Origin of the sequence: Bacillus sp. 0909A (assembly GCF_036765115.1) — a bacterium.
Taxonomy (GTDB): Bacteria; Bacillota; Bacilli; order Bacillales; family Bacillaceae; genus Bacillus; species Bacillus mojavensis.
On record NZ_JBAIZU010000001.1, the window covers coordinates 516,361 to 571,240 of the forward strand.

Genomic DNA, 54,880 nt, shown 5'->3' on the forward strand with positions numbered 1-54,880 from the left:
GAAGGGGCTGTGCAAATCGGAAATTCAGATGTTTTTGCTGAAGAAAAAGAAGGCATCGACGCAAAAGCGCTTGTCGATCATCAAGTTGCAGTAGTCGGTATGGCAGCGGCTGTAAACCCTGATACAGGTGTAAAAGATATCTCAAAAGATGAATTGAAAAAAATCTTCACTGGCAAAATCAAAAACTGGAAAGAGCTTGGCGGCAAGGACCAAAAAATTACGCTTGTAAACCGTCCTGATTCTTCAGGTACACGTGCGACATTTGTAAAATACGCGCTTGACGGAGAAGAACCGGTAGAAGGCATTACTGAGGATTCTTCCAACACTGTGAAAAAAATCATTGCTGACACTCCGGGAGCGATTGGATATCTTGCATTCTCATATTTAACAGATGACAAAGTAACAGCTTTATCCATTGACGGTGTGAAGCCAGAAGCGAAAAACGTTACAACTGGCGAGTATCCGATCTGGGCTTATCAGCATTCTTATACAAAAGGCGAAGCGAAAGATCTAGCGAAAGAATTTCTTGATTATCTAAAAAGTGAAGACATTCAAAAAAGCATTGTAACTGACCAAGGGTACATTCCGGTTACTGATATGAAAGTGACTCGCGATGCCAAAGGGAAGCAAAGCTGATCTAAATAAAAAGAGGAGTGCGGAGACTTCCGTTTCTCCTCTTAACACATTCATAGGAGTGTAAAACAATGATAAACAATAGAGAAAATATGTCTGTGAGCGAACGTTTAATCAGCTCAAGGCAAAACCGGCAATTGGATGAAGTTCGGGGAAGAATGATCGTGACAGCCTGCGCGCTTATAATGATAGCGGCATCTGTGGCAATCACCATTTTCCTCGGCATTAAGGGGCTGCAATCTTTTCTAGTAAATGGTGTAAGCCCAATTGAATTCTTAACCAGTCTGAATTGGAACCCTACAGATTCTGATCCGAAATACGGAGTGCTGCCATTTATCTTTGGCTCATTTGCAGTAACGATTCTCTCCGCTCTCATTGCTGCCCCGCTCGGCATAGCAGGTGCGATCTTTATGACGGAAATTGCGCCGAATTGGGGAAAGAAAGTGCTGCAGCCGGTGATCGAATTATTGGTCGGCATCCCATCTGTTGTTTATGGATTCATAGGTCTTACAGTATTGGTGCCTTTTATTGCTCAGTTCAAAACGAGCGGAACAGGACACAGTTTATTGGCGGGAACGATTGTGCTTTCCATTATGATTCTGCCGACGATCACATCTATCTCAGCTGATGCGATGGCATCACTTCCGAAAAGCTTAAGAGAAGGTTCTTACGCTCTCGGTGCGACAAGATGGCAGACCATTAGAAAAGTACTCATCCCTGCAGCTTTTCCGACATTAATGACTGCCGTTGTCCTAGGTATGGCGCGTGCGTTTGGTGAAGCTCTGGCTGTTCAAATGGTGATTGGAAATACAAGAGTTTTGCCTGAAAGTCTGCTTGACACCGCAGGAACATTGACAACCATTATTACGCTGAATATGGGCCATACCACATACGGAAGCGTTGAAAATAATACGCTGTGGTCAATGGGACTTGTGTTGCTGGTGATGTCATTCTTGTTCATCCTGCTTATTCGCTACTTGTCATCTAGGAGGAAAGTGTAATGAACCGCAAATTAACAAATAAACTGGCGACTGGAATGTTCGGTTTATGCGCAGCCATTATCGCCGCGATTCTAGTCGGTTTGTTTTCCTATATTATTATTAACGGTGTTTCTCAGCTCAGCTTAGACTTTATTACGACAAAATCCAGCGCCATCGCCGCAGGAGGCGGAATACGAGACCAGCTGTTTAACTCCTTCTATATTTTGTTTATCACGATGCTGATTACCATCCCGCTCGGAGTGGGCGGCGGCGTGTTCATGGCGGAATACGCGCCTAACAACAAAGTGACAGATTTTATCAGAACATGTATTGAGGTCCTTTCATCTCTTCCGTCCATTGTCATTGGAATGTTCGGATTACTGATGTTTGTTAACCTGACAGGCTGGGGATATACGATCATAGGCGGGGCGCTGGCATTAACAGTATTTAACCTTCCAGTTATGGTACGTGTGACAGAAGACGCGGTCCGTTCAGTCCCTAAAGATTTGAAGGAAGCATCGCTCGCTCTAGGTGTTTCTCGCTGGCATACCGTAAAAACCGTATTAATACCAAGCGCAATTCCTTCCATCATCACAGGTGCCATTTTAGCGTCGGGGAGGGTGTTCGGAGAAGCAGCGGCTTTATTATTTACAGCAGGACTTACAACGCCGCGCCTCAATTTTACAGAGTGGAATCCGTTTTCTGAAACATCGCCGCTTAATATTTTCAGACCTGCTGAAACACTTGCGGTCCACATTTGGAATGTAAATACGCAAGGGATGATTCCGGATGCTGAAGCGATTGCCAACGGCGGTTCTGCAGTGCTGGTGATTTCAGTTCTTATCTTCAATCTCGCGGCGAGATGGCTTGGAACAATAATCTATAAAAAGCTTACGGCAAATTAGACCGGAAAGAGGCGAAAACAATGTCTGAACAAATGGTAAAAGAAAAGCCTGAGAGAGTGGTTATGATTCCTCAGCAGCAAAATGTGCTCGAGGTGAAGGATCTGTCTATTTTCTACGGAAACAAACAGGCTGTTCGTGATGTGAATATGGAGATTGAAAAAAATGCGGTAACCGCTTTGATCGGGCCGTCAGGATGCGGCAAATCTACTTTTCTAAGAAATATTAACCGAATGAATGACTTAATTCCTTCTGCAAGAAGCGATGGTGAAATTTTGTATGAAGGATTAAATATACTGGGAAGCAATATAAACGTTGTCAGCTTAAGAAGAGAAATCGGCATGGTCTTCCAAAAGCCGAATCCATTTCCGAAATCGATCTATCAAAATATCACGCATGCATTAAAATATGCCGGTGAGCGGAACAAAGCAGTGCTAGACGACATCGTGGAAGAAAGCTTAACAAAAGCGGCGCTCTGGGATGAAGTAAAGGACCGTTTGCATTCATCCGCCCTTTCGTTATCAGGCGGTCAGCAGCAGCGTTTATGTATTGCCAGAACGCTTGCAATGAAGCCGGCCGTTCTTCTTCTTGATGAACCTGCTTCAGCGCTTGATCCGATTTCAAATGCGAAAATAGAAGAATTGATTACGGAATTGAAAAGCGAATACTCAATTATCATTGTCACTCATAATATGCAGCAGGCTCTGCGGGTGTCTGACCGGACGGCTTTCTTTTTAAACGGCGAAATCGTTGAATACGGACAGACCGAACAAATTTTCACAAGTCCGAAGCAGCAAAAAACAGAGGATTACATTAACGGGAAATTCGGATAGGAGGGCGGCAATGAGTATTGCTACCGAAGCTGTAAAGAAACAGGAAGTTTATCAAGTCAACGGAATGAATTTATGGTATGGAGAAAACCATGCTTTAAAAAATATCAATTTGAGCATTAATCAAAACGAAGTCACGGCGATTATCGGGCCGTCAGGATGCGGCAAATCAACATTTATTAAAACATTGAATTTAATGATTCAAATGACACCGAATGTAAAGCTTGCAGGTGAGCTGAACTATAAGGGCAGCAACATTTTAAAAGATAAAGTCGATATCGTAGATTTGAGAAAAAACATCGGCATGGTATTTCAGAAAGGAAACCCGTTTCCGCAATCAATTTTTGATAATGTCGCTTACGGACCGAGAGTCCACGGCATCAAAAATAAAAAGAAGCTGCAAGACATTGTAGAAAAGTCATTAAAAGACGTGGCGCTGTGGGATGAGGTGAAGGATCGTTTGCATTCATCTGCACTCTCATTATCAGGCGGCCAGCAGCAGCGTCTCTGTATCGCCAGAGCTCTTGCGACAAACCCTGATATTTTGCTGATGGATGAGCCGACATCTGCGTTAGATCCAATTTCGACGAGAAAAATTGAAGAGCTCATTCTTCAGCTGAAAAATAAATACACCATCGTTATCGTGACGCACAACATGCAGCAGGCAGCGAGGGTTTCTGATCAAACTGCATTTTTCTACATGGGTGAGCTTGTGGAATGCGACAATACAAATAAAATGTTCTCTCAGCCGAGAGATCAAAGAACACTCGATTATATTACAGGGAAATTCGGATAAAAAAAACAGGCTGTTACAATAGCCTGTTTTTTTTATCGTGTTAATGTTTTAACGATTTTTTTGAAGCTCATATCTGATTTTACTTTAAATTCACCGGCACGGATCTCCTTGTGATACCCCGCGTCTATCACGTAGTCATTAAAGTCTTCAGCTGAAGCAATAATGCCTTCTTTTTCAAGAATAGCTGATACATCTGCGGTGCTCATGCCGTCTTTAATGATGAGCTTGTACGTTTTTATTTTGCCTGTTTTCGGGTCTGAGCTGCTGTCATCGCTCAGAGATTTCTCTTTTGAGTCGAGAAGCTTTTGATATTCATCACGGTTAACAGACACCATTTTTTTAGAATCGAGATAATTGTTTACGTCTTGCTCGGTTACTGTTTTTTGTTCTTTTACAGCAGCTGCTTGATCTTCATCTGACAGATAAAAAACACTTGCGAGAACGGCTGTTGCTAATATGATACCGCCGGCAAATGCCTGAATGCCTCGTTTTGTCATACGAGCACCTTCTCATTATCTTTTATAATCGTATTCACGTCTTCTACTGATACATGCTCAGCTTTAGCAATTGCTTCAGCTGACATGCCATTATTATATTTAGAAAGTATTTGTTTGGCGATCTTTTGATTGATGCCGCTGTTCTTTGCTTTGCGGATCACAAGATTTGTTTCAAGTAATTCTTCCTCAAGCACTGTCATTTTCTTTTTGAGCTTATAAATTTCCTGCATAGCAGAAAGCTGCAATGTTTCAAGCTCCTGCTCGACATCTTTCATCGGATCTCGTTGAGAATATGAGAATGCAATTAGCGCTATACTGACGATAAACAACGCAATAATAGCAATTTCCACGTTTCATCACCTTCTATTCTTTTTTTATCCTTCTTTTTTATACCATAAAACAAGTGGATTCTAAAGGAATTCGCGAAAAAAACGAGTTTTTGTCGAGAAATCTTTCTTTTCTTCCTTTATGTGTAATGGTTTAATAGGATCACCAAGCCAATGGAAGGAAAGGAGAATGTGAGAAGCCTATGGACCAACACTCATTTCCTTATAACATTCGAAGTGGGATTCCTTTTTTTAGGGATGTATTCGACATGAACATCCAAAACTCTCACAGATTGACAGTCCGATGGAATCTGTCGGTTGAGACGATGAAACTGGCAGAAACCGTGCTTTTCGAAAAAACGCCCGACATGATAAAAGAAATCCGTATTTTTATGAAAAGAAACGGTATAGAAGCTGTCAGGACGAAACGCATAAAACGGGATAAAGGGAAATGGATCATTGTTCAGGTGCCTGGTCATGCTTTGTATCGCGCTGAATACAGAATACTGAATTCGATGAATGTTTCTCTCAAACTAGCTGAAACAGAGGGCACCTTACTTGCAGAAAACGGTGTCAGCGACATAAACAGTTTTCGCAATGCAGAAGCACATACCAGGTGGGAGGAGCAATTTTCTGCTTACACCTGCTATCGCAGTGAGGGAAGAGGGAAATGAACATCCTTATGCTTTCATTCGAGCATCCTGATAAACCGAAAAGCGGGCTTGGTGTTCATTTAAGCCGTCTTATATCCTATTTAAATCCGCATATCAACATAACAGTCTGCGTTCCAAGCAGGAAGCGATGTTCCTATGCGAATGTTGAAGACTTTATAGCTGATGCCAATGTTAGAATGGTTCAGCAAGTGTTGTCATGCAATGAACGCTTTGATCTGATTCACGCCCATGATGACTTGACGGCCCCTGCCGCTCATTATTTGAAAAAGCAGCTCAGCATTCCGCTTGCTGCAACGATCCACGGGCTTGAAAGCGGAAGGAAGCAGGTGTGCAAAGAAACACCTCATCCGTACAGGCTGCTGACGGAGCGGCTCCTCATCGAAATTTCCGATGAATTGATTGTGTTAAGCACTTTTATGAAGAGATCGATTAGTAAGGCGTATCCGTTTCGTGAAAAAATAACCGTCATCCCAAGTCCTCTGTCACAGGAGGCGAAAATAGGTCTAGCTGAAAGGTTGATACATAAAAGATACTTGTTTTCGTTTGGAAGGTTTGTTCCGGAAAAAGGGTTTTCACAGCTGTTGAAGGTATTTTCTATTCTGAACAAATGCCGGCCTGACCTTCAGTTGGTGCTAGCCGGACAAGGGCCGTTATTGGCATCCTATAAGAAACTGGCTGAGCAGTTGAGCATAAAGCAAAGTGTAATGTTTTATCCTTTTTTAAATAGAAGAGAGATCGTGACGTTTCTGTCTCAATGTGAAATGGCTGTTTTCCCAAGCTTTTATGAACCCTTTGGGCTCGCTGTACAAGAAAGCATGGAACAAGGCGTGCTGACAGCCGTATCGCAGTCGGGCGGTTTTTGTGACTTTGCCGTTCATAACAAAACTGCAATTGCAGCTGATTTTTCGCAAGAACGGGGAGCGGCAGATAGGCTTTACAACGTATTAATAGATGAAGAAAACGCCTGCCGGATAAAAGAAGCGGGCCGAGAACGGGTGATGAAACTGCATCATCCACAGATCATCACAGCATCCTATTTACAGCTTTATCAGCGTCTATCCAATAATTCATGATTTCATTGAAAAACATCCTAGCATTCCGTCCATTATAGTGGTATTATATATAAGTCTGAATAAGTAAATGATATTTAGTTTGGAGGGAAAACAATGCGCGTTAATATTACTTTGGCTTGCACAGAATGTGGTGAGCGTAACTATATTTCTAAAAAGAACAAACGCAACAATCCAGACCGCGTTGAATTTAAAAAATATTGCCCACGTGATAAAAAATCTACGTTACACCGTGAAACAAAATAACAGCATAGCTGTTTGAGGTGTAAGAAAAAAGCCAGAGCTTTGAAAAAGGTTCTGGCTTTTTTCTATTCCGAGGGGGATAAAAATGAAATCACAATTAAGAAAAAAGACAATGGAAAATTTATCAGCGATAACAAGTAAAGAATGGTCTAAGAAAACTGCGTGTATCAACGAGCGTTTATTTTCTCTCCAAGAATGGCAGAATGCCCGCACCATAGCCGTCACCATTTCAAGAGGGCTGGAGGTACCGACACGGCCGATCATCGAAAAAGCCTGGGGGGAAGGGAAAGAAGTTTGTATTCCAAAGTGTGATCCTGACACGAAAAGAATGCAGTTCCGCACATTTCAAGCGGATGATCAGCTTGAAACGGTTTACGCCGGACTTCAGGAGCCGATCATTGAGAAAACGAATGAAGTGGTCCAATCACAGATTGATTTGATAATCGTGCCTGGCGTATGTTTCGATCCTGACGGCTATAGGATTGGCTTTGGCGGCGGTTATTATGATCGTTATTTAAGTGATTATAAAGGAAACACAGTCTCTTTGCTTTTAGAATGCCAGCTGTATGATCACGTGCCGCATCTTTCACATGATATCCCGGTTCAAATGCTGGTTACTGAGGGTCGAATCATTTCTTGTTTTTCATAGCTCGTCCCTTCATCAAGAATAAATCAGAAAGAATAACAAACCCTAATGGCAGGAGGGATATAATGAAAAAATTTATGATCTATGCCATTTGCGCTGTTTCTGCCGTGATGTTTTACCAAAACCGTTACCGTCTTATGAATACCGTACTCAGCCAGCCTGGGATCAGACGGTCCTTTATTCATCTTTTTTTAAAAATTCCGTTTATCCGCAATAAGTTTATACAGCAAGCTTTTTAAAAATCCCGTTTTCACGGGATTTTTTGCTTTTAGTAGGCGTCAAGAGCACCAGCTGTTATAATGAAAAAAAACCATTGGAGCGGTAATCATGTATTTGTTGGAGTATACATATTGGAATATCGCGGCGCATTTAGTAAGGAGAGGGTATGGTGTCATACAATCCGGTGAATCTGATGAAATATGGCTGGAAGCACCGGACAAATCCTCTCATGATCTGATTCGCCTCTTTAAACAGAATATTGATTTTCGCCAAGAAATGGCAAGGGACATAGAAGTGCAGGCGGAGCGAATAGAGCATGTCAGAAAGTCTATCGGCAAACGGCATTTGAAGCTGCTGAATGTGCTGATCTCAGCGGAAGCACCTGTCGATGACTGGCAGGAAATCGCCGAAAAGCCTTTTGAAAAAGGACAGGTATCCGTTGAAACCGCTCTTGTGACTGGTACGTCGCTTCATGAAGATCTGCAAGCCATTTTTCCATCATTTGAAGCTGTTGAATGGACAGAAGACCGAGACTCATTGGAACACGTCCAAATGGCAAAAGAACGCTTTTTTTCACTAGTGCAGAAACAAGAAGAACAGCGGAAAAAAGAAGCGGCGTTTTTCCAGAACGGAAAGCCGATCTTTACATATTTGTTCATCGCGTTGCAGCTCGTGATGTTTTTCCTGCTCGAAATAAACGGCGGAAGCACCAATACGGAGACGCTTGTTGCTTTCGGCGCTAAGGAAAACGGCCTGATTGCAGACGGAGAATGGTGGCGCCTGCTGACGCCGATTGTGCTTCACATCGGCCTTGCGCATTTAGCCTTTAACACGCTGGCTTTATGGTCGGTCGGAACCGCTGTTGAGCGCATGTATGGATCAGGAAGATTCTTGCTGATTTATTTGGCGGCGGGTATCACGGGATCGATTGCCAGCTTCGTGTTCAGTCCGTATCCTTCAGCCGGTGCTTCAGGCGCCATATTCGGCTGCTTAGGCGCATTGCTATATGTAGCTGTGTCAAATCGAAAAATGTTTCTAAAAACAATAGGCACAAATATTATTGTGATTATCCTGATAAATCTGGGTTTTGGCTTTGCGGTTTCGAATATTGATAATTCAGGGCATATTGGCGGCTTGGTCGGCGGTTTTCTTGCTGCGGCAGCACTTGGTTTGCCAAAAACAAAAGCCTTGGGCAAAAAATTGGTGTCAGCGATTCTGCTGGTTGCCCTGGCCGGCGGGTTTCTCTATTACGGATTACATTCACCGTCCCATCAGGAGACAGCGCTGATTCAGCAGGCAGGTGAGCTTTACCAGGAAGGAAAATATCAAGAAGTAACCGAACTGCTGAACGGTGAAGCGGAGCAGAAAGACGCTTCAGCTAATCTTCTGAAAGCCTTGGCCGTTTCTGATATTCAAATCGGCGAATATGATCAGGCGATTTCTCTTTTAGAAAGAGCTGTGCAAAAAGAGCCTAAAAACCATGCGTCCTATTACTATTTGGCATTGCTGTATGCGGAAAAAAATGAACTTGGTCAAGCTGACAAGGCAATCAGGACCGCTGTAAAGCTTGAGCCGAAGGAAGAGCATTACAAAAAACTGCAGCAGGAAATTGAAAATAAACAAGAATAAATGATAGATGATAAAGCGTTGAATTTGCCAAGGAATGAATTCCGGGTATTTTTGTCAGCGTTTTCTTCTTGACTGGCGGGTTCTTTATGACTACGCTATTGATAGTTAAGATCAAGAATGGTGAGGAATATGAATACATTTTATGATGTACAGCAGCTATTAAAAACATTTGGACACATTGTTTACTTTGGTGACAGAGAGCTTGAAATTGAGTTTATGCTCGATGAATTAAAGGAACTATATATAAATCATATGATTGAGAAGGAGCAGTGGGCTAAAGCCGCAGCTGTCCTTCATAAAGAGCTGGAACAATCAAAAAAACGGAAGAGATTTACGTAAAGGTTAAGGTGATCAAAATGGACGAGATATGGTTTGCGGGCATTGATCTTGGAGGAACGACGATAAAACTCGCATTTATTAATCAATATGGAGAGATTCAGCATAAATGGGAAGTGCCGACCGATAAGTCCGGTGATACCATTACCGTGACAATAGCAAAAGCGATTGACAGCAAGCTGGATGAGCTTCATAAACCAAAGCACATCGTCAAATATATAGGAATGGGCGCACCAGGGCCAGTAGATATGGCAACTGGGGTCGTTTATGAAACGGTGAATCTTGGCTGGAAAAACTATGCTTTAAAAAATCATCTGGAAACGGAAACAGGCATCCCTGCGATTATAGAAAATGATGCGAATATTGCCGCGCTCGGAGAAATGTGGAAGGGGGCGGGTGACGGCGCAAAAGACGTCATTCTCGTTACGCTAGGTACAGGAGTTGGCGGCGGTATTATTGTGAATGGGGAGATTGTGCACGGAATAAATGGCGCTGGCGGAGAAATCGGCCATATTTGCAGCATCCCTGAAGGCGGGGCGCCGTGCAACTGCGGTAAAACAGGCTGTATTGAAACCATCGCGTCGGCAACTGGCATTGTTAGAATTGCAAAAGAGAAAATTGCAGAAGCTAAAAAGCCGACACAATTAAAAGCATCTGAGCATTTAACGGCACGAGATGTATTTGAAGCAGCAAATGAAAATGATGAATTAGCTCTCGAAGTTGTCGATTATGTAGCAAAGCATCTCGGCCTGGTGCTTGGCAATCTGGCCAGCTCGCTTAATCCGTCAAAAATTGTTCTTGGCGGTGGCGTTTCAAAAGCCGGAGAATTGCTGAGATCCAAAGTCGAAAAAACATTCCGTATATGTGCCTTTCCGCGTGCTGCGGAAGCGGCTGATATATCTATTGCGGCGCTTGGAAATGATGCGGGCGTTATCGGAGGAGCGTGGATCGCTAAGAATGAATGGCTGAAACACCAAAATTGTTAAATTTGTGAAAATGAAATTGATTTTTTGTTATGTTCAGGTTAAGATTTAATTTGATGTGTTAATGAGAATGTTGAGAATAGACTGATTTTTTTGAGCGTGCTGCATAGGAGGTTGAAATGCGAAAACCGTTTTTTTCGATGATTTCATTTATGCTGATTGCCATTTTAATGATGTGGCTGAAAACGTATGTTGTTTACAAAACCAGTTTTCATATTAAAATTGACAATCTTACGCAGGAATTTATTCTGTTTATCAACCCATTGAGCTTTTTGCTGCTTATTTTTGGCTTCAGCCTGTTTTTAAAGGGAAGAAACAGAAATCGTTACATTATTGCCATGAGTTGTATTGTCACATTTGTTTTGCTGGCGAATATGGTTTTTTATCGTTTTTACAATGATTTCCTAACGATTCCGGTTCTTTTTCAAACGAGCAATATGGGTGATCTGGGAAGCAGCATCGGAACGCTTCTTGAGCCGACAGACCTCCTTTTGGCTGTAGATATCGTGATTTTAATATGGCTTCATATGCGTCAAAAAGCCTTTCAATCAGACATCCCCTCCACGAAAAATGAACGGGCGGCATATTTTCTGTTTGTGGCTTCCGTTTATTTCTTCAACTTAGGTCTGTCTGAGGCAGAACGGCCGCAGCTATTGACACGCTCATTTGACAGAGAAATGCTTGTTAAAAATATCAGCCTGTTTAATTTTCATATTTATGACGGAGTACTTCAGTCGAAGCAATCCGCACAAAGAGCGCTGGCTGACAGCAACAGCCTGACGGAAATTGAGAACTATGTCACAGCCAATGCGAAAGATGCCAATAAGAACTTATTTGGCGCCGCAAAAGGCAGAAACGTCATCCTTGTATCTCTAGAGTCGACGCAAAGCTTTGTGATCAATGAAAAGGTGAATGGAAAAGAAATCACCCCGTTTTTGAATGATTTTATAAAAGAAAGCTATCACTTTAGTAATGTTTACCACCAAACCGGGCAGGGGAAAACCTCTGATTCTGAATTTATCGTTGACAATTCGCTTTATCCGCTTGGACGAGGCGCTGTGTTCTTTACAAATGCGGGCAATCAATACATGGCCGCGCCTGAGATTCTCAAAAATAACGGGTATTATTCAGCGGTGCTTCATGCCAATAATAAGAGCTTTTGGAATCGCGATTTAATGTACGATTCATTTGGATATGATTCATTTTTTGATATTGAATCGTATGATGTGACTGACGATAATTCAGTCGGCTGGGGGCTGAAGGATAAAGAATTTTTTGAACAGTCTTCAGAGCTGATGAAAAACCTGCCTCAGCCGTTTTACTCTAGGCTGATCACACTCACGAACCACTTTCCGTTTGATCTTGATGAAGAGGACAAATTGATTGAGGAATATGATTCAAGCAGCCAAACGTTAAACAAGTATTTCCCGACTGTGCGTTATCAGGATGAGGCGCTGAAACGGTTTATCGAAAAGCTGAAGGAAGACGGCTTATATGATAACTCCATTATTGTTTTATACGGTGACCATTATGGGATATCGGAAAACCATAATGAAGCGATGGGGCAATTTTTAGGGAAAGAAATTACACCATTTGAAGAAGTGCAGCTCCAAAAAGTGCCGTTTGTCGTTCATATTCCTGGAATTACAGACAAGAAGCCGAAAACGATTGACAAGGTAGGCGGACAAATTGATATCCGGCCGACGCTGATGAATCTGTTAGGTATTGATACAAAGAACCTCATTCAATTCGGCAACGATCTGCTTTCTGACGATAAACTGGACTTTACAGTGCTGCGTGATGGCAGCTTTATCACAGACCAGGTCGTGTATACTGATGGTCTATGTTATGACAAAGCGACAGGAAAGCCTTTGAAAGAGGCAAAGCAATGTGAAACATTTGCAGATAAAGCGAAGCAGGAGCTTTCACTTTCCGATGAAATCATTTACGGAGATTTGTTACGATTTTATGATCAGGAAAGGCTGGACAACTCGTCAAAAAGAAAAGAACAAATTCTTGATCAGGCTTCATGATCATAAAGTCTCCCGTATCAAAAAACGCGGGAGGCTTTCTTTTTTAAAAAACGCCGTCATATAGTAACAAAAAGGGGGATGAGGATGGCGTTTATTACGATAAAACCTGAGATCAAACACAATTTGGCTTTAGTGGCAAGAGAACTGAAGATAGATGAGACATTGCTTAGAAGTGCCAATCAAACAGCACAGAAACATCAATTGTACTGTCCTGGTTATAAGATTGTAGAAGGCAATGATAAGGAGCTTCAATCCATTCAGGAAGTAAAGCGCTTTTTACACCCGCTGCAGCTGCAGCCTGCTGATAACTGGCTGGAGCAGGAAAAAATCTATGACTTTCTTGCTGTCGAAGAGGAAATAAAAAAAATAGTCAATGTGTTTCCGTTTGTTTCATGCCGGGAAATCGGACGTTCCGTTTTGGGCAGGCCGATCTGGGAGCTGACAGTTGCGGGCGAGCATACCTCCAAAAAAGTTCACATGAATGCATCGTTTCATGCGAATGAGTGGATTACCACGAGTGTACTGCTGAAATGGCTGAAGGAGTATTGCCTCTCTTTATGTCATAATACTACTTTCTATGGCTTTACTCCTTTGGAGCTGTTCAGCCGAACCTCTCTGTCTCTTGTTCCTCTTGTGAATCCGGATGGTGTTGATCTTGTCTTACACGGATCAGCGGGCATGGGAGACAGGAGAGATGAACTTGAAAGACTAAACTGCCATCGTCCGGATTTTAATGAATGGAAGGCAAATATTAACGGCGTTGATTTAAATAAACAATTCCCGTCTTTATGGGAAATTGAAAAATACCGCAAACCGAAAATGCCCAGCTACCGAGACTTTCCTGGAACTTCTCCGCTTACGGAGCCGGAATCCATTGCGATGCAGCAGCTGATAACGGCGGATCCGCCTGACAGGCTGCTGGCCCTTCACACTCAGGGAGAAGAAATCTATTGGGGATATAAAGGCCTTGAGCCTGAAGAATCGGCTTCTGTAATAAAGGATTTTGAGGCGATAAGCGGAAACATTTATAAAGGAATTAAGGATATTGACAGCTATGCGGGATTCCGCGACTGGTTTATTCATCACTATTTTAAAGAAGGTTATACGGTTGAACTCGGAAAAGGTCAAAATCCCTTGCCGTTTGAGCAGTTTACACAGATTTATCAGGCGACAAGCGGGATCTTATGGAGGTCGTTATTTTTTCTTGACTAACTGAAACTTTTTCTTTTTCGTGCCGTATCAAATATGGGACAATAAATATGATCGGAGGGGGAGGCTGATGAGATCAGTTTGTTTGATTCTGCTGTCAGCATTGTTAGTTTGTTTATCGGCATGCGAACCGTCTCATCAGCAGCAAAAACAGGCAGCGACGGCAAAAAGTGAGGAAAAAGAGATTGTTCCGCTGCCAGCAGGAAAAGCGGACGGAGCGGAAGGCTGGCTTAATAACAACACAATTCTGTATACAGCCTCAGATCCGACAAAAACAGAGCTTCTTGCATATCAAATCTTTAATGGTAAAACGGAAAAGCTCTATCAGACGGATGGTCAAATCGTTGATGTTCAAATCAATCCCAAGAAACAGATGATTCTGCTGCAGATCACGCATAGCCAACAGACAGCAGTAGTTTTGCTGAATCACAAAGGGGAGACGCTGTACCAGAAAGAATACGAAACGTATGAGCTGGAGGCAGCATGGAATCAGTATGATCCATATCAAATGATGGTTACGGTATTCACTGAAAACTGGGACTTCAATACATATTTCGTGGATGCCAAAAAAGACAAGTCTGCTTTAAGTCCAATACAGGTTCCGTTTGTCCATTGGACCTCAAAAAACACATTTGACTATCTAAAAGAGGGAAGAAACGATAAAGAAGGCCCTTTGTATACGTATGATATTGCTTCTGAAAAGGAGAAAAGGCTCGAGGGGGATGTCCTTTACTTTGATTCTTTTCATGATATGAGCTTTACCGTCAAAGTAGATTCCGGAGAGAACGGCTTGTATGAGTTTACATCACCGCAATCGAATGGTGAAGCAGTTACAGCAGAATGGCCGCTACAAACCAAATATACAAGCCTGGCTCCGATGGAGTATGATTATGATGAGGCTGGCGGACTGTTTTATACGTTTAAAGAAAGCGGGGATGCATATAAGCTGTCAGCGATCGATATGAAATCGGGAAAGGCGCAGGATCTTTTTACTTTGCCTGAAATGGAGCCGATACAAGTATCCCCGAACGGAAAATATGCGTTGTACGGGTTTCATTTTGAGCGCATGATATCATTGAAATCACATGAAATAAAGCCAATCATCATTGATAAAAAGGAGATGGAATAATTAATGGCTATCGCAGATGTAACCATTATCCCAATCGGAACAGAAACACCTAGTGTAAGCGCCTATGTGGCGGATGTGCAGAAAATCTTAGAGGGCTATAAAGCCGAAGGGAAAATCAAATATCAGCTGACACCGATGAACACACTGATTGAAGGCGAGCTCAGCGACCTTTTCACTGTGATTCAGGCGATTCACGAAGCGCCGTTTCAAAAAGGGCTTCACAGAGTGGCGACCAACATTCGTATTGATGACAGACGCGACAAAAAAACGACGCTTGAAAGTAAAATAGAAAGCGTGAATAAACATTTATAGCAATAAAAAACAAACCTGTATCCCATTGGGTACAGGTTTTAATGTGCAGTAGGATAACCGCTGTTTATCACCGTCATCACTGTAAACCAGCCAAACACACACAAGGTGGCTCCGGCTAATAAAAATCCAAGTATATTTTTGTTTTTCACAGAACGCAAGACTCCCCATAAAGCGAAAAGAGCGACAAGGCCGAAAATCACGACAAGTAACATTACGCAGCCCCCTTTACATTGAAAAACCTGCAATTCTTTCCATTTTTATTCTACCCGTTTTCAGTGTGTTTGTCGATAGCGTTTTCATAGCGATTGTTTGAATCTTTTTTCAAAAACCCTCATAATAGGAGCATAAAAAGGAAAGAGGTGAGAAAAGTGAAATGGAGAAGAATGCCTGTAGGACCGATTCAAGCGAATGCATATTTTTTAATCAGTGATGATCAATGCCTGATTTTTGATCCGGGCGGCGAAGGGGATAAAATTAATCAATACATAAAAGAAAAAGGATTAACGCCTTTAGGCATTTTACTGACACACGCCCATTTTGACCATATTGGAGCGCTGGATAACGTGAGAGACAGATGGGATATCCCTGTCTATCTGCATCAAAATGAAAAGAATTGGCTTACAGATGCCTCATTGAACGGCTCAGGAATGCTGAGAGGGATAGAAGTGACAGCTAAGCCGGCAGATCATTTAATTGAAGGGGACGGTGAGCTGAATATCGGGCCTTTCCATCTGGAGACGCTATTTACACCGGGACATTCCCCAGGAAGCGTTTCATACTACGTGAAGGATGCCGACCTGGTGATTTCCGGTGATGTCCTGTTTCAAGGCGGGATAGGCCGTACAGATTTACATGGAGGCGACCAAGAAACGCTGCTTACGTCTATCCATGAAAAATTGCTTACGCTGCCTGAGCACACGTTGGTGTTAAGCGGACATGGCCCTGAAACTGACGTGCAGACTGAGCAGGATCAAAATCCGTTTTTAAATGGATTTTCATTATAGAAAAAGAGACAAACCGGTGAGGTTTGTCTCTTTTTGCATTTAATGTCCTCCGCCGCCTGGTACCATAATAAAAATGGAATAGTATGTGAAGCCGGCAAAGAAGATGGTTAAATAAGCGCCAAAGATATAAATGTACATCCGTTCTGTTAAATTCAAATACGATAGAAACACAAATAAGATCGTCTGTCCAAAAAATAAAAGGGAAGCATCTTTCATATCACCTAAATAAAACATGACTGCAAATATTCCCGTCCAAAATCCTAACACCCGGAACATGCGATTCATTTTTTATCCCCTCCCGAGAGTCCCTCTGACTGTTATTATAATAGATCACGGACAAAAATGTAAACATTTTCATTATTAATATGAAAAATGGTATTTAACCCTTTGATTGCGTTTTCTATTATATGTGCGGTTTTTTAGAAATAACCCGAAAAAAAGTTCAATAAATGGTTTAAAGAAAAATTGATACGGGTAGTTATTCTACAAAGAGATGGTTAACTGGAGGAGGAAAAAACATAATGGAACAATTAACTTTTTACTCATACCCAAGCTGCACGTCATGCCGAAAAACAAAACATTGGCTCAAAGCGCACCAGATTGAATTTAACGAACGGCACTTATTCAGAGAAACTCCAACGATGGATGAATTAAAGTATATTTTATCTTTAACGACAGAAGGAATTGACGAAATTTTAGCAACAAGAAGCCAAACCTTCAAAAATTTAAATTTAAACATTGAAGAAATGACTGTAAACGAAGTACTTGAACTTTTAATTGAGAAACCGAAGCTTTTGCGCCGTCCGATTCTCGTGGACAACAGGAAGCTTGTTATCGGCTACAATCCGGGAGAACTGTTAAAGTTATCGAAGAAGAAAACGGTTCATCAATCTGCATGATGAAAAACCGAAGATCCGCTGATTTGCTTGAATCAGCTTATCTTCGGTTTTTCACGGTTCAGAAACTGGGCTAGCTGGATTCGAACCAACGATCACGGAGTCAAAGTCCATTGCCTTACCGCTTGGCTATAGCCCACTGAATGTAAAAATAGTATGTGTAACGTGAGACAAGTTATACAAATCAATTATAAATTTTTTGAAAGATAAACATCACAGGAGGTAACCGATTAAAATGAAAGCTCTAGATCAGTATTTAACAGAGCACAAAGAAGATATTACACTTCAATGGCTGGAAACATGCACGTTAAAAGGAACTTTACTGTATTCTGCTAAAGATCAGCAAAAATTAGAACAAAAGTTAAAAGAGCAGCATGAATCATTGGTAGCGATTGTAGCAAAATCCATTAGAAAAGAAGATGTGAAGGATGAGCTTAAGCAATGGTCACTTCAATGTGCCCGAGACCGTGCTGTTCATGAGGTGACTGTGACGGAAAGTGCCGGTCAGTTTAACGCGTTCAGACACATTATGTGGCAATGGATTCAGGGTTTCAGTGAAGCTGCTTCTTCCCAAGAAATCGGCATTCAGGAGGTATTTGAGTGGAGCAAGATTTTGAATCAAACGATTGATGAGATTATCGAGGTATTTACAGAAGAATATCACCAGGTCACGGTGATCCAATTAAATGCGCAAAAAGAAATGATCAATGAATTGAGCGCACCGATTATGCCGATTTCTAAAGACATTGGAATTCTTCCCCTTGTTGGTGAAATTGACACGTACAGAGCGAGAACCATTTTGGAATCCGTTTTGGCCCAATGCTCGGCGTTAAAGATTTCATATTTATTTTTAGATATATCCGGTGTTCCCATCGTTGATACGATGGTTGCCTATCAAATCTTTAAAGTGATTGACAGCACTAAACTGCTGGGCATTGAGACGATTATTTCAGGAATCAGGCCTGAAATCGCCCAGACTGTTGTGAAGCTCGGATTAGATTTTTCGAAGGTGAAAACAGAGCAAAGTCTTGCTAAAGCTTTAGCCAACAAAGGATTTAAGATAGAAGAATCTTAAGATGTTTCTTGCTTGATGTATTTTTTTGAAGCACGTTCAACACGCAAGAGAAGCAGCAGCTGAACAGCCTGTGCTATGGCTATTCAGCTTTTTTTACTTCGATAAACAAAATATGGTGACTGTCAATTTCTTTAACCTTGAATGAGTAGCCATCATATTCAATGACACTTTCGGGCTCGGCGTCTATGTTCTGTGTGAGAAACCAGCCTCCGAGCGTATCAACTTCAGCATCTGATAAATCAGTTCCAAGCAGGTTATTTACGTCACTGATTAATAATTTCGCATTTAATAAATAATGATCTTTTCCCAGTTCACGAACATGAGGCACTTCATCTGAATCGAATTCATCGCGTATTTCTCCTACAATTTCTTCAATAATATCCTCGACGGTGATCAAACCTGAAGTTCCGCCATATTCATCAATGAGAATTGCCATATGGGTGCGTTCCTTTTGCATTTTGATGAGTAATTTGTAAATCGGAATGGTCTCAATGACATGAATGACAGGCTGTATGAAGGGTTCAATTTTGTGCTTCTGAAAAGAAAAGTCTTTCGTCAGCAATGAAAACAGCACTTCTTTCATATTGATCACACCGATGACGTTATCTTTATCTTCCTTAACAATCGGGTACCGGGTATATTTGGTCTGCTTAACCGTTTCCCGCATGCTTGGGATTGAGTCATCCTCAATTGACAAACTGACCATTTCGTTTCGTGGCACCATAATTTCCTTTGCCATGCGTTTATCAAATGTAAATATATTATTCATATATTTTAATTCGCTTTTTCTGATTTCTCCGCTTTTATAGCTTTCGGTCAACAGTACTCTAAGCTCTTCCTCCGTATAAGCCAGTTCATGCTCTGATGCCGGCTTCAGCCCAAAAAGCCCCGTGATTAATCGGGCAGACTGGTTAAGGAGCCAAATGAACGGAAACATGATTTTATAAAACCAGATTAATGGTTTCGCGAGCATCAGCGTAATGCTTTCTGCTTTTTGAATCGCGAAGCTCTTCGGTGCCAGCTCCCCAATGACGACATTTAAATACGTTACCACTAAAAAGGCGATAATAAGAGAAAGAAGATGGGTAAGCGACTCGTTTAAGCCTGCTTTATGAAAGAGCGGCCGAAGCAGAGTCTGTACGGTCGGTTCACCCAGCCAGCCGAGTCCTAAAGCTGCGACCGTGATGCCCAGCTGGCAGGCTGATAAATATTCGTCAAGATGAGTGACCACATGTTTTGCCGCTTTAGCCCCTTTTCTTCCTTTTGCGACAAGCTGATCAATTCTGGATCGTCTTACTTTTACGATCGAAAATTCTACGGCGACAAAAAATCCCGTCAACAAAATTAAAAACGCGACTGCTAATAAATTGATAAATTCCAAAATAAACTGCCTTCTCCAAGGAAGGCATGCACCTCCCTTTCCGATGTCTTTCTACATTCCATACCACCGGGAATAGCTCACAAAACATGTGATAAAGTGCCTAAATGGTTTAGGAATGCTTTTCATTGGGCAATTAAAGAACAAAAGAATAAAAGTCTGGAGGAGCGTAACATGAAGGTACATACAGGTGAAGATTGGTTTTGGTACCAAATGGGGCCTCAGGAAAGAGATAAGGCAAGAGATCTGATCCATTACTCTCATTGGCCGCAATGTGAAAAATGGTTTGAAAATAATCATCATATTAACTTTTTGCGCGTGGATACAACAGAAGCGGAGAATGAAGCGGTATTCGGCTCGATCGTATATGATCAAGGGCTGAACGAAGAACAGGATCACACCGTATTTCACTTTTATATCACACGGCAATATTTTTTCACCATCAATTTTGATTTCTCTATATTAGAAGGGATTAAGGGAAAACAAGTTGTCCAGCAAATGAAAAGAGCGGACAATGCCATAGAGGGGTTCTTAATACTTCTAGAGGAATTAATGAATGCTTATTTAATCGGTGTCGACAAATTTGAAGTGAGATTGAGAGAGCTTAGGTGGCAAATCAAGGATGACAACAGCAAAAGTATTTTAAACCGTGTTCATTTACTGCGCCATGAGCTGATGATTTGGAAAAACTTGATCTTAAGCGCCAAAAAACTTGAGATGGCGTTAAAAGAAACCTTCTTGCCTCAAAATGAAGGGAAAAAGGATTATCAGCGCACGCATCTGAAAATTGACAGAGGTTTCACATACATCAGTGAATTTGAGGGGGAGCTTAACAACCTTTTGCATTCAGAAGAGGTCATTACTTCTCATAGGGGAAATGAAATCGTAAAAGCCCTTACTATTTTCACGACGCTTTTTACGCCGATTACAGCACTTGGCGCCCTTTGGGGAATGAACTTTTCGGTGATGCCGGAGCTGAATTGGAAATACGGATATCTTTTTTCTCTATTTTTAATTTTCAGTTCAACAATTCTGATTTACCTGTATCTGAAGAAAAAAGGCTGGACGGGAGATATGCTGCAAGAAAGGAAGAGAAAAAATTCACGAAAAAGGCACAGGCAGTAGATGCTATTCTAATTTGTGGAATCATCTAATCGGGACTTTGTCATCACAAGCTTAGCTGAAGATCAAATAGAAGCGCCAAGCTAGTGACATCATGGGCACAGAAATCGTTGCCGGTCATCCGGATAGGCCTGACGCTGGAGCGAGTCAGCTTATGGCAGAGCATCAAATCCGCCGTTTACCGATTCTTGAAAATGAAGGTTTAACGGGTATTGCGTTAGGTAATCCTTCCGTTAAGAAATACACAGACCAGAAAGCCTAAGCATTAAGTGACATTTCTAAATCAGCATAACAAACAGTCGGGAAGAGGCAGCTGCCTCTTCCTTTTTATTTTGTATACGATAAACTGATCGCCGTTTTTAGTTAGTGTCAAACTCCGATTTTATCATTCCCTCGTTAGAAGCCAGAGCCGGACTGCGTACATCTGTCCATTAATCTCTTTTCATATCCTTATTAAAATCGAAAATCATGTGATACATAAAGCTGACTTTCAATTTTTACAGGAGTAAATGACTTTTTTAGGTTGTAAATAGATCAGAAAATCATATTTTCTTTGTTTGATTACCATGTCTTCTTTTTCTACAATACGCTTTGAAAGGAGAGGGAATCAAATTGGATACGATAGAAAACATAAGTAGAACCTTAATTGAAGAGGCATATAAGACGAAGGCCTCTGACATTCACATTGTGCCTAGGGAACGGGACGCGATCATCCATTTTCGGGTTGACAACGCGTTGCTGAAAAAGCGAAACATGAAAAAAGAAGAGTGTGTAAGGCTCATTTCTCATTTTAAGTTTCTCTCAGCTATGGACATTGGGGAGAGAAGAAAGCCGCAAAGTGGATCGCTTACTCTAAAATTAAAAGAGGGTGACGTTCACTTAAGGATGTCAACGCTCCCGACAATTAACGAAGAAAGCCTCGTTATCAGAGTGATGCCTCAGTATAATATCCCTTCGATTGACAGACTGTCTTTATTCCCACAGACAGGAGCCACCTTGCTTTCATTTTTAAAACACTCCCACGGCATGCTGATTTTTACCGGACCAACAGGCTCTGGGAAAACAACAACGTTATATTCTCTGATCCAATATGCAAAAAAACATTTTAATCGAAACATTGTCACACTTGAAGATCCAGTGGAAACGAGGGATGAAGATGTTCTTCAGGTGCAGGTGAATGAAAAAGCCGGTGTCACATATTCCACAGGGCTGAAGGCTATTTTGCGCCATGACCCCGATATGATCATTTTAGGTGAGATTAGAGATGCTGAAACAGCCCAAATCGCGGTGCGGGCAGCGATGACTGGTCATTTAGTGCTGACGAGCCTTCATACGAGAGATGCCAAGGGCGCGATTTACAGGCTTCTTGAATTTGGCATTAATATGAATGAAATCGAGCAAACGGTTATTGCGATAGCGGCTCAGCGTTTAGTTGATTTGGCTTGCCCGTATTGTGAAAACGGATGTTCTTCAGTGTATTGCCGACTGTCACGAAACGTAAGGAGAGCAAGCGTATACGAGCTGCTATACGGGAAAAACCTTCAGCAGTGTATTCAGGAAGCGAAAGGGGACAATGCAAATTACCAATATCAAACGCTGCGTCAAATTATAAGAAAAGGGATTGCGCTCGGCTATTTAACGACAAATAACTATGACCGGTGGGTTTATCATGAAACGGATTAGAAAAGTTTGGCCGTTAAAGGATCAAGCCTATTTACTGAAAAGGCTGGGTGAAATGACAGCGGGCGGATACAGTCTTTTAGACGGATTGCGCCTGATGCAGCTGCAAATGAATAAAAGGCAGCTGGCGGACTTGGCTGCCGCAATAAGACGGCTCAGAGAAGGAGAATCGTTTTACCATGTATTAAAGAGCTTGTCATTTCATAAGGAAGCTATTGGTATTTGTTATTTTGCTGAAACACATGGAGAATTGCCAGCTTCCATGATTCAGAGCGGGGAGCTGCTGGAACGAAAAGCAGCGCAGGCAGAACAGATAAAAAGGGTGCTGCGATATCCTCTTTTTCTCATCTTTACCGTTGGTGTCATGCTCTATATGCTGCAAAACATCATCATCCCTCAGTTTTCCGGTATATATCAATCGATGAATGTAGAAACCTCACGCACAACAAACATCATTTTTGCGTTTTTTCAGCACCTTGATGCCGTCTTCATATTAATGGCCTTTTTGGCCGCAGGGATAGGTCTTTATTATTGGTTTGTGTTTAAGAAAAAATCCCCTGACCACCAAATGCACATTTTCGTAAGCATTCCTTTGTTTGGAAAGCTGGTCAGGCTGTTTAACAGCTACTTTTTTTCTTTACAGCTGAGCAGTCTTCTGGCATCAGGACTTTCTATTTATGACAGTTTGAAAGCATTTAGCCATCAAACGTTTCTCCCTTTCTACCGCCACGAAGCTGAACAAATGATTGAACGGTTAAAAGCCGGTGAAACCATTGAAACTGCTTTATACAAACGGCCTTTTTACGAAAGTGATTTTTCAAAAGTAATATCTCATGGCCAGCTAAGCGGGCGCTTGGATCGGGAACTCTTCACATACAGTCAGTTTATATTGCAACGGCTTGAGGACAAGTCACAAAAATGGACAGGCATTCTTCAGCCCATTATTTACGGATTTGTGGCAGCAATGATTTTAATTGTGTATTTATCGATGCTCCTGCCTATGTATCAGATGATGAATCAAATGTGAAAGGAAGAGGCTGATGAATGAGAAAGGGTTTACACTTGTTGAGATGCTAATCGTGCTCTTTATTATTTCTATTTTGCTATTGATCACCATACCGAATGTAACAAAACATAATCAAACCATTCAGAAAAAAGGCTGTGAAGGCCTGCAAAACATGATAAAGGCGCAGGTAACAGCATATGAACTCGATCATGACGGGAAGACACCAAGCCTCGGCGATTTACAGTCAGAAGGCTATGTGAAAAAGGATGCGGTTTGTCCAAATGGAAAGCAAATTATCATTACCGGCGGGGAGGTTAAGGTTGAACATTAAATTAAAAGGAGAAGCCGGCTTCACCCTTTTAGAAAGCCTGCTTGTTTTAAGTCTCGCCTCTATTATGCTGATTGCGGTGTTTACCACGCTTCCTCCTGTTTATGAAAATACAGCTTTACGGCAGACAGTATCACAGCTGAAAAACGATATTTTACTTGCGCAGCAGACTGCAATTTCCAATCATCAAAGAACAAAAATTCTTTTTCGAGAGAAAAAATATCAAGTAATCATAGGTGACACTGTTATAGACCGTATTTATGATAATGGTCTTTTAGCAGAGACACTGACATTAAAAGACCGATTGGAATTTAATGAGAAAGGGCACCCGAATATAGGCGGAAAAATACGTATAAAAGGGCATGCTGCCTATGATATAACAGTTTATTTAGGGAGCGGAAGAGTCAATGTGGAGAAAAAATAAAGGCTTTTCTACAATTGAAACAATGTCTGCCCTCAGCATATGGCTGTTTATGCTTCTGACAATAGTGCCGTTGTGGGATAAGCTGATAGTTAATGAACATATGGCGGACTCCAGAGAAATTGGCTATCAGATTGTTAATGAAAGCATAGGCCAATATATGCTGACAGGGGCAGGAAATTCATCACAAACTGTTTCAATGAACAATAACAAATACTCGATGACATGGGAGGAGGAGGGAGAATATCAAAACGTATGTATCTCATCAGACGCCTATAAAGACAAGCCATTTTGTCTCAGCATTTTGCGGACAGACTGGCTATACGCTTCTTAATGTGCTATTTTCGCTTTCTGCCTATTTGCTCATATCAGGATCGTTAGCGATGTTCTTTCATTTATTTTTGGCACGTCAACAGGAGAATGAGGGCTTCATGCAGCGAGAATGGATCATTTCGGTAGAGCAGATTATGAATGAGTGCAAGCAGTCGCAGACTGTGCAGACAGCTGAGCATGGCAGCGCCTTAATCTGCAGAAATCTGTCTGGGCAAGAGGTCCGTTTTGAAACCTACCATTCAATGATCAGGAAAAGAGTAGACGGGAAAGGGCATGTTCCGATGCTTGGCCATATTAAAACAATGAAAGCAGAGGTTAGAAAAGGGATGCTTTGGCTGAAAGTCAAGAGTGAGAATGATAAAGAGTATCACACCGCTGTTCTGGTATATACGTCATTAGGTGGTGGGTGAATGCACTGCTCAAAAGGGTTTATCTATCCAGCCGTTCTTTTTACATTTGCCCTTGTGCTGCTGGTTGTGAATTTCACCGCCTCTCAATTTGTTTCACGCCATATGTTTGAGAAGGAAACAAAAGAATATTACACAGGAGAAAATCTGCTGCAAAATGGTGCGCTTCTATCCATCAGGCACATTCTTGAGCACAGACAAGGCCAAAAGGGTTCACAGCAGCTTCCATATGGACAGGTTTCTTATGACATTCGCGAAACAACCATAAAAGAACAGCAAGAAATCACCCTTAAAGCCATCACAGAGTCGGGAACAGAAAAAAGCGCCCAGCTGCTGTTCGATCAAAATCAGAAAAAACTGCTGAGCTGGACAGAATAAACCAGGGGGATGTGTATAAAAAAAGTCGTGTGAGCCAACACTTCATAATAACTGAATGATGAGGTGATCACGTGAAAACGAATGATTATGTCAAATATATGACTCAGCAATTTGTAAAATATATAGACACTCCGAAAGATGAGCGAAAAGAACGAAAAGAGGTTCGGAAAGAAACAAAAACGCCAGCTTCTCAGCATTGGTTTGGTATTTTACCTTATGGTTTTAGGCTATGGCTGAAAAGAAAAAAATAAATTGTGCCAATATAACGAACAAGGTCCTTCACATGGAGGACCTTATTGATATTCTTCTAAAATTGCAATTTTATTCACCTTTTGACTATAAGGATCGAATGAAATCGTGACAAACACGCCGAATTCCTTTGAGCCTTCTCTCAGGGTTAAATGATATTGCTTCACAGCTTCATCTTTTCTTTTGCGGTCCCAAACTTTTTGTTTAACCAGTACCTGTGCGAGCGGGTACCTTTTTTTTGCTTCTTTTACAGCAAGCTCTTCCCATTTTGACATGTGGCGGGCGGTTACAAGCGGCCCTTCTTCTGCTTGAACGGCAGCGGTGCTGAAACCTAGAAGAGACAGACAAATCACACATTGTTTGATCATAAGCCGTCACCCTTTCTTTGTTGTTTATTATTGCCAAATGTTAGCCTGATATGCGTTTAATTTCTCACATAACAATCCCAAAAAATTGAAAAAACTTAAAAAGGTGAGCAATATTAAGTAAGGCTATGCAATATGATGAAAACATTCTCTTAAACGAACGAAATGGCGGATTTTGGTGTTTTTCAATCCGTCATTCGTTGATTATACTCAATTTGTGCGGTTCTTAAAAGAGAACGATTGTCACATCTAGTTACAGTGTTTTACAGGAGGTAAGGTATGTTTCGATTGTTCCGCAATCAGCATAAGGCTAAGACGAAACTGAGATTGCTGCTTGTTTTTCAGCTTTCAGCCATATTCAGTCTGACAGCCGCGATATGCTTACAATTTAACGGAGATACAAGCGCTGCTTTTCATGATATTGAAAACTTGGATGTTTCGCTTCAAACGTGTGAGCACTTTCAACATACAGATAAAAACTGTCATTATGATAAGCGGTGGGACCAAAGTGATTTGCACGTGGTGAATCAAACAGATACAAAAGGTACTGTCTGTTCACCTGTCAGTCTATTTGCCGAGCTGGAAAACAGAGGCGAGAAACTTAAGAAATCGAAATGGAAGTGGGAGCTTCATAAACTGGCAAACACCAGCAAACCGCTAAAAGACGGGAACGTAATAGATAAAGGATACGTTTCCAACCAAATAGGCGAATCACTTTACAAAATTGAAACAAAGAAAAAAGTGAAACCCGGCATTTATGCGTTTAAAGTATATAAACCGGCCGGCTATCCGGCGGACGGCAGCAGGTCTGAGTGGTCGGAACCAATGACAATTGCGAAGTGTGACGAAAAACCGACAGTACCGAAAAAGGAAAGTCAGCAAGCTGCGAAAACTCAGCACAATCAAGCAGAAAGTGACAGAAAAGAAGAAACAGATAAAGAAAAAACAGCTGACAAAGACGTAACTGAAGACAAAGAACATCAACCAGTTCAGAAGGAAAGCGGGGAAGAGGATGAAAAAAGCATTAAAGCTGATCAGTAATATCCTTTACGTTATCATCTTTACTCTGATTATTGTGTTAACGCTTGTTGTGATATCAACACGTTCATCCGGGGGAGAGCCGGCAGTATTCGGATACACGCTGAAATCAGTACTGTCTGGCTCAATGGACCCTGAATTTAAAACGGGCTCATTAATTCTCGTGAAAGAAATCACAGATGTAAAAAAGCTCCAAAAGGGCGACGTAATCACATTTATGCAGGATGCAGACACTGCGGTAACCCATAGAATTATTGATATTACAAAGCAAGGCGATCATTTGTTATTCCAAACAAAAGGGGATAATAATGCTGCAGCGGATTCTGCGCCTGTGTCGGATGAGAATGTCCGCGCGCAATATACAGGTTTTCAGCTTCCTTATGCCGGCTACATGCTTCATTTTGCCAGTCAGCCGATCGGCACTGCTATTTTACTGATTGTTCCAGGCGTTATGCTACTGATCTACTCCTTTGTGACAATCAGCAGTGCGATCAGAGAGATTGAAAGAAAGACGAAGGTCTTGGAAACAGAGACAAAGGACAATACGATGTCCACTTAACATCAGTTGTAAACCTGGCAACAGGTTTCGATAATATAATCATTCAATAAAAGGGGAGTTTGCCATGGGTATGAAAAAGAAATTAAGTTTAGGAGTTGCATCAGCAGCACTAGGATTAGCATTAGTAGGAGGAGGAACATGGGCAGCATTTAACGATATTAAATCAACAGATGCTACTTTTGCATCTGGTACGCTTGACTTAGCAGCTAAAGAAAATTCAGCAAGTGTCAACTTATCAAATCTAAAGCCAGGAGACAAATTGACGAAAGATTTCCAATTTGAAAATAACGGCTCACTTGCGATCAAAGAGGTATTAATGGCCCTGAATTATGGGGAATTTAAAGCGAACGGCGGAAGTAATACATCTCCAGAAGATTTTCTAAGCCAGTTTGAGGTTACATTATTGACAGTCGGCAAAGAGGGAGGCAACGGCTATCCGAAAAACATCATTTTGGATGATGCCAACCTCAAAGACTTATATTTAATGTCCTCTAAGCATGATGCTACGGCAACTGAAAAAATTAAAAAACAAATTGATCCTAAATTCTTAAACGCTAGCGGAAAAGTCAATATAGCGACAATTGACGGTAAAACCGCTCCTGAATATGATGGTGTTCCAAAAACACCAACCGATTTTGACCAGGTTAAAATGGAAATTCAATTTAAAGACGATAAAACAAAAGATGAAAAGGGACAAATGGTTCAAAATAAATATCAAGGCAACTCTTTACAGCTTCAATTCTCATTCGAAGCTACACAGTGGAATGGCTTGACAATCAAAAAGGAACACACTGATAAAGACGGTTACATTAAAGAAAATGAAAAAGCGCATAGCGAGGATAAACATTAATAGAAAAAAGAGGTGGCTCAGTACATGCGTACTGAGCCATTCCTTATGTTCATTGACAAAAGAGGAGTAAGTGCCTCTGCTCAGACACTACTCCTCTTTTTGAGATTTTTTCCATTTTTGATAATCTAAAAATTCACGAAATTGTTTTTTCGATACCCCAGATGTCATTGCATCGCGAACCAATTTCTCCCATTCACTATCTAATTGACCATCGTATTCGGTTTCATGTTTTTCATCGAGCAAAGTATGAACCGAGACGTCCAGAACAGCGGAGACTTTTTCGAGAAATTGAATGGAGGGGTTCGTTTGTAGATTTCGTTCTATTGAGCTTAAATAAGACTTCGCTACCCCAGCTTTTTCTGCTAGTTCTGATAGTGAGTAGCCTTTTTCTTTACGGTATTGTTTAATACGCTGGCCAATCAATGTCATCACCTTCCTTGTGATATTATAGCACATTCAGAAAGGATTTACGGTATGACTTCTGGCTGCCGGACCAGGATAAGCAGACTTTTTGTTTAAAAGTAAATATTTGCGTATTTCCTCAGGGCTGATATTTGCTTCTCTGGCTTCCATCATTAATTCAACCCATTCTTGATCCAATTCGAAGTGCTCTTGTTTTGCATTTTTCATGCAGTTTCTCCTCCTAAAATACTTGTTTATGTATTTCAGCCAGTCCGGCCATGATGTACGCCTTCTGTGGTCTCTGGAAGTCATTTGCCAATTGAATAGCCAGAATTTTTTTCCAATATACCTTTATTATAATAGCATTTTTCCAAAAAAAACGAGAACGATGTCGAATCTGAAAAAAGTTAGCTCGAAATATTATTTTGTAGAAAAAATAATCCGCCATTCTCGATCTGAACTGATATCTTTGGTTGATACAAGGCTTTTAACGCCTGTTTTTCAAGGTGGTACTCTTCTGGTTTTTCTTCTGTATGCTCATAAAACTGATCAAGCAATTTCATATCGTTTTGCCACCTGTTTACCGCCTGCTCTGCCCAGTCTGACGGTTCTTGCATAGCGGCCTGGGTAATATAGCTCTCCATCCGCTTAAGACCGCTTTCAGGTTTAATCATAGGCGATATGGTGAAACAATAGTCACATATTTGTGATGTCAATGAAAGCTGTATGAGCTTGCTTTGAAAATCTTCAATCATGGTTCCAGAGACAAGGTGAAGACCTAGTGACAATAGCTTATCCTTTTTCATGTCGGACTGGTATGAAATCATGACATTTATACCAAGCCAAGGCTGAAGCGGAATTTTCGCTCCGGCTGATTCAATTTTCTCATACATTCTGGTAAATCTCCCATTTTGTTTAACAGCTTTAAATATTTGAAATAGACGTGGCGCCCCGAAATAAATAAATTCGCCCTCTAGGTCTTTTGGAGCAGACTCTTTATCTGTAATGAACGTTATTTTCATCGGATTCGGGTCGCCGCCGGTCTTCTCGCGCCAGTGCCAGTAAAAAGGCCGATTCATGATCTGTTTGTCCATTTCAACGGTAAGCTGCACCGTCATGTAACCGGGGCCTTGGTCGATAATCGGACAGCTGTTTGCCTGGAAAAAACGAAGCAGAAATTGATGAACCTCTTGCTGTCTCACTTGTAAAACCTCCTTTTCGGCTAAGATCCTCTTTTTTCAACGGGCTGCTGTTTTTTATATGACAAAAATGAGGTTAAGTTGTCCATTTTAATTTTCATTTCTTCTTCGGTTGCCGAATGGTACAAAATATCATGCAGGTGCTCTTCAAAATTGTTGACTTGAATTTTTGTTAAAATGTCATCAAGCTCGCCGACCACTTTTTCAAATAAATGAATTTTTTCATATAATAGCTTTAAAATATGCTCTTCCACTGTATGTTTGGTAGCCATGTTATAAATATGAACATCACGCTCCTGCCCGAGCCTGTGGATTCTTCCGATTCTTTGTTCAAGCCGCATCGGATTCCATGGCAGATCATAGTTAATCATGTGATTGCAAAACTGCAGGTTGATCCCTTCGCCGCCTGCTTCAGTTGCAATCAGCACTTGAATCTTCCCGCGGAAAAGATCCTTCATCCAGTCTTTTTTTCCGCGTTTAAATCCGCCTCTGAACGGCACAGAGCTGATGCCGTGTTGCTGAAGAAACCACTGCAGATAAATTTGAGTGGCACGGTATTCTGTAAAAATAATGACTTTATCGTCTATCTTTTTAATTAGATCAACGACTTGATTGGCTTTCGAATTTTGCGTCACTTGATTGATGCGGTCCATTAATATAGAAATGGTGTGTTCATCAATGGCTGGTGCCTGTTTTTCTTTTTGGTCGAGCATTTTTTTCAGTGTCATGTACACAGCTTCCCTGCTTGAACAGCATTCTCTTTGGAGTGTCATAATGGAGAACATGCTGGCCGGTTTGTTAATGCTTTCTCTCAGACGGGAAATTTCATCATAAAGTGCCTGCTCTGATGGAGAAAATTCAATCGGCACTGTTTCGACGCGGCGCTGCTTCCAATTCAGCCCGGTGTCATGCCGCCTGTTGCGAATCATGACTTTATTCACTAGGTCTTTTAAATGATCATGCGCTTCTAAGCTGGATTTCTTTTTAGAAAACATTTCTTGAAAGTGATTCTGATTGCCTAAATGACCAGGCTTTAATAAGGAAACCAAATTGAAAATTTCTTCAACACGGTTTTGGATTGGCGTCGCGGTCAGCAGCAGGCAGTATTTTTTTACAAGATTCCGGACAAATTCATAGTTCTTTGTTTTGCTATTTTTCAGCTTATGGGCCTCATCAATAATGACGAGATCATATGGGATTGACAGCACAATTTCCCGGTGGGGCGAGCGCTTTGCAGTATCGATGGAGGACACGACGATATCGCACTGCTCCCACACATAGCTTTTCTTTTGCTCAACAGCCGGGATCAAAAATTTTTCCTGAAGCTCATTCACCCACTGCGAGACAAGAGAAGCTGGCACAAGGATCAGAATTTTTTTGGCTAACCCGCGAATCATATATTCTTTTAGAATCAGTCCAGCCTCAACAGTTTTGCCGAGCCCCACTTCATCTGCTAAAATCGCTTTTCCGTTCATTTTTTCAACGACCTTCTGCGCAACCTCAAGCTGATGGGGAAGCGGCGTAAAGGAAGGGAGATATAATGGGGCCCGCAAGCCTTCAAATTCAGGAATCGCCAATGTTTCCTGAATTTCTGATGAAAGCTTGTACAGCTCCCAGTTTGACCACGGACCGTCGTTATTCAGTCTATCGGCAAATTCTTCAGGCCATTTTGTATCATATGTTATTTCTGCATTCATTGCTGTGAAACCGCCTTTCATATTCTTCAATTTTTAAAATGTACAATATAAGAAAAATCCGCCCAAATTGCTGTTGCCCCGCATATAGTGATGATGGTAGGATATGAGTATGTATTTGATGTAAGATATTGCTATAGTATGTCCATAACAGCATGAAAATATGAGCGAATGACAGCAAGGGGAGAGACCTGACCGAGAAAACCGGGATACAGGCGCCGAAGGAGCAAGCTGCGGAGTGAATCTCTCAGGCAAAAGAACTCTTGCTCGACGCAACTCTGGAGAGTGTTTGTGTGAAATGCGCAAGCCACCAAAGGGGACGTCTTTGCTATTGCAAAGTAAACTTTCAGGTGCCAGGACAGAGAACCTTCATTTAATATGAGGTGTTTCTCTGTCCTTTTTTGTATGTATTTTTAGCTGCGCCGTTGAAAAAGGGGAGGAATTTGATGCTGAAAAGAACGCCGTTATTTGAATTGTATAAGGAATATGGAGGGAAGACGATTGATTTCGGAGGCTGGGAGCTTCCCGTTCAATTTTCTTCTATCAAAAAAGAGCACGAGGCTGTCCGAACAGCAGCCGGGCTGTTTGATGTATCTCATATGGGTGAAGTCGAAATCAAGGGGAATGACAGTCTGTCTTTTTTACAAAAGCTGATGACAAATGATGTATCCGCGTTAAAAACCGGCCGTGCGCAATATACCGCCATGTGCTACCCGGATGGCGGCACCGTTGATGATTTACTCATCTATCAAATATCTGAAAACCGCTATTTGCTTGTCATAAATGCTTCTAATATAGATAAAGATCTTGCTTGGCTCAAAGAACACGCAGCAGGAGATGTCCAGATTGACAATTTGTCAGATCAGATCGCGCTTCTGGCCGTGCAGGGTCCGAAAGCAGAAACAATCTTGAAACATATGACAGCTGCAGATGTGTCTGCTCTAAAACCATTTGCATTTATTGATGAAGCTGATATCAGCGGCTGCAAAGCACTCATTTCGCGCACCGGCTATACGGGTGAAGATGGGTTTGAAATTTACTGCCGCGCTGAGGACGCTGTCCGAATTTGGAAACAAATCATTGAAGCAGGTGAAGAACACGGGCTTGTGCCATGCGGGCTAGGCGCACGTGATACACTCAGATTTGAAGCGAAGCTCCCGCTCTATGGCCAGGAGCTGACTCGGGACATCACGCCGGTTGAAGCAGGTATAGGCTTTGCCGTAAAACACAAAAAAGAGTCTGATTTTTTCGGTAAGTCTGTATTGAGTGAACAGAAAGAAAATGGAGCGAAACGAAAGCTCGTGGGTCTTGAAATGATTGAAAAAGGAATACCGAGACACGGATATGAAGTGTTTCAAAGCGGCAAGTCCGTCGGGAAGGTAACCACAGGCACCCAGTCACCGACATTGGGGAAAAACGTCGGCCTTGCCTTGGTGGATGCTGAAGCGAGTGAGATCGGAACTGTTGTAGAAGTGGAGATTCGCAAAAAATTAGTAAAAGCAAAGGTTGTTAAAACACCTTTTTATAAACGCTAAAATTTTTCTTTGGAGAGGGGTCAAAACATGAAGCACCGCTATTTGCCCGCGACAGAAAAGGATAAACAGGAAATGCTTGATGCCATCGGCGCAAACACAATCGATGATTTATTCGCTGATATACCCGAGGACGTCAGGTTTAAAAAAGAGTATCAAATCAAAAAGGCAAAATCAGAAACGGAATTAACAAAAGAACTGACAAAGCTGGCGTCTAAAAACTGTGATACCGTTCAATACGCATCTTTCTTAGGCGCCGGTGTATATGATCATTATCAGCCGATTATTGTGGATCATGTCATTTCAAGGTCTGAGTTTTATACAGCATATACGCCATATCAGCCGGAAATTTCTCAAGGGGAGCTTCAGGCAATTTTCGAGTTTCAAACGATGATTTGTGAATTAACAGGAATGGATATCAGCAACTCTTCTATGTATGATGGCGGAACAGCCTTGGCGGAAGCTGCGATGCTTGCCTCCGGACATACGAAAAAGAAAAAAATCGTGGTGTCCACAACCGTGCACCCCGAATCGAGAGAAGTGCTGAAAACCTATGCAAAAGGACAATATATTGAAGTTGTTGAAGTCCCTGCTGCAAATGGAGTGACTGATCTTGATGCTTTACGTGAAACTGTTTGTGACGATACGTCAGCAGTCATTGTGCAGTACCCAAACTTTTTTGGGCGGGTTGAGCCGTTGAAGGATATTGAGCCGATCGCTCATCAGGGGAAATCCATGTTTATTGTCTCAGCCAATCCGCTTGCATTGGGACTTCTGACCCCGCCGGGCGCTTTTCAGGCTGATATTGTGGTTGGCGACGCACAGCCATTCGGGATTCCCTCAGCATACGGCGGACCCCATTGCGGATTTTTTGCCGTTACGAAAAAATTAATGAGAAAGGTGCCGGGCCGCCTCGTTGGACAAACGGAGGATGAAAACGGAAAAAGAGGTTTTGTGCTTACCTTGCAAGCCAGAGAGCAGCATATTCGCAGGGATAAGGCGACCTCAAACATCTGCTCGAACCAAGCATTAAACGCACTGGCTGCTTCCGTCGCCATGACGGCTCTCGGGAAAAACGGCGTAAAAGAAATCGCCCGCCAAAATCTCTTAAAAGCCAATTATGCTAAGCAAGAAGCGAAAAAAGCGGGGCTCACTGTGATGTTTGATGGGCCGATGTTTAACGAATTCGTCATCAAACTTGATGAACCTTTGAAATCGGTAAACCAAAGATTGCTGACAAATGGGATCATCGGCGGCTACGATTTGGGTCTGACGTATCCGGAGCTTGACCGCCATATGCTTATTGCCGTAACAGAGCTGAGAACAAAAGAAGAAATTGACGCACTCATTCAGGAATTGGGGGATCGCCATGAATAATCAGGATCAGGCACTTATTTTTGAGCTTTCAAGAGAAGGCCGTGTCGGCTACAGTCTGCCGGAGCTTGACGTACCGGAAATGGAAGTGGAGGACCTCTTGTCAGACAGCTATATCCGTGATGAGGACGCAGAGCTGCCGGAGGTTTCTGAGCTGGATATTATGCGGCATTACACAGCATTGTCCAGACGGAACCACGGGGTTGATTCGGGCTTTTATCCGCTCGGTTCCTGTACAATGAAATACAATCCGAAATTAAATGAAAAAATCGCGCGGATTCCCGGTTTTGCCGCGATTCATCCTCTTCAGGACGAAGACACAGTGCAAGGCGCTTTGGAGCTTTTATATGACTTAAGCAAGCATCTCGAAGAAATTACGGGAATGGATGAGGTCACGCTTCAGCCCGCGGCGGGTGCGCATGGTGAATGGACGGGACTGATGATGATCCGCGCTTATCATGAGGCGCGCGGAGATATGAAACGGACAAAGGTCATTGTCCCCGATTCAGCTCATGGGACAAATCCTGCTTCTGCAACAGTTGCCGGTTTTGAAACGGTTACGGTGAAATCGAATGAAAACGGACTTGTTGATTTAGAGGATTTAAAAAGAGCGGTGAATGAAGAAACGGCAGCTCTTATGCTGACGAATCCGAATACACTCGGATTATTTGAGGAGCAGATCACTGAGATGGCAGAAATCGTTCACCAAGCCGGAGGAAAGCTGTATTATGACGGCGCTAATTTAAATGCCGTGTTAAGTAAAGCGAGACCCGGTGATATGGGATTTGATGTGGTGCATCTTAATTTGCATAAAACCTTCACAGGGCCTCACGGCGGAGGCGGTCCGGGTTCAGGGCCGGTTGGGGTAAAAGAAGATCTGATTCCTTATCTGCCAAAACCCGTTTTAATCAAAAAAGAAGGCCGGTTTACTTTTGATTATGACCGCCCTCATGCGATCGGGCGCGTTAAGCCTTACTACGGCAACTTTGGCATCAATGTCAGAGCGTATACGTATATTCGTTCTATGGGCCCAGACGGGTTAAAAGCCGTTACTGAAAACGCGGTGCTGAACGCCAACTATATGATGAGAAAGCTTGCCCCTTATTACGATCTGCCGTTTGACCGCCATTGTAAGCACGAATTTGTATTGTCAGGGAAACGCCAGAAAAAGCTTGGGGTACGCACGCTGGATATTGCAAAACGGCTGCTCGATTTTGGGTATCATCCGCCTACGATTTATTTCCCGCTTAATGTTGAGGAATGCATCATGATTGAGCCGACAGAGACAGAATCCAAGGAAACGCTGGATGCGTTTATTGATGCTATGATCCAAATTGCGAAAGAAGCAGAGGAAACTCCGGAGCTCGTACAGGAGGCACCGCATACAACAATCGTCAAAAGAATGGATGAAACAAAAGCAGCCAGGCAGCCTGTACTCAGATACGAGAAAAACGTAAGCAGTGAACTTGTAAATTAAAAAACAGCTGTCTGATATCAGACAGCTGTTTTTTTAATTTTTGGCTTTAATTTTTCCGCCCCATTTTTTAAAGCCGCCCTTAAGATTATAAATCTCAGTGCAGCCGTTTTTGCGCAGGGTTTGTGCCGCGCGTCCGCTACGGACACTGTTCTGGCAGTACAAATAGACAGGCTTGTCCGGACGGATTTCATTTTTTCTCTGTTTCAGCTGAGAAAGCGGGATATTACGGGCGCCTAAAATATGTCCGCCATCAAATTCATTCGGTTCACGAACGTCGATAAGCTGCGCTTTGCGGTAACCTGCACGGAATTCTTCTTCCGTAAGTGTTTTCATAATTCGCTGCTGATAGACATATGAAGCAATCATATAGACGATAAACGCAGCAAAAATAATTAAAACGATCATATTAGACAATGTGATTCTACTCCTTTAACGTATAAAATCAAAACCCTGCTTCTTTAAACAAGGCATAGAGACGTTTTCGACAAATACTATTATAGTAAAGCACGGCGCGATTGTCATCCATAATGGAATTAAAATATTTTTCATTTTCCCGGCAGTTTGTTAAACTGATTCTATTAAAACGGTAAGGAAGGTCTCAAAATGGAAAAAGAAACTTGGCGGTTTATAGATTCAGGAAATGCAAGCCCGGCTTTCAATATGGCGCTTGATGAAGCGCTTTTATATTGGCACAGTGAGAAGAAAATTCCTCCGGTCATCCGTTTTTACGGCTGGAATCCGGCGACACTTTCTGTGGGATATTTTCAAAATATTAAAAAGGAAATCAATTTTGAAGCAGTACATAAGTATAATCTTGGATTTGTCAGACGCCCGACCGGAGGAAGAGGGGTGCTCCACGATCAGGAATTGACATACAGTGTAATCGTTTCTGAGGATCATCCGGAAATGCCGGCGACTGTAACCGAGGCATATCGGGTTATTTCAGAAGGCATACTTCAAGGCTTTAGAAATCTTGGTCTGGACGCTTATTTTGCCATTCCGAGAACCGAAAAAGAAAAAGAAAGCTTAAAGAACCCGCGCTCATCCGTTTGTTTTGATGCGCCGTCCTGGTATGAGCTCGTTGTCGAGGGACGTAAGGTGGCGGGAAGCGCGCAAACGAGACAAAAAGGCGTCATCCTTCAGCACGGATCCATTCTGCTTGATTTGGATGAGGATAAGCTATTCGATCTATTTTTGTATCCGAGTGAAAGAGTAAGAGAGCGGATGCAGCGCAATTTTAAAAATAAAGCGGTTGCGATTAATGAACTCACCGATCACCCGGTGACGATGGACGATGCACGCAAGGCTTTTAAATCCGGATTTGAAAAAGGATTGAATATTCACTTGGAGCCATACGAACTATCTCAGGAAGAACTTGATTTTGTTCAGGACTTGGCAGAAACAAAATATGCTTCTGATGAATGGAATTATAAGCGGTAAAAAGGGCTTTTGGGCCTGCAGAGCATCCTTGTTTTTTCAAGTTCATTAGTGTAAACTTGTAATGATTTATAAAGTTAAGGTGCTTTTTGGGAGGGTTTCGATGACGACACCAAGTATGGAAGATTACATTGAACAGATTTATATGCTGATTGAAGAAAAAGGATATGCAAGGGTTTCTGATATCGCGGAAGCATTGGCAGTCCATCCCTCCTCTGTAACAAAAATGGTTCAAAAACTAGATAAAGACGAATATTTAATTTATGAAAAATATCGCGGTCTCGTGCTAACGTCTAAAGGAAAGAAAATAGGCAAACGGCTAGTATACAGACATGAATTGCTTGAGCAGTTTTTAAGAATCATTGGTGTTGATGAAGAGAAAATATATAACGATGTTGAAGGAATTGAGCATCATTTAAGCTGGAACAGCATTGATCGCATCGGTGATCTTGTTCAATATTTTGAAGAAGACGATGCGCGTAAAAAAGAGCTAAAATCAATTCAAAAGAAAACAGAACATCATAATCAGTAAAAAGGCGGGTCTCAAAGGAGGCCGCCTTTTTTTGATGAAATGCGCCCTGCTTCATTCATTGGTCTATTTCTTCGCGTTTTTTCTTAAAATGATAGTAAACCATCGGATGGAGGGGGAGGGTATGGGATGTATATTGACGGTGTGTTTTCTGGCGGAGGGGTAAAAGGCGTGGCGCTTGCCGGCGCGTATGAAGCGCTTGAAGAAAAAGGCTTCCGCTTTGCACGGCTTGCCGGCACAAGCGCCGGCGCCGTTATTGCCGCTTTTATTGCATCAGGTTATTCAAGTAAGGAAATTCATGCTTTGATTGAAGAAGCGGACGGAGAGAGCCTGCTGGACCAGCGATACTCATTTCTCCCCTTAAAAATGCTTCAATGGGTGTCCATTTATTGGCGTCTGGGCTTGTTTAAAGGAGACATGTTAGAAAAGTGGATTGCTGACCTTTTAAGAGTGAAAGGCGTGCGGGTTTTTGGCGATTTGAAAAAAGGCTCTTTGCGTCTCATCGCTTCGGATCTGACTAACGGCACAATGATCGTGCTGCCAGACGACTTGGTCCGCTACGGGTTAAATCCAGATATGTTTCCGGTTGCCAGAGCGGTAAGAATGAGCTGCAGCATTCCCTATTTTTTTGAACCAATAAAATTAAAAACAGATACAGGAATCGCCACCGTTGTGGATGGGGGCGTTTTAAGCAATTTTCCCATATGGCTGTTTTCCAAAGAAAGAAAACGACCTGTCATCGGGGTGACGCTAGCGCCGAATGAAAGGGAACGGCCGAAAAAAAATATCCGAAACGCTTTTGAACTGTTTGGCGCTCTGTTTGAAACGATGAAGGATGCGCATGACGCAAGACACATCGCGTCACGCTATGAGCAAAATATCATTTTTCTTCCGGTTGACAACGTGATGGCGACCGAATTTCATTTAACACAACAAAAAAAACTAGCCCTGATTGAGCTAGGTAAAAGTCGGACAGAGCAGTTTTTAAAGCAGTGGACCTATTAAAAAAGTGCTCTGTTTTTCTTTTTATTTTTTTTCCCTTCTATGACAGTTAGCTGCGTCTGGCTTTTTTTCTTGAGAATCATCGGCTTAGGCTTGCTGGCGCTTGGAACGCTTCGCAGGTGGCTCACCCGTCCCTTATGCCCGGCGCGGTGCTTTGCTTTTTGTTCTTTCAGCCGACGCTGCGATTGTTTGGCCGCTTTTTTAAAAGCCGCTCCTTCACTGCCAGTATTTCGATTCATTACATATTTCACAATAAAATAAATAATGATACCTGCCAGGATGACGGTTATCGCCATTTTGGCCATTTCTCCGGGATTGGTTACCAGCACATAGAGAAAACCGAACGCTCCCAGCGCAATTAATACAGCAATAATAGGTTGTACACGATGATTCATAACTGTCCACCTCCGAAAGTAATAGCAGGGCAACGGATATTAGATGACGTTGTGAGAAGGCTGCTTTTTTTGTTCAGATCTTTCTTCGAGTCTGAGAAGCTCGTTAAAGCTTTCGATTGCAACTTCAACTTGGTCATCCTTAGGTTCTTTAGTCGTTAACAGCTGAAGCCAGAGGCCCGGGTATCCGAGACATTTCAAACCGGGTATATCACGCACTTTATTTGTCAGCTGCAGAACTTCAAAGGAAATCCCAAGTACAACCGGTATGAGCGCGACACGATCTATAACACGCAACCAAAGCGGATCTGTCGGAACAAGCAAGTATACAAACATACCGACAATAATGGTAAATAAAATAAAGCTGGACCCGCAGCGGTAATGAAGCCGTGATTGATTTTGAACGTTCTCTACAGTAATTGGCAAATTCTGTTCATAACAGTTTATGACCTTATGTTCGGCTCCATGATATTGAAACACTCTTTTAATCAGCGGTGTCAGGGATAAAAAATAAATATAACCGAGCAGCAAAATCAATTTGAACAGACTTTCAACTGCGATTTGCGCTGTGTCCGATGGAAAAACCGGTCTTGTCAGTTCAGCTAAGAAAACAGGAACCAATGTAAATACGAATTTACTGAACAAAAATGATAAGACGCCGATCACTGCGAGGCTGAGATACATTGACAGTCCCGAGGATTTTTTTTCTTCCTTAAGCGTCTCGTCCTCAGACGGATCAAGTCCGTAGCGCTCACTCGAAAAATTCAAATGCTTTGTGCCATTAGCGCTCGCTTCAATAATAGCTGCGATCCCTCTTATAAATGGTATTTTTTTTACCATGTTCAGCTTCGGATTGTGTTTCCGGGGAAGCTTGAAGAAATCAATGCTTCCGTCTGTTCTTCTGATGGCCGTAACGTAATGGTGTTTTCCGCCAAACATAACGCCTTCCACAACCGCCTGCCCGCCGTAAGCGGGCGGGATTTTATGTTTTGACATATTCATCAACCTGCCTATTTCTTTAGGATTGCTAACCATTTCCTTTCACTCTATTGTACAGGAAACAGCGCTAAACCTCTAGATTGACAGGCTCAAAATTTACCAGCGCCTAGCTTTTTCTACATGCAGTATACCCGTTAATTTCAAATTTTACTCGCTTCTGTCAAAATGTGTGAGCTTTTTTATTGACATTTCATTTTTTGGGCACACTTTAACAAGGAGGTGCCGTTATGACAAGTGAAAAAAATACAGATCAAAACAAACAAACAAAAGAGGATCAGGGACCGCCTGTGCCAATGGGCGGCAGGGTAGCGGCGACGGGTTTTTGCGGAGGCGTATTATGGAGTTTCGTCGGTTATATCGCCTACTTATTTCATTTTTCCGAAATCAGCCCCAATATGATATTGCAGCCGTTCGTGCTCGGAGAGTGGAAAAAACATGGTTTAGGAACGATTATCAGCATTATTGTGATTGGCATCATTTCGATTGGCGGGGCGTTTCTTTATTATCTTCTCTTGAAACGCCTGAAAACGATGTGGCCTGGTATTTTATACGGCTTGCTGCTTTGGCTGCTCGTGTTTTTTGTGTTTAACCCGATTTTCCAAGATGTGCGTGCCGTAACTGAATTGAAATCAGATACGATTATTACAACGATTTGCATCTATCTGCTTTACGGGCTGTTTGTCGGCTATTCCATTTCATTTGAATACAATGAGCTGAACTCGGAAAAGCTGGCACGTGCGCTGGGAACACAGAGAGAATAGTGTATTATCCTTTTCTGTTATGATAAAATGTTCACGAGAAGTGAACATTTTTTACATGAGAAACCCTAGCGAAAAGGAGAGAGCCGTGTGCCTCATTTTTTGATTTTGAACGGCCCGAATGTCAATCGGCTGGGGAAGCGTGAGCCGGATGTATTTGGCCGTCACACCCTGACAGATATTGAAACAGATCTTTTTCAATTTGCTGAAGCCTTACATATTCAGCTTACTTTCTTCCAGTCTAATCATGAAGGCGATTTGATAGACGCCATACACGAGGCTGAGGAACAATATGATGGAATTGTTTTGAACCCGGGCGCGCTGAGCCATTACAGCTATGCCATCAGGGATGCTGTTTCAAGCATCAGTCTTCCTGTGGTAGAGGTGCATTTATCAAACTTATACGCCAGAGAAGAATTCAGACATCAGTCAGTGATCGCTCCTGTTGCGAGAGGGCAGATTGTCGGCCTTGGATCTGAAGGCTACAAGCTTGCTGTTCGCTATTTATTAAGCCAGCAAGGGGGAGAATAAAGATGAAACTTGAGAAATTAAGAAACTTGTTCGAACAGCTGGGGATAGACGGAATGCTGATTACAAGCAGCATCAATTTGCGCTATATGACCGGTTTTACAGGGTCAGCGGGCTTAGCTGTCATATCCGGGGACAGGGCTGCATTTATTACAGATTTCCGTTATACGGAGCAGGCGAAGGTTCAGGTAAAGGGCTTTGAAATCATCGAGCACGGCGGCAGCCTGATTCAAACAACTGCCGACACAATTGAAAAATTCGGCATCAAACGCCTTGGTTTTGAACAAAACAGTATGACCTACGGTACATACGCGTCATATAACGCGGTTATCAGTGAGGCTGAATTAGTGCCTGTGGCTGAATCCGTGGAAAAGTTGCGCTTGATTAAGTCTAATGAAGAGATTAAGATATTAGAGGAAGCTGCGAAGATTGCAGATGATGCTTTCAGCCATATCTTGACGTTTATGAAACCCGGCATTTCTGAAATAGCTGTTGCCAATGAATTGGAATTTTATATGAGAAACCAAGGAGCGGACAGCTCTTCTTTTGATATGATTGTCGCCTCAGGCCTTCGGTCAAGCCTTCCCCATGGGGTGGCGAGTGACAAACTGATTGAAAGCGGGGATCTTGTTACGCTGGATTTTGGCGCTTACTATAAAGGATATTGTTCTGACATTACCCGTACGGTCGCTGTAGGCCAGCCAAGTGATCAATTGAAAGAAATTTATCAGGTCGTATTTGATGCTCAGGCACGTGGCGTCGAACAAATTAAGCCGGGCATGACAGGCAAAGAGGCTGACGCCCTGACAAGGGATCATATCGCTGCAAAAGGCTACGGTGAGTACTTCGGCCATTCAACCGGGCATGGGCTCGGCATGGAAGTTCATGAGTCGCCGGGGCTGTCCGTCAGATCTTCAGCTATCCTTGAACCGGGCATGGTGGTTACAGTGGAGCCGGGCATTTACATACCAGAAACTGGCGGTGTCCGAATTGAAGATGACATCGTAATTACAGAAAACGGCAACCGGACAATTACCCATTCCCCAAAAGAACTCATTATTTTGTGATTGGAATATAGGAGGACATTAAACATGATTTCAGTAAACGATTTCCGTACAGGATTAACAATTGAAGTGGATGGCGGCATTTGGCGCGTTGTTGACTTCCAGCACGTAAAACCGGGTAAAGGCGCGGCATTTGTTCGTTCTAAACTTCGCAACCTGCGTACCGGTGCCATTCAGGAAAAAACATTCCGTGCTGGTGAAAAAGTGGCAAAAGCGCAAATCGAAACAAAAACAATGCAATACTTATATGCGAACGGAGACCAGCACGTATTTATGGATACAAGTTCTTATGAACAGCTTGAACTGAGTGAAACTCAAATTGAAGAAGAATTAAAATATCTGCTTGAAAATATGTCTGTACACATCATGATGTATCAGGATGAAACACTCGGTATCGAACTACCGAACACGGTTGAGCTGAAAGTGGTAGAGACTGAACCTGGTATTAAAGGTGACACTGCATCAGGCGGTACAAAACCTGCGAAAACCGAAACTGGTCTTGTTGTAAACGTGCCGTTCTTTGTCAATGAAGGCGACACACTTGTAGTCAACACATCAGATGGTTCTTACGTTTCAAGAGCGTAAGGAGAAAAAAGAGGCCTGTTCCCAATTGGGAGCAGGCTTTTTTTTGTACGCAAAAACAGAATCTTTCTTTTATACGAAAATGGCAAGACTACTTCCGCAAGCTAGAGCATATCATATAAAAAAATGGGAGGTTGGGAGAGTGCTATGAAATTTTTTCTTGGAAATATCAATTCTACTGTTTTGACGATGGCCGGATTGCGAGTTTTATCCTCCATGATTGAGCTGACGGCCGCGATTGTGATGCTTGTGACAAATGATGTCCGCAAAGCGGTTGTGGTTAACAGCATTCTTGCTATTGTCGGTCCGCTGATTTTTATCATTACCATGACTGTGGGAATCTACCAAATTGCCGGGCAGCTGTCATATGCAAAACTGATCTTGATTTTTACGGGTGTCGTGTTGATTTTAGCGGGTGTCCATAAATAAAGAGAGGCTTGTCATAAAGTCTGCCTCACATCATACATTTTAAAGAAGCCGATCGGTAGAAAGGAGGAGACTCTGTTGAATGAAATTGCTGACGTTCTCCCTGAATCCATGAAAAACGCCCTTTCTGAAATACCGGAACATCAATGGCTGGAAATCGAAGAAATCAGAATTCGGGTTAACCGCCCTGTTGAACTGATAAGAAAAGGACAACCTCTTTTTTTGTCCTATGCGGGCACGGCCGAGGATGCCCATCTGATCCTCAGCCGGCTGAGCAATTATAGTATGTATACGCTCGAAGAAGAGCTGAAGAAAGGGTATGTCACCATTAGGGGCGGTCATAGAGTCGGACTTGCAGGCAGAGTCATTACAGAAAACGGAGGGGTGAAGGGTCTCCGTGACATTGCGTCTTTTAATATACGAATTGCCCGGCAAAAGCTCGGAATTGCAGAGCCGCTGCTGCCTTATCTGCATCATAACGGCTGGTTGAATACATTGATTATCGGTCCGCCGCAAACCGGTAAAACAACCCTGCTTCGGGATCTTGCCAGACTTGCGAGCAGCGGCAAGAACCGCATTGCGCCCGTAAAGACTGGCATCGTCGATGAACGCTCAGAAATTGCCGGGTGCCTGCGCGGCATTCCGCAGCATCAATTCGGACAGAGAATTGACGTGTTAGATGCCTGTCCGAAGGCAGAGGGGCTGATGATGATGATCCGGTCCATGAGTCCCGAGGTGATTATCGTCGATGAAATTGGAAGGGCGGAGGATACAGACGCACTTCTCGAGGCGCTGCATGCCGGTGTCTCGGTCATCGTATCCGCGCATGGCTGGAGTATTTCTGATCTAATGAAGCGGCCTTCATTAAAGCGTCTGTGGGAAGAAAAAGCCTTTGACCGCTATTTGGAATTATCCAGAACGAAGGGGCCGGGTACGATAAGCCGTATTTATGACAAAGACGGAAACGTGCTTTCGGGAACGAGGGACGTGAAGACATGCTGAAGCTGTTAGGCGCTGTATTCATAGTAGCTGCGACAACATGGACAGGTTTCGAGACGGCGAAAATTTATACAGAACGGCCGAGGCAAATCCGTCAGCTGCGTGCGGCGCTCCAATCCCTTGAGGCAGAAATCATGTACGGCCATACACCGCTTCATACTGCTTCGCAGCAGATCGCAAAACAGCTTGCGCAGCCTGTTTCGGCTCTATTTCTCAGTTTTAGCGAACAGCTGGAAAAAGGCAGTGATTCCGCTAAAACGGCATGGGAGCAAAGCTTAAAGAAAGTGTGGGACAACATGTCACTGAAAAAAGCTGAATATGATGTGCTGAAGCAATTCGGCGAGACGCTCGGGATTCACGATCGAATCTCACAGCAAAAACATATCAAGCTGGCACTTACACACTTAGAGGCATCGGAAGCGGATGCTGAGCAGGCACAAGCGAAAAATGAAAAGATGATAAAAAGTTTAGGCTTTTTAGCGGGCTTGTTACTCATTCTTCTATTGATGTAAACGTGAGGGGAGCAAAAATAAAATGGGAGTAGACGTGAATGTCATTTTTCAAATTGCCGGAGTGGGAATCGTGGTCGCGTTTTTACACACGATTTTGGATCAGATGGGAAAAAAAGAGTACGCCCAGTGGGTGACGCTGTTAGGTTTTATCTATATTTTATTTATGGTCGCCACCATTGTGGATGACCTCTTTAAAAAGATAAAAGCTGTGTTTTTATTTCAAGGATAGGGGGGGCTTGCAGATTGACATTGTTCAAATTGTAGGTTTAGGGCTGATCGCCACCTTCCTTTCTTTGATCGTGAAAGAACAAAAGCCGACATTTGCCTTTTTAATTATCGTATTTGCCGGATGTGTTATTTTTCTTTATCTGGTAGATCAAATCTACGACATTATCAGAATGATTGAAAAAATCGCCGTCAACGCCAATGTCAACATGGTATATGTTGAAACGATTTTAAAGATTATCGGAATCGCCTATATTGCTGAATTCGGGGCGCAGCTCACCAAGGATGCCGGTCAAGGAGCCATTGCCTCGAAAATAGAATTGGCGGGAAAAATTCTGATTCTCGTTATGGCTGTTCCTATTTTAACCGTGATTATTGAAACGATTCTCGGACTTATACCTTCCATGTCATAACCGAAAGGAGGCGGCAGATTGAAGCGTTTTCAATGGGCGTTGGTTCTTGCGGTGCTGCTCGTATTAGGCTGCGCAGAAACTGTACAAGCTGCAGACGATTCGGTCCAAACAGAAGAACATACCGAAACGCCGAAGCAATTGGCTGAAAAAACGGCAGAGTCGCTTGAAACAGACAAGATCGGTGAATTTTGGAATGACATAATGACGGAGTACGGCGGCCTGCTGCCGGAAAGTCAAAAAGGAAGTTTGCTTGAGTTTATAAACGGCGATAAATCCTTTTCACCGCAAGAATGGCTGAAGGCTCTCTTTTCTTATTTGTTTCATGAAGTGCTTGCCAATGGAAAGCTTCTCGGCACGTTGATTTTGCTGACGATTTTCTGCGTCATTCTTCAACTGCTGCAAAATGCATTTCAGCAAAGCACAGTCAGCAAGGTTGCCTACGCAATTGTCTATATGGTGCTGATTATCCTCGCGCTGAACAGCTTTCATGTAGCGATCAATTATGCGACGGAGGCGATTCAGACGATGACCAGTTTTATTTTGGCTCTCATTCCTCTCCTGCTGGCGCTTTTGGCTTCCTCTGGAGGAGCTGTATCTGCGGCCTTCTTTCATCCTGTTATACTCTTTCTTATGAATACGAGCGGTCTGCTGATACAAAACATCGTCATGCCGCTGATTTTCTTATCAGCGATTCTGAGCATTGTCAGTACAATGACAGAACAGTACAAAGTAACGCAGCTGGCCAACCTTCTCAGGAATATCGCCATCGGAGCGCTGGCAGTCTTTCTCACTGTGTTTCTCGGCGTCATTTCTGTGCAGGGGGCCTCGGCGGCAGTGACAGACGGCATTACGCTCAGGACGGCTAAGTTTATTACCGGCAACTTCATCCCTGTTCTTGGAAGAATGTTTACTGACGCAACGGATACAGTGATCAGCGCGTCCTTATTGCTGAAAAATACGGTAGGAATTCTAGGTGTCGCCATTTTGATTTGTATTGCGGCTTTCCCGGCAATCAAAGTGCTTTCTCTCGCTTTTATTTACAAGCTGGCAGCCGCGATTCTTCAGCCGCTCGGCGGCGGTCCGGTCATTACCTGTCTCGATGTCATCAGCAAAAGCGTCATTTATATTTTTGCGGCTCTCGCCATTGTGTCTCTCATGTTTTTTTTAAGCCTTACCGTCATTATTACAGCCGGAAACCTCACGATGATGATGAAGTAAAGGAGGCTGGCGGATGAGTTTTCTAACTGAATGGCTTACCAGCATCGTCTTATTTATCCTATTTGCAATCGTCATTGATATGCTGCTGCCGAGCTCCAGCATGCAAAAGTACGCAAAAATGGTCATCAGCCTGCTGCTGATCGTCGTCATGCTTACTCCAATTTTTAAGCTTTTCAAAACAGACCCCGAAGTCATCTTTGAATACCTCACCAAAAACGGACAATCGGAATCTGCAGAAATAAAAAATCAGATCAATTCAAAAAAAATAGAAATACAAGCTTCCCAGCGCGCATATATTTTAGAAGAAATGGCTGTCCAACTAAAAAAGAAAGCGGAGGAGATGTTCAGTCATGACGAATATAAAGTAGACCAAATCAAGATCACGGCAGGAGAAAAAGTAGATTCAGAAGAGGATATCAAAACAATCAGCGTGTATATGGCCCCGTCTTCTGAAAAAACGGTCCAAACGGTCGCGCCGGTCGACATTAATACGGATCATGCATACGTCACAAAAGATACAGCGGAACAAAAAGAAGCTAAACAGATTCAGGGAAAGCTTGCAGACATCTGGGAAATCGGCAGTGAGAAAATTACGGTTCATATGGAAGGCGGGGAGAGGATCGGCAATGAATAAAAACGGATTATGGAACGTATTGAAAAAGCAGTTTCTTCCGGGGCAATCGAAGGACGGCGAAAAACCGAAGCTGACCAAATATCATTACTTTCTGTTCGTTTTTGTTCTCGGCGTCTCCTTTATGCTTGTCAGCCAGCTCTTTTCTTCACCGGAGAAAACGGAAAACGCCCAGACTATAACAGCACCGGCATCAGCTGATTCGGCGGACAGCAAAGAGAAAACAGCTGAAGTGTTTAAGGCCTCAAAATCTGATGATCCTAAAAACTCTATTGGCGATTACGAAAAAGAATATGAAAACCAGCTGAAGGAAATTCTTGAAACCATTATCGGCGTGGAGGATGTCTCGGTTGTGGTTAATGTGGACGCAACGTCACTGAAGGTTTATGAAAAAAACAAATCAAGCAAAAATACAACAACTGAAGAAACTGACAAAGAAGGCGGAACCAGAAGCGTGACGGATCAAACATCAGAGGAAGAAATCGTTATGATCAGGAATGGGGATAAAGAAACACCTGTTGTCGTTCAAACGAAAAAACCGGATATACGCGGTGTACTCGTTGTTGCTCAAGGAGTGGACAACGTTCAAATAAAACAAACCATTATTGAAGCGGTGACACGGGTCCTGGATGTTCCAAGCCACCGGGTTGCGGTTGCCCCTAAAAAAATAAAGGAGGATTCATAAATGCTCAAAAAACAAACTGTTTGGCTGTTAACAATGCTCAGTCTTGTTGTGGTGTTAAGTGTTTATTATATCATGTCACCTGAAAGTAAAAACGCGGTGCAGATGCAAAGTGAAAAAAGCCCGTCAGACAGCGGTGAAGTAGCAACTGAAAAAACACCTGCCAAGGAAGACACAAAGGAAAAAAACGGTACTGAAACAGAAAAAGAAGACGGAACAAAGGGTACGAAAGATTCTTCTTCAGACAAAGAAACTTCCGCTGAAGCAAGTGAAAAAGGAACGGTTGTGACCGAAACCGCCGACGATGATCTCTTCACAACATACCGCCTTGATTTGGAAGATGCCAGAAGCAAAGAACGGGAAGAACTGAATGCGATCGTATCCAGCGACGATGCAACAGCAAAGGAAAAGAGCGAAGCATATGATAAAATGACAGCCCTCAGTGAAGCGGAAGGAACAGAAAAACAGCTTGAAACACTGATTAAAACACAAGGCTATGAAGATGCCCTCGTAAATGCGGAAGGAGACAAAATCAACATCACGGTCAAATCTGACAAACACTCTAAATCGAAAGCTACAGCCATCATAGACCTTGTTGCAAAAGAGATTAAAACGATGAAAGACGTTGCGGTTACATTTGAGCCTTCCAAATAGTTATTGAACAACCGCCCGCCGAAACGCGGGCTTTTTGTATGCCAGTCATATTAGAGTTGAATTCAAAAGTCCGCTCCTGTAAGATAAACATAGTATGTACTTTTAGTAGTAACCTATAAAAAAGAAATTTCATACATAGGAGTGCGATTGAATGTTAAATATTAAAGAAATCCACGAACTGATTAAAACAATTGACGAATCTTCAATTGATGAATTCGTATATGAAAATGAAGGTGTTTCCCTAAAACTGAAAAAACATGAAACGGGCACTGTTCAAGTGATGCAGCAAGCGCCGGCAGCACCTGTACAAGCAGCAGCTCCGCAAGCGCAGCAAGCAGCGCCGGCACCTGCACAAGAGGCGCCGAAACAAGATGAAAACCTGCATCAAATCAAATCACCGATGGTGGGAACATTTTATGCTTCTTCATCACCGGAAGCCGGTCCTTATGTAACAGCAGGCTCTAAAGTAAATGAAAACACAGTTGTTTGCATTGTAGAAGCAATGAAGCTATTTAACGAAATCGAAGCGGAAGTAAAAGGCGAAATCGTTGAAGTGTTAGTTGAAAACGGCCAGCTGGTTGAGTATGGACAACCTCTATTTCTTGTAAAAGCAGAGTAAGGAGACTTAACATGATAAAAAAGCTATTGATCGCCAACAGAGGAGAAATTGCTGTCAGAATCATCAGAGCCTGCAAAGAGCTCGGTATTGAGACTGTCGCCGTTTATTCAGAAGCTGATAAAGATGCCCTGCATGTACAAATGGCTGATGAGGCTTTTTGTATCGGACCGAAAGCATCAAAAGACAGCTATCTAAACGTTACAAATATCGTAAGTGTCGCCAAGCTGACCGGTACAGACGCTATTCACCCGGGCTACGGTTTTCTAGCTGAAAACGCCGACTTCGCGGAATTATGTGAAGAAGTAAATGTCACGTTTGTCGGACCTAGCGCTGAGGCCATTTCAAAAATGGGAACAAAAGACGTTGCGCGGGAGACGATGAAGCAGGCGGGCGTGCCGATTGTTCCAGGTTCACAAGGAATTATAGAAAATGTGGAAGAAGCGGTTTCGCTAGCTAATGAAATTGGGTATCCTGTAATTATAAAAGCCACCGCAGGCGGAGGCGGTAAAGGAATCAGGGTTGCGCGCACCGAAGAGGAACTGATTAACGGCATTAAGATTACTCAGCAGGAAGCTGCAACTGCATTTGGAAATCCTGGTGTTTACATCGAAAAATACATAGAGGATTTTCGTCATGTTGAGATCCAAGTGCTTGCCGATAATTATGGAAATACCATTCATTTGGGCGAACGTGACTGCTCGATTCAAAGACGCCTTCAAAAGCTTTTGGAAGAATCACCATCTCCTGCGCTTGATTCAGAAATCAGAGAGCAGATGGGTGAAGCGGCGGTTAAGGCTGCAAAAGCAGTTGGCTACACAGGCGCGGGAACAGTTGAATTTATTTATGACTACAGAGAACAGCGCTACTACTTCATGGAAATGAACACAAGAATTCAAGTAGAGCACCCAGTTACAGAAATGGTGACAGGAACAGACCTGATTAAGGAACAAATCAGAGTCGCATCAGGAATGGAACTCAGCCTCAAGCAAGAAGATGTTGTATTTGAAGGCTGGGCCATCGAATGCCGAATTAATGCGGAAAACCCAAACAAAAACTTCATGCCGTCACCTGGTGAAATTAAAATGTATCTGCCGCCGGGCGGTTTAGGTGTCCGTGTAGATTCAGCCGCGTATCCGGGCTATACCATCCCTCCGTACTACGACAGCATGATTGCGAAAGTAATCACATACGGAAAAACGAGAGATGAAGCGGTTGCCCGCATGAAGCGCGCACTAAGCGAATTCGTCATCGAAGGCATAGAAACAACAATCCCGTTCCACATCAAACTGCTTGAACACGAAACATTTGTTAGCGGAGAGTTTAATACGAAATTTTTAGAAACATATGATGTAATGGGCTCATAATTTTTACGGAGGTGAATTGAATGAAAGACAACAGCTTGCTTAAGATGGATCATGAAGACACGCATTTAGGTAAGGTTGAGATCGCGCCGGAAGTCATTGAGGTGATTGCCGGTATTGCGGCTTCTGAAGTTGACGGCGTTGCTGAAATGCGCGGAAACTTTGCGACAGGCGTCGTCGAGCGCTTCGGCAAAGTAAACCATGGCAAAGGTGTAAAAGTCGACTTGGCGGATGACGGAATTACGATCGATGTCTACTGTGTTGTCGCATTCGGCGTTTCTATTCCGAAAGTCGCAGCGGCCGTTCAGGAAAACATTCGTCAAACCTTATTAAATATGACGTCTCTTTCAATTAACGAGATCAATATTCACATCGTCGGCATTCAATTTGACACAAAAGCCCAGGAAGTCGAAATCGACGAAGAAATGTAAAATGGCTTAACAGGAAACCAAGGGGAGGGCGGCCCTTTGGTTTTTTTACACGTTACCCTTTATTTCAAAGCATGAAGAAAGCCGGCTCAAGTCAGCCGAGTTTCTTCATGATCGTGAAATCCGAATGATCATATAAAGGTTTGTAAAAATATTCGGTAATAGGGTCGGAAAACCTTGATTTCAATATGCGGATACGAAAAAAATATGTTATGATCTCTTTATGGCTTAACGACAAGCAGATAAAGAGGATCAAAGGAGAAAGAAAATGAAAAGAAGAACAGCAAGAGAAAAAGCTTTGCAGGCACTATTTCAAATTGATGTCAGCGATATTGCAGTGAATGAAGCCATTGAGCACGCATTAGATGAAGAAAAGACAGATCCTTTCTTTGAACAGCTTGTACACGGGGTATTGGAACACCAGATTCAGTTGGATGAAATGATTTCGAAACATCTGGTGAATTGGAAACTGGATCGGATTGCCAATGTTGACCGTGCTATTTTGCGTCTGGCAGCATACGAAATGGCATATGCCGAAGACATTCCGGTAAATGTCTCCATGAACGAAGCGATTGAGCTGGCGAAACGGTTTGGTGATGACAAAGCGACAAAATTTGTAAACGGGGTTCTTTCTAACATTAAATCTGATATTGAACAATCATAGGAGGAAAGAAAATGACTGCAACAATCATCGACGGAAAAGAAACGGCAAAAGAAAAACGCGAACAATTGGCAAAAGAGGTAGAAGAGCTTAAAAAGCAAGGCGTCACTCCCGGCCTGGCGGTTATTCTGATCGGAGATGACCCAGCTTCTCATTCTTACGTGCGGGGAAAGAAAAAAGCGGCAGAAACAATGGGCATGAATTTTAAGCTTGATCAATTCGACAGCAGCCTCACAGAAGCTGAACTGCTTTCGATTATTGACAAATACAATGAAGACCCTGAGTTTCACGGAATTCTCGTTCAGCTTCCGCTTCCAGACCATATTTCTGAAAAAGCGGTGATTGAACGTATTTCTCCTGATAAGGATGTAGACGGTTTTCATCCGTTAAATGTAGGGAAAATGCTATTAGGTGAAGATACATTTCTTCCTTGCACGCCGCACGGAATTGTTGAGCTTTTGAAAAAAACCAATATTGACCTTTCCGGTAAAGAGGTTGTTGTAGTCGGCCGAAGCAATATTGTCGGTAAACCTGTCGGCCAGCTTTTATTAAATGAAAACGCGACAGTGACATACTGTCATTCAAGAACAAAAGATATATCTGAACATACGAAAAAAGCGGACATCCTGGTGGTGGCGGTCGGTAAAGCCAACTTTATCACTGCTGACCAGATAAAAGAAGGCGCCATCGTAATTGACGTCGGCGTTAACCGTTTGGAAAGCGGGAAGCTTTGCGGAGACGTTGAGTTTGAAGGAGCGAAGGAAAAAGCATCCTTTATTACACCTGTTCCAGGCGGGGTCGGTCCGATGACCATCACGATGCTTGCGCATAATACTGTTAAATCTGCGAAACGTACGTTATTATAGATCTTTGGAGATATTCAGAGATGGAACAAAGCACTGCCTCTGGATAATGAGCACGATACCCGCTTCTTCAGGCTCCTTAAGCCAGGGCGGGTTTTCTTTAGTTATGGTGCAGGAATGCTTACGAGAGGAGTTTGAGACATGGGTGAAACAGCGTATGTTACTGTCTCAGCGCTGACAAAGTATATAAAACGAAAATTCGATGTAGATCCTCACCTTGAAAATATTTGGATTAAAGGCGAATTATCGAATGTAAAAATACACACGAGAGGCCATATTTATTTCACTTTAAAAGATGAAAACGCCCGGATGCAGTCAGTCATGTTCGCCAGACAGAGCGAGCGTCTTCCTTTTAAACCGGAAAACGGTATGAAAGTGCTGGTGAGAGGCGGAATTTCCGTATACGAACCGAGCGGAAACTATCAATTATATGCAAAAGAAATGCAGCCTGACGGGGTCGGAGCGCTTTATTTAGCGTATGAAGAATTAAAAAAGAAGCTAGCCGGAGAAGGTTTATTTGACGAACGCTACAAAAAACAAATCCCCGCATTTCCAGCCACAATCGGGGTTGTGACATCACCCACAGGTGCTGCTGTCAGAGATGTCATTACAACTCTAAAAAGAAGATATCCCCTTGTAAAAGTCATTGTACTTCCAGCGCTCGTTCAGGGCGAAAATGCGAGCAGATCCATCGTTAGGCGCATTGAAGAGGCGAATGAAAAACAGATGTGCGACGTATTAATTGTTGGAAGAGGCGGCGGATCAATTGAAGAACTGTGGGCGTTTAACGAAGAAATCGTAGCGCGTGCGATCTTTGCTTCCAACATACCGATCATTTCAGCTGTCGGCCATGAGACGGATTTTACCATCAGTGATTTTGTTGCGGATATCAGAGCGGCGACACCTACAGGGGCAGCTGAGATTGCAGTGCCGCATACAACTGATTTAATGGAACGGACGAAAACGGCGGAAGTCAGGATGTCAAGAGCAATGCAGCAGCATCTCAACCAAAAAAAAGAACGGGTTCAAACACTTCAATCCTCATATGCATTTCGCTTTCCTAAGCGGCTGTTTGAGCAAAAAGAGCAGCAGTTTGACCTTGCTTACCAGCAGTTTCAAGCTCAGCTTACCGCTCTTTTGGACCGGAAAAGCAGACAGCTTGAGCGAGAAACTTACAGATTAGAGGCGCTGCATCCCCATGAACAGCTGAAGCAGGCCAGAAAACGATATGAGGATCAAACGAATCAGCTTAAAAAAAATATGAATATCCAAATGAAGCAGCTGCATTCTCAGTTTCAAACTGTTCTGGGCAAGCTGAACGCGTTAAGTCCCCTTCAAATTATGGAAAGAGGGTACAGCTTGGCTTATAAGGAAGATGAACTTATAAAAAGCGTCAGTCAGGTAGAAGAGAAAGACCAGCTGGAGGTAAAGCTGAAGGATGGCGTGCTGACCTGTGAAGTATTAAATAAGAGAGGGGAAGAAAAATGACAGACATGAAAAAAAATGAAAACATGACGTTTGAAGAAGCGATGAAAGGCTTAGAAAGCATTGTATCAAAGCTTGAAGAAGGCGATGTGCCTCTGGAGCAAGCAATTAACTACTTTCAAGAAGGTATGGCCCTTTCAAAAATGTGCCATGAAAAGCTTCAAAAAGTAGAGAAGCAAATGGACTTCATTTTAAAAG

70 protein-coding genes, 1 tRNA gene, 2 pseudogenes and 1 riboswitch (2 of these 74 running past the window's edge) are annotated in these 54,880 nt (G+C 42.7%); of the genes and pseudogenes, 59 read left to right on the forward strand and 14 right to left on the reverse strand.

From position 1 onward, the window contains the following. The 5 genes from V6D42_RS02705 to pstB (V6D42_RS02725) all read left to right on the forward strand — a co-directional run. Positions 1–636 carry the 3' portion of a phosphate ABC transporter substrate-binding protein gene (locus tag V6D42_RS02705; protein ID WP_333512297.1) on the forward strand. Its footprint begins 267 nt before the window's first position, so only the last 636 of its 903 coding nucleotides appear in the window; its start codon lies beyond the left edge, outside the window; its stop codon occupies positions 634–636. 68 nt (positions 637–704) lie between these two features. Beyond that, positions 705–1,634 carry a phosphate ABC transporter permease subunit PstC gene (gene pstC / locus V6D42_RS02710; protein WP_229146844.1) on the forward strand — a complete coding sequence of 310 codons (930 nt, stop codon included), beginning with the start codon at positions 705–707 and terminating at the stop codon, positions 1,632–1,634. Next, positions 1,634–2,518: a phosphate ABC transporter permease PstA gene (pstA, locus tag V6D42_RS02715; protein ID WP_333512298.1), complete on the forward strand. Its 885-nt coding sequence runs from the start codon at positions 1,634–1,636 to the stop codon at positions 2,516–2,518. Before pstC ends, pstA begins: the two co-directional genes overlap by 1 nt. Before the next feature lie 20 nt (positions 2,519–2,538). Then, positions 2,539–3,348: a phosphate ABC transporter ATP-binding protein PstB gene (gene pstB / locus V6D42_RS02720; protein ID WP_333512299.1), complete on the forward strand. Its 810-nt coding sequence runs from the start codon at positions 2,539–2,541 to the stop codon at positions 3,346–3,348. A 10-nt stretch (positions 3,349–3,358) separates the two neighbouring features. After that, positions 3,359–4,141 (forward strand): phosphate ABC transporter ATP-binding protein PstB, encoded by a 783-nt coding sequence (gene pstB / locus V6D42_RS02725; protein WP_229146846.1) that lies wholly within the window; start codon positions 3,359–3,361, stop codon positions 4,139–4,141. A gap of 32 nt (positions 4,142–4,173) precedes the next feature. Here pstB (V6D42_RS02725) and V6D42_RS02730 read toward each other — a convergent pair whose 3' ends face one another. Both V6D42_RS02730 and V6D42_RS02735 read right to left on the reverse strand, forming a co-directional pair. Continuing rightward, complete coding sequence (locus V6D42_RS02730; protein WP_333512300.1) at positions 4,174–4,638, reverse strand: hypothetical protein; 465 nt, start codon at positions 4,636–4,638, stop codon at positions 4,174–4,176. Next, positions 4,635–4,988, reverse strand: coding sequence for a hypothetical protein (locus V6D42_RS02735; RefSeq protein WP_010334943.1), 354 nt, complete (start codon positions 4,986–4,988; stop codon positions 4,635–4,637). The genes V6D42_RS02730 and V6D42_RS02735 overlap by 4 nt, the downstream gene beginning before the upstream one ends. 179 nt (positions 4,989–5,167) lie before the next feature. Here V6D42_RS02735 and V6D42_RS02740 point away from each other — a divergent pair, with 179 nt between their 5' ends. The 12 genes and pseudogenes from V6D42_RS02740 to V6D42_RS02795 all read left to right on the forward strand — a co-directional run bounded on the left by V6D42_RS02740 (position 5,168) and on the right by V6D42_RS02795 (position 15,447). Then, positions 5,168–5,638: a hypothetical protein gene (locus V6D42_RS02740; protein ID WP_333512301.1), complete on the forward strand. Its 471-nt coding sequence runs from the start codon at positions 5,168–5,170 to the stop codon at positions 5,636–5,638. Then, positions 5,635–6,711: a glycosyltransferase family 4 protein gene (locus tag V6D42_RS02745; protein WP_333512302.1), complete on the forward strand. Its 1,077-nt coding sequence runs from the start codon at positions 5,635–5,637 to the stop codon at positions 6,709–6,711. The genes V6D42_RS02740 and V6D42_RS02745 overlap by 4 nt, the downstream gene beginning before the upstream one ends. Before the next feature lie 93 nt (positions 6,712–6,804). Then, a complete protein-coding gene (gene rpmG / locus V6D42_RS02750; RefSeq protein WP_003153056.1) occupies positions 6,805–6,954 on the forward strand; it encodes a 50S ribosomal protein L33 in 150 nt (49 codons plus the stop codon). Between the two features lie 82 nt (positions 6,955–7,036). Then, the gene (locus tag V6D42_RS02755; RefSeq protein ID WP_333512303.1) at positions 7,037–7,600 is read left to right on the forward strand and encodes a 5-formyltetrahydrofolate cyclo-ligase; all 564 of its coding nucleotides are present in this window, start codon (positions 7,037–7,039) and stop codon (positions 7,598–7,600) included. A gap of 62 nt (positions 7,601–7,662) precedes the next feature. After that, positions 7,663–7,836 carry a hypothetical protein gene (locus V6D42_RS02760; RefSeq protein WP_032731265.1) on the forward strand — a complete coding sequence of 58 codons (174 nt, stop codon included), beginning with the start codon at positions 7,663–7,665 and terminating at the stop codon, positions 7,834–7,836. Positions 7,837–7,924: 88 nt separating this feature from the next. Beyond that, complete coding sequence (gene yqgP, locus V6D42_RS02765; RefSeq protein ID WP_333512304.1) at positions 7,925–9,445, forward strand: rhomboid protease YqgP; 1,521 nt, start codon at positions 7,925–7,927, stop codon at positions 9,443–9,445. Positions 9,446–9,574: 129 nt separating this feature from the next. Further along, positions 9,575–9,791, forward strand: a pseudogene (locus V6D42_RS02770) (YqgQ family protein). Positions 9,792–9,801: 10 nt separating this feature from the next. Continuing rightward, a complete protein-coding gene (gene glcK, locus V6D42_RS02775; protein WP_333512305.1) occupies positions 9,802–10,767 on the forward strand; it encodes a glucose kinase GlcK in 966 nt (321 codons plus the stop codon). 116 nt (positions 10,768–10,883) lie between these two features. After that, positions 10,884–12,797, forward strand: a complete 1,914-nt coding sequence (locus V6D42_RS02780) for an LTA synthase family protein (RefSeq protein WP_333512306.1) — start codon at positions 10,884–10,886, stop codon at positions 12,795–12,797. An 84-nt stretch (positions 12,798–12,881) separates the two neighbouring features. Next, positions 12,882–14,009, forward strand: coding sequence for a M14 family metallopeptidase (locus V6D42_RS02785; protein WP_333512307.1), 1,128 nt, complete (start codon positions 12,882–12,884; stop codon positions 14,007–14,009). A 67-nt stretch (positions 14,010–14,076) separates the two neighbouring features. Then, positions 14,077–15,135, forward strand: a complete 1,059-nt coding sequence (locus V6D42_RS02790) for a hypothetical protein (protein ID WP_333512308.1) — start codon at positions 14,077–14,079, stop codon at positions 15,133–15,135. A gap of 3 nt (positions 15,136–15,138) precedes the next feature. Beyond that, positions 15,139–15,447 (forward strand): MTH1187 family thiamine-binding protein, encoded by a 309-nt coding sequence (locus V6D42_RS02795; RefSeq protein ID WP_333512309.1) that lies wholly within the window; start codon positions 15,139–15,141, stop codon positions 15,445–15,447. Between the two features lie 38 nt (positions 15,448–15,485). On the opposite strand, the gene V6D42_RS02800 is transcribed toward V6D42_RS02795, so the two are convergent. Then, positions 15,486–15,659 carry a DUF2759 domain-containing protein gene (locus tag V6D42_RS02800; protein WP_010334935.1) on the reverse strand — a complete coding sequence of 58 codons (174 nt, stop codon included), beginning with the start codon at positions 15,657–15,659 and terminating at the stop codon, positions 15,486–15,488. 156 nt (positions 15,660–15,815) lie between these two features. On the opposite strand from V6D42_RS02800, the gene V6D42_RS02805 reads away from it, so the two are divergent. After that, complete coding sequence (locus V6D42_RS02805) at positions 15,816–16,451, forward strand: MBL fold metallo-hydrolase (protein ID WP_333512310.1); 636 nt, start codon at positions 15,816–15,818, stop codon at positions 16,449–16,451. 39 nt (positions 16,452–16,490) lie between these two features. Here the strand turns inward: V6D42_RS02805 and V6D42_RS02810 are convergent, their stop codons facing one another. Continuing rightward, positions 16,491–16,736, reverse strand: a complete 246-nt coding sequence (locus tag V6D42_RS02810) for a DUF2626 domain-containing protein (protein ID WP_003226300.1) — start codon at positions 16,734–16,736, stop codon at positions 16,491–16,493. Between the two features lie 233 nt (positions 16,737–16,969). Here V6D42_RS02810 and mgsR point away from each other — a divergent pair, with 233 nt between their 5' ends. Next, positions 16,970–17,350: a transcriptional regulator MgsR gene (gene mgsR / locus V6D42_RS02815; protein ID WP_333512576.1), complete on the forward strand. Its 381-nt coding sequence runs from the start codon at positions 16,970–16,972 to the stop codon at positions 17,348–17,350. Between the two features lie 65 nt (positions 17,351–17,415). On the opposite strand, the gene V6D42_RS02820 is transcribed toward mgsR, so the two are convergent. Beyond that, positions 17,416–17,486 (reverse strand) — tRNA-Gln (locus tag V6D42_RS02820). 96 nt (positions 17,487–17,582) lie between these two features. Between V6D42_RS02820 and V6D42_RS02825 the strand changes: the two genes are divergently transcribed. Beyond that, positions 17,583–18,422 carry an STAS domain-containing protein gene (locus tag V6D42_RS02825; RefSeq protein WP_333512311.1) on the forward strand — a complete coding sequence of 280 codons (840 nt, stop codon included), beginning with the start codon at positions 17,583–17,585 and terminating at the stop codon, positions 18,420–18,422. Between the two features lie 79 nt (positions 18,423–18,501). Here the strand turns inward: V6D42_RS02825 and V6D42_RS02830 are convergent. Continuing rightward, positions 18,502–19,831 (reverse strand): annotated as a pseudogene (locus V6D42_RS02830) (hemolysin family protein). Between the two features lie 143 nt (positions 19,832–19,974). On the opposite strand from V6D42_RS02830, the gene V6D42_RS02835 reads away from it, so the two are divergent. The 10 genes from V6D42_RS02835 to V6D42_RS02880 all read left to right on the forward strand — a co-directional run bounded on the left by V6D42_RS02835 (position 19,975) and on the right by V6D42_RS02880 (position 25,726). Beyond that, a complete protein-coding gene (locus V6D42_RS02835) occupies positions 19,975–20,925 on the forward strand; it encodes a magnesium transporter CorA family protein (RefSeq protein WP_333512312.1) in 951 nt (316 codons plus the stop codon). Between the two features lie 91 nt (positions 20,926–21,016). Then, complete coding sequence (locus V6D42_RS02840; RefSeq protein ID WP_333512313.1) at positions 21,017–21,184, forward strand: hypothetical protein; 168 nt, start codon at positions 21,017–21,019, stop codon at positions 21,182–21,184. 350 nt (positions 21,185–21,534) lie between these two features. Beyond that, positions 21,535–22,605 carry a competence protein ComGA gene (gene comGA, locus V6D42_RS02845; protein ID WP_333512314.1) on the forward strand — a complete coding sequence of 357 codons (1,071 nt, stop codon included), beginning with the start codon at positions 21,535–21,537 and terminating at the stop codon, positions 22,603–22,605. Further along, complete coding sequence (gene comGB / locus V6D42_RS02850; protein WP_333512315.1) at positions 22,592–23,629, forward strand: competence type IV pilus assembly protein ComGB; 1,038 nt, start codon at positions 22,592–22,594, stop codon at positions 23,627–23,629. Before comGA ends, comGB begins: the two co-directional genes overlap by 14 nt. Positions 23,630–23,642: 13 nt before the next feature. Beyond that, a complete protein-coding gene (gene comGC, locus V6D42_RS02855; RefSeq protein WP_333512316.1) occupies positions 23,643–23,939 on the forward strand; it encodes a competence type IV pilus major pilin ComGC in 297 nt (98 codons plus the stop codon). Further along, positions 23,929–24,360, forward strand: coding sequence for a competence type IV pilus minor pilin ComGD (gene comGD / locus V6D42_RS02860; RefSeq protein ID WP_333512317.1), 432 nt, complete (start codon positions 23,929–23,931; stop codon positions 24,358–24,360). Before comGC ends, comGD begins: the two co-directional genes overlap by 11 nt. After that, a complete protein-coding gene (gene comGE, locus V6D42_RS02865) occupies positions 24,344–24,691 on the forward strand; it encodes a competence type IV pilus minor pilin ComGE (protein ID WP_333512318.1) in 348 nt (115 codons plus the stop codon). Before comGD ends, comGE begins: the two co-directional genes overlap by 17 nt. A 1-nt stretch (position 24,692) precedes the next feature. After that, entirely contained in the window at positions 24,693–25,100 is a 408-nt protein-coding gene (gene comGF, locus V6D42_RS02870; RefSeq protein ID WP_333512319.1) for a competence type IV pilus minor pilin ComGF, read from the forward strand. Further along, complete coding sequence (comGG, locus tag V6D42_RS02875; RefSeq protein WP_268445890.1) at positions 25,101–25,475, forward strand: competence type IV pilus minor pilin ComGG; 375 nt, start codon at positions 25,101–25,103, stop codon at positions 25,473–25,475. It abuts the gene before it with no gap. 71 nt (positions 25,476–25,546) lie between these two features. Continuing rightward, positions 25,547–25,726, forward strand: coding sequence for a YqzE family protein (locus V6D42_RS02880; protein ID WP_003236949.1), 180 nt, complete (start codon positions 25,547–25,549; stop codon positions 25,724–25,726). A gap of 42 nt (positions 25,727–25,768) precedes the next feature. Here the strand turns inward: V6D42_RS02880 and V6D42_RS02885 are convergent, their stop codons facing one another. Beyond that, positions 25,769–26,092, reverse strand: a complete 324-nt coding sequence (locus tag V6D42_RS02885; protein ID WP_333512320.1) for a YqzG/YhdC family protein — start codon at positions 26,090–26,092, stop codon at positions 25,769–25,771. Positions 26,093–26,368: 276 nt separating this feature from the next. Here V6D42_RS02885 and tapA point away from each other — a divergent pair, with 276 nt between their 5' ends. From tapA to tasA, 3 genes are all read left to right on the forward strand, one after another. After that, positions 26,369–27,130, forward strand: coding sequence for an amyloid fiber anchoring/assembly protein TapA (tapA, locus tag V6D42_RS02890; RefSeq protein ID WP_333512321.1), 762 nt, complete (start codon positions 26,369–26,371; stop codon positions 27,128–27,130). Further along, positions 27,102–27,686: a signal peptidase I SipW gene (gene sipW / locus V6D42_RS02895; protein WP_333512322.1), complete on the forward strand. Its 585-nt coding sequence runs from the start codon at positions 27,102–27,104 to the stop codon at positions 27,684–27,686. Before tapA ends, sipW begins: the two co-directional genes overlap by 29 nt. A 64-nt stretch (positions 27,687–27,750) precedes the next feature. Next, positions 27,751–28,536, forward strand: a complete 786-nt coding sequence (gene tasA, locus V6D42_RS02900; RefSeq protein WP_010334917.1) for a biofilm matrix protein TasA — start codon at positions 27,751–27,753, stop codon at positions 28,534–28,536. Positions 28,537–28,623: 87 nt separating this feature from the next. Here tasA and sinR read toward each other — a convergent pair whose 3' ends face one another. The 4 genes from sinR to V6D42_RS02920 form a co-directional block, all read right to left on the reverse strand. Beyond that, the gene (gene sinR, locus V6D42_RS02905; RefSeq protein ID WP_024715074.1) at positions 28,624–28,959 is read right to left on the reverse strand and encodes a transcriptional regulator SinR; all 336 of its coding nucleotides are present in this window, start codon (positions 28,957–28,959) and stop codon (positions 28,624–28,626) included. Between the two features lie 33 nt (positions 28,960–28,992). After that, positions 28,993–29,166 (reverse strand): anti-repressor SinI, encoded by a 174-nt coding sequence (sinI, locus tag V6D42_RS02910; RefSeq protein ID WP_010334916.1) that lies wholly within the window; start codon positions 29,164–29,166, stop codon positions 28,993–28,995. Between the two features lie 179 nt (positions 29,167–29,345). Further along, positions 29,346–30,140, reverse strand: coding sequence for a YqhG family protein (locus V6D42_RS02915; RefSeq protein WP_333512323.1), 795 nt, complete (start codon positions 30,138–30,140; stop codon positions 29,346–29,348). Between the two features lie 20 nt (positions 30,141–30,160). Further along, the gene (locus V6D42_RS02920; protein ID WP_333512324.1) at positions 30,161–31,834 is read right to left on the reverse strand and encodes a DEAD/DEAH box helicase; all 1,674 of its coding nucleotides are present in this window, start codon (positions 31,832–31,834) and stop codon (positions 30,161–30,163) included. 168 nt (positions 31,835–32,002) lie between these two features. After that, positions 32,003–32,104, forward strand: a riboswitch (glycine riboswitch). A gap of 173 nt (positions 32,105–32,277) precedes the next feature. On the opposite strand from V6D42_RS02920, the gene gcvT reads away from it, so the two are divergent. Genes gcvT through gcvPB form a run of 3 tightly spaced genes read left to right on the forward strand, consistent with a single transcriptional unit; the run spans position 32,278 to position 36,214 of the window. Continuing rightward, positions 32,278–33,366 (forward strand): glycine cleavage system aminomethyltransferase GcvT, encoded by a 1,089-nt coding sequence (gcvT, locus tag V6D42_RS02925; protein WP_333512325.1) that lies wholly within the window; start codon positions 32,278–32,280, stop codon positions 33,364–33,366. Positions 33,367–33,393: 27 nt separating this feature from the next. Then, positions 33,394–34,740, forward strand: a complete 1,347-nt coding sequence (gene gcvPA, locus V6D42_RS02930) for an aminomethyl-transferring glycine dehydrogenase subunit GcvPA (protein ID WP_333512326.1) — start codon at positions 33,394–33,396, stop codon at positions 34,738–34,740. After that, complete coding sequence (gene gcvPB, locus V6D42_RS02935) at positions 34,733–36,214, forward strand: aminomethyl-transferring glycine dehydrogenase subunit GcvPB (RefSeq protein WP_010334911.1); 1,482 nt, start codon at positions 34,733–34,735, stop codon at positions 36,212–36,214. Before gcvPA ends, gcvPB begins: the two co-directional genes overlap by 8 nt. 33 nt (positions 36,215–36,247) lie before the next feature. Here the strand turns inward: gcvPB and V6D42_RS02940 are convergent, their stop codons facing one another. Then, a complete protein-coding gene (locus V6D42_RS02940) occupies positions 36,248–36,628 on the reverse strand; it encodes a rhodanese-like domain-containing protein (protein ID WP_010334910.1) in 381 nt (126 codons plus the stop codon). Positions 36,629–36,817: 189 nt separating this feature from the next. On the opposite strand from V6D42_RS02940, the gene lipM reads away from it, so the two are divergent. The 3 genes from lipM to V6D42_RS02955 all read left to right on the forward strand — a co-directional run bounded on the left by lipM (position 36,818) and on the right by V6D42_RS02955 (position 39,185). Next, complete coding sequence (lipM, locus tag V6D42_RS02945) at positions 36,818–37,654, forward strand: lipoate--protein ligase family protein (protein ID WP_229146878.1); 837 nt, start codon at positions 36,818–36,820, stop codon at positions 37,652–37,654. Between the two features lie 100 nt (positions 37,655–37,754). Continuing rightward, positions 37,755–38,183: a transcriptional regulator MntR gene (gene mntR / locus V6D42_RS02950; RefSeq protein ID WP_010334908.1), complete on the forward strand. Its 429-nt coding sequence runs from the start codon at positions 37,755–37,757 to the stop codon at positions 38,181–38,183. A gap of 126 nt (positions 38,184–38,309) precedes the next feature. After that, positions 38,310–39,185: a patatin-like phospholipase family protein gene (locus V6D42_RS02955; protein WP_010334907.1), complete on the forward strand. Its 876-nt coding sequence runs from the start codon at positions 38,310–38,312 to the stop codon at positions 39,183–39,185. On the opposite strand, the gene V6D42_RS02960 is transcribed toward V6D42_RS02955, so the two are convergent. Then, positions 39,182–39,577: an SA1362 family protein gene (locus tag V6D42_RS02960; protein WP_229146880.1), complete on the reverse strand. Its 396-nt coding sequence runs from the start codon at positions 39,575–39,577 to the stop codon at positions 39,182–39,184. The two genes, V6D42_RS02955 and V6D42_RS02960, sit on opposite strands and share 4 nt — an antisense overlap. Before the next feature lie 39 nt (positions 39,578–39,616). Next, positions 39,617–40,570 carry a DUF1385 domain-containing protein gene (locus V6D42_RS02965; protein WP_229146881.1) on the reverse strand — a complete coding sequence of 318 codons (954 nt, stop codon included), beginning with the start codon at positions 40,568–40,570 and terminating at the stop codon, positions 39,617–39,619. Between the two features lie 230 nt (positions 40,571–40,800). Here V6D42_RS02965 and V6D42_RS02970 point away from each other — a divergent pair, with 230 nt between their 5' ends. The 20 genes from V6D42_RS02970 to V6D42_RS03065 all read left to right on the forward strand — a co-directional run. Beyond that, positions 40,801–41,334, forward strand: coding sequence for a YqhR family membrane protein (locus V6D42_RS02970; RefSeq protein WP_229146883.1), 534 nt, complete (start codon positions 40,801–40,803; stop codon positions 41,332–41,334). 87 nt (positions 41,335–41,421) lie between these two features. Continuing rightward, positions 41,422–41,862, forward strand: coding sequence for a type II 3-dehydroquinate dehydratase (gene aroQ, locus V6D42_RS02975; protein ID WP_333512327.1), 441 nt, complete (start codon positions 41,422–41,424; stop codon positions 41,860–41,862). A gap of 2 nt (positions 41,863–41,864) precedes the next feature. Beyond that, positions 41,865–42,926, forward strand: a complete 1,062-nt coding sequence (gene papA / locus V6D42_RS02980) for an aminopeptidase PapA (protein ID WP_229146884.1) — start codon at positions 41,865–41,867, stop codon at positions 42,924–42,926. Positions 42,927–42,950: 24 nt separating this feature from the next. Further along, positions 42,951–43,508: an elongation factor P gene (gene efp, locus V6D42_RS02985; protein WP_024122022.1), complete on the forward strand. Its 558-nt coding sequence runs from the start codon at positions 42,951–42,953 to the stop codon at positions 43,506–43,508. A 144-nt stretch (positions 43,509–43,652) separates the two neighbouring features. Beyond that, positions 43,653–43,934 carry a YqhV family protein gene (locus tag V6D42_RS02990; protein ID WP_010334901.1) on the forward strand — a complete coding sequence of 94 codons (282 nt, stop codon included), beginning with the start codon at positions 43,653–43,655 and terminating at the stop codon, positions 43,932–43,934. A gap of 75 nt (positions 43,935–44,009) precedes the next feature. Beyond that, positions 44,010–44,933, forward strand: a complete 924-nt coding sequence (spoIIIAA, locus tag V6D42_RS02995) for a stage III sporulation protein AA (protein WP_333512328.1) — start codon at positions 44,010–44,012, stop codon at positions 44,931–44,933. Continuing rightward, the gene (spoIIIAB, locus tag V6D42_RS03000; RefSeq protein ID WP_024122020.1) at positions 44,927–45,442 is read left to right on the forward strand and encodes a stage III sporulation protein SpoIIIAB; all 516 of its coding nucleotides are present in this window, start codon (positions 44,927–44,929) and stop codon (positions 45,440–45,442) included. The genes spoIIIAA and spoIIIAB overlap by 7 nt, the downstream gene beginning before the upstream one ends. Before the next feature lie 22 nt (positions 45,443–45,464). After that, complete coding sequence (gene spoIIIAC, locus V6D42_RS03005) at positions 45,465–45,671, forward strand: stage III sporulation protein AC (protein ID WP_003153142.1); 207 nt, start codon at positions 45,465–45,467, stop codon at positions 45,669–45,671. Between the two features lie 7 nt (positions 45,672–45,678). Continuing rightward, positions 45,679–46,080, forward strand: coding sequence for a stage III sporulation protein AD (gene spoIIIAD, locus V6D42_RS03010; protein WP_010334898.1), 402 nt, complete (start codon positions 45,679–45,681; stop codon positions 46,078–46,080). Between the two features lie 18 nt (positions 46,081–46,098). Then, positions 46,099–47,298, forward strand: a complete 1,200-nt coding sequence (spoIIIAE, locus tag V6D42_RS03015; protein ID WP_010334897.1) for a stage III sporulation protein AE — start codon at positions 46,099–46,101, stop codon at positions 47,296–47,298. 13 nt (positions 47,299–47,311) lie between these two features. Then, the gene (gene spoIIIAF, locus V6D42_RS03020) at positions 47,312–47,932 is read left to right on the forward strand and encodes a stage III sporulation protein AF (RefSeq protein WP_010334896.1); all 621 of its coding nucleotides are present in this window, start codon (positions 47,312–47,314) and stop codon (positions 47,930–47,932) included. Next, complete coding sequence (gene spoIIIAG, locus V6D42_RS03025; protein WP_010334895.1) at positions 47,925–48,614, forward strand: stage III sporulation protein AG; 690 nt, start codon at positions 47,925–47,927, stop codon at positions 48,612–48,614. The genes spoIIIAF and spoIIIAG overlap by 8 nt, the downstream gene beginning before the upstream one ends. Beyond that, on the forward strand, positions 48,615–49,265 hold the full coding sequence (gene spoIIIAH, locus V6D42_RS03030; RefSeq protein WP_010334894.1) for a stage III sporulation ratchet engulfment protein SpoIIIAH: 651 nt from the start codon (positions 48,615–48,617) through the stop codon (positions 49,263–49,265). A 151-nt stretch (positions 49,266–49,416) separates the two neighbouring features. Further along, positions 49,417–49,884 (forward strand): acetyl-CoA carboxylase biotin carboxyl carrier protein, encoded by a 468-nt coding sequence (gene accB / locus V6D42_RS03035; RefSeq protein WP_333512329.1) that lies wholly within the window; start codon positions 49,417–49,419, stop codon positions 49,882–49,884. A gap of 11 nt (positions 49,885–49,895) precedes the next feature. Next, positions 49,896–51,248 (forward strand): acetyl-CoA carboxylase biotin carboxylase subunit, encoded by a 1,353-nt coding sequence (gene accC / locus V6D42_RS03040; RefSeq protein ID WP_333512330.1) that lies wholly within the window; start codon positions 49,896–49,898, stop codon positions 51,246–51,248. Positions 51,249–51,268: 20 nt separating this feature from the next. Further along, positions 51,269–51,676: a fatty acid biosynthesis protein YqhY gene (gene yqhY, locus V6D42_RS03045; protein ID WP_010334891.1), complete on the forward strand. Its 408-nt coding sequence runs from the start codon at positions 51,269–51,271 to the stop codon at positions 51,674–51,676. Between the two features lie 265 nt (positions 51,677–51,941). Further along, positions 51,942–52,337 (forward strand): transcription antitermination factor NusB, encoded by a 396-nt coding sequence (gene nusB / locus V6D42_RS03050; RefSeq protein WP_010334890.1) that lies wholly within the window; start codon positions 51,942–51,944, stop codon positions 52,335–52,337. Between the two features lie 11 nt (positions 52,338–52,348). Then, a complete protein-coding gene (gene folD, locus V6D42_RS03055) occupies positions 52,349–53,200 on the forward strand; it encodes a bifunctional methylenetetrahydrofolate dehydrogenase/methenyltetrahydrofolate cyclohydrolase FolD (protein WP_010334889.1) in 852 nt (283 codons plus the stop codon). 138 nt (positions 53,201–53,338) lie between these two features. Beyond that, positions 53,339–54,685: an exodeoxyribonuclease VII large subunit gene (gene xseA / locus V6D42_RS03060; protein WP_284559276.1), complete on the forward strand. Its 1,347-nt coding sequence runs from the start codon at positions 53,339–53,341 to the stop codon at positions 54,683–54,685. Further along, positions 54,682–54,880: the 5' portion of an exodeoxyribonuclease VII small subunit gene (locus V6D42_RS03065; RefSeq protein WP_010334887.1), read on the forward strand. The gene runs 56 nt beyond the window's last position; 199 of the gene's 255 nt are visible here — the first part of the coding sequence; it begins with the start codon at positions 54,682–54,684; its stop codon lies off the right edge, out of view. The genes xseA and V6D42_RS03065 overlap by 4 nt, the downstream gene beginning before the upstream one ends.

Bases quoted from the DNA above. Each gene is read 5' to 3' on its own strand.
- pstC (WP_229146844.1), top strand. From the start codon at position 705: ATGATAAACAATAGAGAAAATATGTCTGTGAGCGAACGTTTAATCAGC.
- pstA (WP_333512298.1), top strand. From the start codon at position 1,634: ATGAACCGCAAATTAACAAATAAACTGGCGACTGGAATGTTCGGTTTA.
- pstB (WP_333512299.1), top strand. From the start codon at position 2,539: ATGTCTGAACAAATGGTAAAAGAAAAGCCTGAGAGAGTGGTTATGATT.
- pstB (WP_229146846.1), top strand. From the start codon at position 3,359: ATGAGTATTGCTACCGAAGCTGTAAAGAAACAGGAAGTTTATCAAGTC.
- V6D42_RS02730 (WP_333512300.1), bottom strand. From the start codon at position 4,638: ATGACAAAACGAGGCATTCAGGCATTTGCCGGCGGTATCATATTAGCA.
- V6D42_RS02740 (WP_333512301.1), top strand. From the start codon at position 5,168: ATGGACCAACACTCATTTCCTTATAACATTCGAAGTGGGATTCCTTTT.
- V6D42_RS02745 (WP_333512302.1), top strand. From the start codon at position 5,635: ATGAACATCCTTATGCTTTCATTCGAGCATCCTGATAAACCGAAAAGC.
- rpmG (WP_003153056.1), top strand. From the start codon at position 6,805: ATGCGCGTTAATATTACTTTGGCTTGCACAGAATGTGGTGAGCGTAAC.
- V6D42_RS02755 (WP_333512303.1), top strand. From the start codon at position 7,037: ATGAAATCACAATTAAGAAAAAAGACAATGGAAAATTTATCAGCGATA.
- V6D42_RS02760 (WP_032731265.1), top strand. From the start codon at position 7,663: ATGAAAAAATTTATGATCTATGCCATTTGCGCTGTTTCTGCCGTGATG.
- yqgP (WP_333512304.1), top strand. From the start codon at position 7,925: ATGTATTTGTTGGAGTATACATATTGGAATATCGCGGCGCATTTAGTA.
- glcK (WP_333512305.1), top strand. From the start codon at position 9,802: ATGGACGAGATATGGTTTGCGGGCATTGATCTTGGAGGAACGACGATA.
- V6D42_RS02780 (WP_333512306.1), top strand. From the start codon at position 10,884: ATGCGAAAACCGTTTTTTTCGATGATTTCATTTATGCTGATTGCCATT.
- V6D42_RS02785 (WP_333512307.1), top strand. From the start codon at position 12,882: ATGGCGTTTATTACGATAAAACCTGAGATCAAACACAATTTGGCTTTA.
- V6D42_RS02790 (WP_333512308.1), top strand. From the start codon at position 14,077: ATGAGATCAGTTTGTTTGATTCTGCTGTCAGCATTGTTAGTTTGTTTA.
- V6D42_RS02795 (WP_333512309.1), top strand. From the start codon at position 15,139: ATGGCTATCGCAGATGTAACCATTATCCCAATCGGAACAGAAACACCT.
- V6D42_RS02800 (WP_010334935.1), bottom strand. From the start codon at position 15,659: ATGTTACTTGTCGTGATTTTCGGCCTTGTCGCTCTTTTCGCTTTATGG.
- V6D42_RS02810 (WP_003226300.1), bottom strand. From the start codon at position 16,736: ATGAATCGCATGTTCCGGGTGTTAGGATTTTGGACGGGAATATTTGCA.
- V6D42_RS02825 (WP_333512311.1), top strand. From the start codon at position 17,583: ATGAAAGCTCTAGATCAGTATTTAACAGAGCACAAAGAAGATATTACA.
- V6D42_RS02835 (WP_333512312.1), top strand. From the start codon at position 19,975: ATGAAGGTACATACAGGTGAAGATTGGTTTTGGTACCAAATGGGGCCT.
- V6D42_RS02840 (WP_333512313.1), top strand. From the start codon at position 21,017: ATGGGCACAGAAATCGTTGCCGGTCATCCGGATAGGCCTGACGCTGGA.
- comGB (WP_333512315.1), top strand. From the start codon at position 22,592: ATGAAACGGATTAGAAAAGTTTGGCCGTTAAAGGATCAAGCCTATTTA.
- comGC (WP_333512316.1), top strand. From the start codon at position 23,643: ATGAATGAGAAAGGGTTTACACTTGTTGAGATGCTAATCGTGCTCTTT.
- comGE (WP_333512318.1), top strand. From the start codon at position 24,344: ATGTGGAGAAAAAATAAAGGCTTTTCTACAATTGAAACAATGTCTGCC.
- comGG (WP_268445890.1), top strand. From the start codon at position 25,101: ATGCACTGCTCAAAAGGGTTTATCTATCCAGCCGTTCTTTTTACATTT.
- V6D42_RS02885 (WP_333512320.1), bottom strand. From the start codon at position 26,092: ATGATCAAACAATGTGTGATTTGTCTGTCTCTTCTAGGTTTCAGCACC.
- tapA (WP_333512321.1), top strand. From the start codon at position 26,369: ATGTTTCGATTGTTCCGCAATCAGCATAAGGCTAAGACGAAACTGAGA.
- sipW (WP_333512322.1), top strand. From the start codon at position 27,102: ATGAAAAAAGCATTAAAGCTGATCAGTAATATCCTTTACGTTATCATC.
- tasA (WP_010334917.1), top strand. From the start codon at position 27,751: ATGGGTATGAAAAAGAAATTAAGTTTAGGAGTTGCATCAGCAGCACTA.
- sinI (WP_010334916.1), bottom strand. From the start codon at position 29,166: ATGAAAAATGCAAAACAAGAGCACTTCGAATTGGATCAAGAATGGGTT.
- V6D42_RS02920 (WP_333512324.1), bottom strand. From the start codon at position 31,834: ATGAATGCAGAAATAACATATGATACAAAATGGCCTGAAGAATTTGCC.
- gcvT (WP_333512325.1), top strand. From the start codon at position 32,278: ATGCTGAAAAGAACGCCGTTATTTGAATTGTATAAGGAATATGGAGGG.
- gcvPA (WP_333512326.1), top strand. From the start codon at position 33,394: ATGAAGCACCGCTATTTGCCCGCGACAGAAAAGGATAAACAGGAAATG.
- gcvPB (WP_010334911.1), top strand. From the start codon at position 34,733: ATGAATAATCAGGATCAGGCACTTATTTTTGAGCTTTCAAGAGAAGGC.
- lipM (WP_229146878.1), top strand. From the start codon at position 36,818: ATGGAAAAAGAAACTTGGCGGTTTATAGATTCAGGAAATGCAAGCCCG.
- mntR (WP_010334908.1), top strand. From the start codon at position 37,755: ATGACGACACCAAGTATGGAAGATTACATTGAACAGATTTATATGCTG.
- V6D42_RS02955 (WP_010334907.1), top strand. From the start codon at position 38,310: ATGTATATTGACGGTGTGTTTTCTGGCGGAGGGGTAAAAGGCGTGGCG.
- V6D42_RS02960 (WP_229146880.1), bottom strand. From the start codon at position 39,577: ATGAATCATCGTGTACAACCTATTATTGCTGTATTAATTGCGCTGGGA.
- V6D42_RS02965 (WP_229146881.1), bottom strand. From the start codon at position 40,570: ATGTCAAAACATAAAATCCCGCCCGCTTACGGCGGGCAGGCGGTTGTG.
- V6D42_RS02970 (WP_229146883.1), top strand. From the start codon at position 40,801: ATGACAAGTGAAAAAAATACAGATCAAAACAAACAAACAAAAGAGGAT.
- papA (WP_229146884.1), top strand. From the start codon at position 41,865: ATGAAACTTGAGAAATTAAGAAACTTGTTCGAACAGCTGGGGATAGAC.
- efp (WP_024122022.1), top strand. From the start codon at position 42,951: ATGATTTCAGTAAACGATTTCCGTACAGGATTAACAATTGAAGTGGAT.
- V6D42_RS02990 (WP_010334901.1), top strand. From the start codon at position 43,653: ATGAAATTTTTTCTTGGAAATATCAATTCTACTGTTTTGACGATGGCC.
- spoIIIAB (WP_024122020.1), top strand. From the start codon at position 44,927: ATGCTGAAGCTGTTAGGCGCTGTATTCATAGTAGCTGCGACAACATGG.
- spoIIIAC (WP_003153142.1), top strand. From the start codon at position 45,465: ATGGGAGTAGACGTGAATGTCATTTTTCAAATTGCCGGAGTGGGAATC.
- spoIIIAF (WP_010334896.1), top strand. From the start codon at position 47,312: ATGAGTTTTCTAACTGAATGGCTTACCAGCATCGTCTTATTTATCCTA.
- spoIIIAG (WP_010334895.1), top strand. From the start codon at position 47,925: ATGAATAAAAACGGATTATGGAACGTATTGAAAAAGCAGTTTCTTCCG.
- spoIIIAH (WP_010334894.1), top strand. From the start codon at position 48,615: ATGCTCAAAAAACAAACTGTTTGGCTGTTAACAATGCTCAGTCTTGTT.
- accB (WP_333512329.1), top strand. From the start codon at position 49,417: ATGTTAAATATTAAAGAAATCCACGAACTGATTAAAACAATTGACGAA.
- accC (WP_333512330.1), top strand. From the start codon at position 49,896: ATGATAAAAAAGCTATTGATCGCCAACAGAGGAGAAATTGCTGTCAGA.
- yqhY (WP_010334891.1), top strand. From the start codon at position 51,269: ATGAAAGACAACAGCTTGCTTAAGATGGATCATGAAGACACGCATTTA.
- nusB (WP_010334890.1), top strand. From the start codon at position 51,942: ATGAAAAGAAGAACAGCAAGAGAAAAAGCTTTGCAGGCACTATTTCAA.
- folD (WP_010334889.1), top strand. From the start codon at position 52,349: ATGACTGCAACAATCATCGACGGAAAAGAAACGGCAAAAGAAAAACGC.
- xseA (WP_284559276.1), top strand. From the start codon at position 53,339: ATGGGTGAAACAGCGTATGTTACTGTCTCAGCGCTGACAAAGTATATA.